General features: G+C 65.1%; 47 protein-coding genes and 3 pseudogenes. 30 read left to right on the top strand and 20 right to left on the bottom strand.

Annotation, left to right across the window (positions count from 1 at the left end; translation table 11 throughout):
- Positions 1-524: 524 nt before the first annotated feature.
- Positions 525-956, top strand: coding sequence for a DUF2501 domain-containing protein (locus M3I56_RS27860; RefSeq protein WP_035512583.1), 432 nt, complete (start codon positions 525-527; stop codon positions 954-956).
- A 135-nt stretch (positions 957-1,091) separates the two neighbouring features.
- On the top strand, positions 1,092-1,571 hold the full coding sequence (locus M3I56_RS27855) for a hypothetical protein (RefSeq protein WP_254356697.1): 480 nt from the start codon (positions 1,092-1,094) through the stop codon (positions 1,569-1,571).
- Positions 1,572-1,575: 4 nt separating this feature from the next.
- Here M3I56_RS27855 and M3I56_RS27850 read toward each other — a convergent pair whose 3' ends face one another.
- Positions 1,576-2,178 (bottom strand): DUF4337 domain-containing protein, encoded by a 603-nt coding sequence (locus M3I56_RS27850; protein WP_254356696.1) that lies wholly within the window; start codon positions 2,176-2,178, stop codon positions 1,576-1,578.
- Positions 2,179-2,545: 367 nt separating this feature from the next.
- Here M3I56_RS27850 and M3I56_RS27845 point away from each other — a divergent pair, with 367 nt between their 5' ends.
- Positions 2,546-3,757: a helix-turn-helix transcriptional regulator gene (locus M3I56_RS27845; RefSeq protein ID WP_254356695.1), complete on the top strand. Its 1,212-nt coding sequence runs from the start codon at positions 2,546-2,548 to the stop codon at positions 3,755-3,757.
- Positions 3,758-3,797: 40 nt separating this feature from the next.
- Here M3I56_RS27845 and M3I56_RS27840 read toward each other — a convergent pair whose 3' ends face one another.
- From M3I56_RS27840 to M3I56_RS27820, 5 genes are all read right to left on the bottom strand, one after another.
- The gene (locus M3I56_RS27840; RefSeq protein WP_254332196.1) at positions 3,798-4,499 is read right to left on the bottom strand and encodes an ABC transporter ATP-binding protein; all 702 of its coding nucleotides are present in this window, start codon (positions 4,497-4,499) and stop codon (positions 3,798-3,800) included.
- Positions 4,499-5,269, bottom strand: a complete 771-nt coding sequence (livG, locus tag M3I56_RS27835; protein WP_133180235.1) for a high-affinity branched-chain amino acid ABC transporter ATP-binding protein LivG — start codon at positions 5,267-5,269, stop codon at positions 4,499-4,501. Before livG ends, M3I56_RS27840 begins: the two co-directional genes overlap by 1 nt.
- Positions 5,266-6,537, bottom strand: a complete 1,272-nt coding sequence (locus M3I56_RS27830; RefSeq protein ID WP_254356694.1) for a high-affinity branched-chain amino acid ABC transporter permease LivM — start codon at positions 6,535-6,537, stop codon at positions 5,266-5,268. Before M3I56_RS27830 ends, livG begins: the two co-directional genes overlap by 4 nt.
- 7 nt (positions 6,538-6,544) lie before the next feature.
- On the bottom strand, positions 6,545-7,471 hold the full coding sequence (livH, locus tag M3I56_RS27825) for a high-affinity branched-chain amino acid ABC transporter permease LivH (RefSeq protein ID WP_254356693.1): 927 nt from the start codon (positions 7,469-7,471) through the stop codon (positions 6,545-6,547).
- 136 nt (positions 7,472-7,607) lie between these two features.
- Positions 7,608-8,723 (bottom strand): branched-chain amino acid ABC transporter substrate-binding protein, encoded by a 1,116-nt coding sequence (locus tag M3I56_RS27820; protein WP_028203110.1) that lies wholly within the window; start codon positions 8,721-8,723, stop codon positions 7,608-7,610.
- Between the two features lie 998 nt (positions 8,724-9,721).
- On the opposite strand from M3I56_RS27820, the pseudogene M3I56_RS27815 reads away from it, so the two are divergent.
- The 3 genes and pseudogenes from M3I56_RS27815 to M3I56_RS27805 all read left to right on the top strand — a co-directional run.
- Positions 9,722-10,255 (top strand): annotated as a pseudogene (locus tag M3I56_RS27815) (ABC transporter substrate-binding protein); the annotation flags it as partial.
- Positions 10,256-10,305: 50 nt separating this feature from the next.
- Positions 10,306-10,890: pseudogene (locus tag M3I56_RS27810) on the top strand (ABC transporter permease); the annotation flags it as partial.
- Positions 10,865-11,659, top strand: a complete 795-nt coding sequence (locus M3I56_RS27805) for an ABC transporter ATP-binding protein (protein WP_254356692.1) — start codon at positions 10,865-10,867, stop codon at positions 11,657-11,659. The pseudogene M3I56_RS27810 and the gene M3I56_RS27805, both read left to right, overlap by 26 nt.
- Positions 11,660-11,761: 102 nt before the next feature.
- Here M3I56_RS27805 and M3I56_RS27800 read toward each other — a convergent pair whose 3' ends face one another.
- Positions 11,762-12,157: a PaaI family thioesterase gene (locus tag M3I56_RS27800; protein WP_254356691.1), complete on the bottom strand. Its 396-nt coding sequence runs from the start codon at positions 12,155-12,157 to the stop codon at positions 11,762-11,764.
- 212 nt (positions 12,158-12,369) lie between these two features.
- Here M3I56_RS27800 and M3I56_RS27795 point away from each other — a divergent pair, with 212 nt between their 5' ends.
- Positions 12,370-13,647, top strand: a complete 1,278-nt coding sequence (locus M3I56_RS27795; protein WP_309249191.1) for an alanine--glyoxylate aminotransferase family protein — start codon at positions 12,370-12,372, stop codon at positions 13,645-13,647.
- Between the two features lie 32 nt (positions 13,648-13,679).
- Here M3I56_RS27795 and M3I56_RS27790 read toward each other — a convergent pair whose 3' ends face one another.
- Positions 13,680-14,438 (bottom strand): class I SAM-dependent methyltransferase, encoded by a 759-nt coding sequence (locus M3I56_RS27790; protein ID WP_254356690.1) that lies wholly within the window; start codon positions 14,436-14,438, stop codon positions 13,680-13,682.
- Between the two features lie 210 nt (positions 14,439-14,648).
- Here M3I56_RS27790 and M3I56_RS27785 point away from each other — a divergent pair, with 210 nt between their 5' ends.
- The 6 genes from M3I56_RS27785 to M3I56_RS27760 all read left to right on the top strand — a co-directional run bounded on the left by M3I56_RS27785 (position 14,649) and on the right by M3I56_RS27760 (position 20,911).
- Positions 14,649-15,335: an HAD family phosphatase gene (locus M3I56_RS27785; protein WP_254356689.1), complete on the top strand. Its 687-nt coding sequence runs from the start codon at positions 14,649-14,651 to the stop codon at positions 15,333-15,335.
- 173 nt (positions 15,336-15,508) lie between these two features.
- The gene (locus M3I56_RS27780) at positions 15,509-15,973 is read left to right on the top strand and encodes a MarR family winged helix-turn-helix transcriptional regulator (RefSeq protein ID WP_254356688.1); all 465 of its coding nucleotides are present in this window, start codon (positions 15,509-15,511) and stop codon (positions 15,971-15,973) included.
- Positions 15,974-15,990: 17 nt separating this feature from the next.
- Complete coding sequence (locus M3I56_RS27775; RefSeq protein ID WP_254356687.1) at positions 15,991-18,129, top strand: FUSC family protein; 2,139 nt, start codon at positions 15,991-15,993, stop codon at positions 18,127-18,129.
- A 37-nt stretch (positions 18,130-18,166) separates the two neighbouring features.
- Positions 18,167-18,376, top strand: a complete 210-nt coding sequence (locus M3I56_RS27770) for a DUF1656 domain-containing protein (protein ID WP_027818583.1) — start codon at positions 18,167-18,169, stop codon at positions 18,374-18,376.
- A gap of 7 nt (positions 18,377-18,383) precedes the next feature.
- Positions 18,384-19,364, top strand: a complete 981-nt coding sequence (locus M3I56_RS27765; RefSeq protein WP_254356712.1) for an HlyD family secretion protein — start codon at positions 18,384-18,386, stop codon at positions 19,362-19,364.
- The gene (locus M3I56_RS27760; RefSeq protein ID WP_254356686.1) at positions 19,361-20,911 is read left to right on the top strand and encodes an efflux transporter outer membrane subunit; all 1,551 of its coding nucleotides are present in this window, start codon (positions 19,361-19,363) and stop codon (positions 20,909-20,911) included. Before M3I56_RS27765 ends, M3I56_RS27760 begins: the two co-directional genes overlap by 4 nt.
- A gap of 17 nt (positions 20,912-20,928) precedes the next feature.
- On the opposite strand, the gene pbpC is transcribed toward M3I56_RS27760, so the two are convergent.
- The 3 genes from pbpC to M3I56_RS27745 all read right to left on the bottom strand — a co-directional run bounded on the left by pbpC (position 20,929) and on the right by M3I56_RS27745 (position 30,128).
- On the bottom strand, positions 20,929-23,205 hold the full coding sequence (pbpC, locus tag M3I56_RS27755; protein ID WP_254356685.1) for a penicillin-binding protein 1C: 2,277 nt from the start codon (positions 23,203-23,205) through the stop codon (positions 20,929-20,931).
- Positions 23,202-29,240, bottom strand: coding sequence for an alpha-2-macroglobulin (locus M3I56_RS27750; RefSeq protein ID WP_254356684.1), 6,039 nt, complete (start codon positions 29,238-29,240; stop codon positions 23,202-23,204). Before M3I56_RS27750 ends, pbpC begins: the two co-directional genes overlap by 4 nt.
- 552 nt (positions 29,241-29,792) lie before the next feature.
- Positions 29,793-30,128: a DUF4148 domain-containing protein gene (locus M3I56_RS27745; RefSeq protein ID WP_254356683.1), complete on the bottom strand. Its 336-nt coding sequence runs from the start codon at positions 30,126-30,128 to the stop codon at positions 29,793-29,795.
- Positions 30,129-30,381: 253 nt separating this feature from the next.
- On the opposite strand from M3I56_RS27745, the gene M3I56_RS27740 reads away from it, so the two are divergent.
- Together M3I56_RS27740 and M3I56_RS27735 are read left to right on the top strand one after the other, a co-directional pair.
- Positions 30,382-31,776 carry a selenium-binding family protein gene (locus M3I56_RS27740; protein ID WP_254356682.1) on the top strand — a complete coding sequence of 465 codons (1,395 nt, stop codon included), beginning with the start codon at positions 30,382-30,384 and terminating at the stop codon, positions 31,774-31,776.
- A gap of 14 nt (positions 31,777-31,790) precedes the next feature.
- Entirely contained in the window at positions 31,791-32,420 is a 630-nt protein-coding gene (locus tag M3I56_RS27735; RefSeq protein WP_254356681.1) for a hypothetical protein, read from the top strand.
- A gap of 9 nt (positions 32,421-32,429) precedes the next feature.
- Here the strand turns inward: M3I56_RS27735 and M3I56_RS27730 are convergent, their stop codons facing one another.
- Positions 32,430-32,837, bottom strand: a complete 408-nt coding sequence (locus tag M3I56_RS27730) for an SDR family NAD(P)-dependent oxidoreductase (RefSeq protein ID WP_309249192.1) — start codon at positions 32,835-32,837, stop codon at positions 32,430-32,432.
- 29 nt (positions 32,838-32,866) lie between these two features.
- On the opposite strand from M3I56_RS27730, the gene M3I56_RS27725 reads away from it, so the two are divergent.
- The 9 genes and pseudogenes from M3I56_RS27725 (at position 32,867) to M3I56_RS27685 (ending at position 40,237) form a co-directional block, all read left to right on the top strand.
- Complete coding sequence (locus M3I56_RS27725; protein WP_254356679.1) at positions 32,867-34,615, top strand: recombinase family protein; 1,749 nt, start codon at positions 32,867-32,869, stop codon at positions 34,613-34,615.
- 266 nt (positions 34,616-34,881) lie between these two features.
- A complete protein-coding gene (locus tag M3I56_RS27720) occupies positions 34,882-35,151 on the top strand; it encodes a helix-turn-helix domain-containing protein (protein ID WP_254356678.1) in 270 nt (89 codons plus the stop codon).
- Between the two features lie 266 nt (positions 35,152-35,417).
- Positions 35,418-36,089: pseudogene (locus M3I56_RS41725) on the top strand (AAA family ATPase); the annotation flags it as partial.
- Between the two features lie 105 nt (positions 36,090-36,194).
- The gene (locus M3I56_RS27710; protein ID WP_254356676.1) at positions 36,195-36,719 is read left to right on the top strand and encodes a hypothetical protein; all 525 of its coding nucleotides are present in this window, start codon (positions 36,195-36,197) and stop codon (positions 36,717-36,719) included.
- Positions 36,720-36,890: 171 nt separating this feature from the next.
- Positions 36,891-37,268 (top strand): hypothetical protein, encoded by a 378-nt coding sequence (locus M3I56_RS27705; protein ID WP_254356675.1) that lies wholly within the window; start codon positions 36,891-36,893, stop codon positions 37,266-37,268.
- Between the two features lie 70 nt (positions 37,269-37,338).
- Positions 37,339-37,620 (top strand): hypothetical protein, encoded by a 282-nt coding sequence (locus tag M3I56_RS27700; RefSeq protein WP_254356674.1) that lies wholly within the window; start codon positions 37,339-37,341, stop codon positions 37,618-37,620.
- A 146-nt stretch (positions 37,621-37,766) separates the two neighbouring features.
- A complete protein-coding gene (locus tag M3I56_RS27695) occupies positions 37,767-38,915 on the top strand; it encodes a phage major capsid protein (protein WP_254356673.1) in 1,149 nt (382 codons plus the stop codon).
- A 263-nt stretch (positions 38,916-39,178) separates the two neighbouring features.
- Positions 39,179-39,655, top strand: coding sequence for a phage terminase small subunit P27 family (locus M3I56_RS27690; RefSeq protein WP_254356672.1), 477 nt, complete (start codon positions 39,179-39,181; stop codon positions 39,653-39,655).
- Positions 39,656-39,853: 198 nt separating this feature from the next.
- A complete protein-coding gene (locus M3I56_RS27685) occupies positions 39,854-40,237 on the top strand; it encodes a hypothetical protein (protein WP_254356671.1) in 384 nt (127 codons plus the stop codon).
- Positions 40,238-40,246: 9 nt separating this feature from the next.
- Here M3I56_RS27685 and M3I56_RS27680 read toward each other — a convergent pair whose 3' ends face one another.
- Complete coding sequence (locus M3I56_RS27680; protein WP_254356670.1) at positions 40,247-40,789, bottom strand: SDR family NAD(P)-dependent oxidoreductase; 543 nt, start codon at positions 40,787-40,789, stop codon at positions 40,247-40,249.
- Positions 40,790-41,070: 281 nt separating this feature from the next.
- Here M3I56_RS27680 and M3I56_RS27675 point away from each other — a divergent pair, with 281 nt between their 5' ends.
- Positions 41,071-41,928, top strand: coding sequence for an NADPH-dependent oxidoreductase (locus M3I56_RS27675; RefSeq protein WP_254356669.1), 858 nt, complete (start codon positions 41,071-41,073; stop codon positions 41,926-41,928).
- Positions 41,929-41,993: 65 nt separating this feature from the next.
- Positions 41,994-42,905: a ketopantoate reductase family protein gene (locus M3I56_RS27670; protein WP_254356668.1), complete on the top strand. Its 912-nt coding sequence runs from the start codon at positions 41,994-41,996 to the stop codon at positions 42,903-42,905.
- A 22-nt stretch (positions 42,906-42,927) separates the two neighbouring features.
- On the opposite strand, the gene M3I56_RS27665 is transcribed toward M3I56_RS27670, so the two are convergent.
- The 5 genes from M3I56_RS27665 to M3I56_RS27645 all read right to left on the bottom strand — a co-directional run bounded on the left by M3I56_RS27665 (position 42,928) and on the right by M3I56_RS27645 (position 49,079).
- On the bottom strand, positions 42,928-43,377 hold the full coding sequence (locus tag M3I56_RS27665; protein ID WP_254356667.1) for a PaaI family thioesterase: 450 nt from the start codon (positions 43,375-43,377) through the stop codon (positions 42,928-42,930).
- Positions 43,378-43,528: 151 nt separating this feature from the next.
- The gene (gene boxA, locus M3I56_RS27660; RefSeq protein WP_254356666.1) at positions 43,529-44,788 is read right to left on the bottom strand and encodes a benzoyl-CoA 2,3-epoxidase subunit BoxA; all 1,260 of its coding nucleotides are present in this window, start codon (positions 44,786-44,788) and stop codon (positions 43,529-43,531) included.
- A 52-nt stretch (positions 44,789-44,840) separates the two neighbouring features.
- Positions 44,841-46,280, bottom strand: a complete 1,440-nt coding sequence (gene boxB / locus M3I56_RS27655; protein WP_254356665.1) for a benzoyl-CoA 2,3-epoxidase subunit BoxB — start codon at positions 46,278-46,280, stop codon at positions 44,841-44,843.
- A gap of 39 nt (positions 46,281-46,319) precedes the next feature.
- Positions 46,320-47,996, bottom strand: a complete 1,677-nt coding sequence (gene boxC, locus M3I56_RS27650; protein ID WP_254356664.1) for a 2,3-epoxybenzoyl-CoA dihydrolase — start codon at positions 47,994-47,996, stop codon at positions 46,320-46,322.
- Positions 47,997-48,122: 126 nt separating this feature from the next.
- A complete protein-coding gene (locus M3I56_RS27645) occupies positions 48,123-49,079 on the bottom strand; it encodes a helix-turn-helix transcriptional regulator (RefSeq protein WP_254356663.1) in 957 nt (318 codons plus the stop codon).
- A gap of 129 nt (positions 49,080-49,208) precedes the next feature.
- Between M3I56_RS27645 and M3I56_RS27640 the strand changes: the two genes are divergently transcribed.
- From M3I56_RS27640 to M3I56_RS27625, 4 genes are all read left to right on the top strand, one after another.
- Positions 49,209-50,816 carry a benzoate-CoA ligase family protein gene (locus tag M3I56_RS27640; RefSeq protein ID WP_254356662.1) on the top strand — a complete coding sequence of 536 codons (1,608 nt, stop codon included), beginning with the start codon at positions 49,209-49,211 and terminating at the stop codon, positions 50,814-50,816.
- Positions 50,817-50,830: 14 nt separating this feature from the next.
- The gene (locus tag M3I56_RS27635) at positions 50,831-51,652 is read left to right on the top strand and encodes an alpha/beta fold hydrolase (protein WP_254356661.1); all 822 of its coding nucleotides are present in this window, start codon (positions 50,831-50,833) and stop codon (positions 51,650-51,652) included.
- 294 nt (positions 51,653-51,946) lie between these two features.
- A complete protein-coding gene (locus M3I56_RS27630) occupies positions 51,947-53,308 on the top strand; it encodes a sensor histidine kinase KdpD (protein WP_254356660.1) in 1,362 nt (453 codons plus the stop codon).
- Complete coding sequence (locus M3I56_RS27625; RefSeq protein ID WP_254356659.1) at positions 53,305-54,330, top strand: response regulator; 1,026 nt, start codon at positions 53,305-53,307, stop codon at positions 54,328-54,330. The genes M3I56_RS27630 and M3I56_RS27625 overlap by 4 nt, the downstream gene beginning before the upstream one ends.
- Positions 54,331-54,390: 60 nt before the next feature.
- Here M3I56_RS27625 and cqsA read toward each other — a convergent pair whose 3' ends face one another.
- Positions 54,391-55,692 (bottom strand): alpha-hydroxyketone-type quorum-sensing autoinducer synthase, encoded by a 1,302-nt coding sequence (gene cqsA, locus M3I56_RS27620; RefSeq protein ID WP_254356658.1) that lies wholly within the window; start codon positions 55,690-55,692, stop codon positions 54,391-54,393.
- Positions 55,693-56,294: 602 nt separating this feature from the next.
- Positions 56,295-57,464 (bottom strand): GGDEF domain-containing protein, encoded by a 1,170-nt coding sequence (locus tag M3I56_RS27615; protein ID WP_254356657.1) that lies wholly within the window; start codon positions 57,462-57,464, stop codon positions 56,295-56,297.
- Positions 57,465-57,671 lie beyond the last annotated feature (207 nt).

Genomic DNA, 57,671 nt, shown 5'->3' with positions numbered 1-57,671 from the left:
CCACCTGAAACCAGCCGATGAGGAGGGCCGTAATAAGTGTTACGGTTAGAAACAATCTCCACCTTGAATCGCGGGGGAGATCGCCGAAAAAGGCCTGAAAACGCAGTGTTTTACAACGTAGATACACTTGTAACAGGTTCATTCGTTGCGTAGCCGGCACACGCTGTGTGCCCTACGCAATTCCCAACCCATGCATACCACTTAAGACAAATCCGCCTCGGCGAACGTCAGGTTTGCTTCGGCAGCGTTATCGTTGTGCCCGCAACAAATGACATACCGATGAAATCATCAGATGCATCATGAAACGTTCACGCGAGACCCGGCGGTCGCACTTCGCACCGGTTGCACCGCCGACCGAACGCTCGTGCGGCGTCACGTAGCGAAGCCGCGAAAACGAATCCGTCTATAGTAAGGGCGCACTGAACCACCACGGAGATTCGTGTATGCAAACCTCTGTTCCGGGCGTCGCCACGCCGCGCGTCGCCACGCCGGGCGTCGCCACGCCGCGCCTCGCCACGGCGTTGATGGCCACCCTGACCCTGGCGCTGCTCGCCCCCTGGGGCGCCGCACAGGCGCAGCTCGGCAACCTGCTCAACCAGGGCGGCAGCAACAGCGGTTCGGCACAGGGCGCGCTCGGCAATCTGGGCGGCCTCGGCAACTCGCTTTCGGCGCCCTCGCTCACCTCGAACAGTCTCGGCAATGTCACCGGCGTGCTGCAGTACTGCATCAAGAACAATTACTTGAACGCCGACGCCGCGAGCAACGTAAAAGACTCGCTGCTCGGCAAGCTGCCCGGCGGCGCGAACACGACGGATAGCGGCTATACGCAGGGCACGAGCGGCATCCTCACGGCCGGCAACGGACAGAAGCTCGACCTCACGGGCGGCGGCCTCAAGGAGGAGGCCACGAAGCAGGTCTGCGACAAGATCCTGAGCCAGGCGAAGTCGATGTTGTAGCCTCCCCGATCCAGCATGCGGATGTGCGCGGGCGCATGACCCGCGCAATTTATGTACCGTAAGCTTTGAACACGAACGAAGCCCGGCTGTCGAACGGAATCAACCGGTCTTCTCTCGGCATTGCTGCTCGTAGCCATGACCAAGCGCCACATTCCCGTGATATTCGCGTTCCCGGCCACCACACTGCGGAACGCGCTGAGCGGCCTTGCCGCCGCCCTGCTGGTCCCGGTGGCCGCGCATGCGCAATCCACCGGGCGCGACCAGCAGTTCGACTGCAAGTCCGATCCCCACACGTTCATTACGTCGCTCATCGACGAAAAATCCATCGAGCCCGAGCCGAGCCGCGTCGAAGCGAATTCGGTCAACGCGTTCAGCCCGGTGCGGGGCACCCGCCTGAGCGCGTTCGGCTTCCCCATTTACGTGGTGCTCGGCTACGACCGCGACGACACGCTCTTCAAGCGCGGCGCCGGCAAGGAGATCACCTCGCCGCTCTACGGCGTGGTCGTGTCTGCGCCCGCGGAGAAGGTGCGCTCGCGCGTGCGCGAAGCCAACAGCGACGCCACCGTGCAATCGGTCGTGCCGCTGCTGCTCACGGCGATCGTGTGCGGCGGGTGAACGCTCAGGCGCCGAAGAACGCCAGCGCGCCCAGCCCCACCCCGACGATGGCGACGCCCACCGACGTATTGAGCAGCCAGCGCCGCCGCGTGAGCAGCGTAATCGCCGTGAGCGCGATCGAGATCTGGATGAGTGTCGTGGCCTGAGCCCAGCGATGATGGCCGTGCAGCACGTGCTCGCTTAGCGCATCGTCCTGCTCGACGATTTTTTCGAGCGCCTCCGCCTTCGCGCGGATCGGCTCCTTCTGCTGGCGATAGCGGTCGGCGTCGGCGGCGAAGCGCTTCTGCGCGGCGTCCGAATTCGGTGCAAGCGCAGAGAGTTGCGCGCCCAGTTCCGCCAGATTCTGTTTCTCGCCCTTCGCCTGATAGTAGGCCCATTGATTCGCGGCTTCGGTCTTGCGGATCGCCGCTTCGTTCTTGTAATAGAGCGCCTGGTTCTCGCTGTTGCCGCTCTGGTAGGCAAAGATCGCTCCAATCGAAGCGAGGATGGCCGTCATCACCGCCATGCGGCCGGGGAACGGATCGCTTTCGCCGTGCCCGCCATGGCCCGCCGCGGCGTGTTCGACCGCGTGGTCGTGCGGCCCATGCACTTCGTACTCTTCAGACATCCAAAGACTCTCCGCTTTCTCTGACTTTCACTGGCGCGCAGCGCCTTTTCCCCGTACGGCGCGCCTGTGTGGGGACGCTCAATTATCGTGAGCGCGGCGCGCTTGTCCAGTACCCGAAATGCATCGGATGTAACGAAACCCCAAATTTCTCCTGACGAAAGCGAATCGTAGGTTTTATCGTCTATTCATTCAGAATAGGTACCCCGGGATGTTGCAGTGCGTCCCCTCCCGCCTGCCGTTTGCAAACGTGGATTTGCGCCTGGAGCGCCCCTTCGCGTCGTTGCAGTGCCACATGGCCCTATATGCAACCTCGCGCGGCATGCCCCGAGGCCATCTGCCGTTAATAAATTCCAGCCTGGAGACCACCATGGGGCCCACAACGGCCGCGCACGCTGCGGCCATCGATACCGTTGCATACAACGCGCGCGTGCGGCACGGCGAGCCGGATGAAACCAGCGGCCTGATCGACGCGATCTACGACGCCGGCTTCGACGCGCAACGCTGGCCCGATGTGTGCGCGCGCATCGCGCAACGCATCGGCGCGCAACACGTCAATCTCACCATGCTGCCGCCCGAAAGCACGTTCTCGCTCGCCGAATGGGATGGCATCGACGCTTCATTTGCCCAATCGTACGCGCAGCACTATGGCGGCTTCGATCCGCTCGTGCCGCAGGTGCGCCGCTGGGCCGCCGGCACGCTCGTCACCGACACGATGATCCACCCGCAGGGGAGTCTGGAACACAGCGCCTTCGTGCAGGAGTGGGTGCGCCCGCAGCGCTTCTACACAGTGGCCTTCGCGAACGTGCTGCGCGAAGGCGATATGGCCGCCGTGCTCGGCGCGCTGCGTCACGAAACGCGCTTCTATAGCGAAGACGAACTGGACGCGCTGCGCACGCTGCTACCGCATCTGCGCAATGCCTTGCGCGTACAGCGGCACACGGCCCGCACCCTCGCCTCGCACGACCAAAGCGCAGATGCCCCCGCGGACGCACTCGACGCGCTCGCGCATGGCGTGCTGATCGTCGACGCCGATGCGCACATCGTGTTCGCGAATCGCGCTGCCACGGCGCAGCTCGCACGCGCAAACGGGCTGCGCACCGAACACGCCGCGCTCAGCGCCGCCACGGCTGCCGCCACCCAGCAGTTGCGCTCGCTGATCGCGCGCGCGGTCGGGCGCGACGTGCGCGGCCGCACCGGCGGCGCGATGCTGATCGCCCGCCAGCCGCCCGACGAGCCGCTCCAGGCGCTCATTTCGCCGCTAGGCGCGCACCGGCACGCCGACTATTTCGCCTACGGCGCGCGCGCCGGCACGGCCATGCTCATCGTGATCGATCCGCAGTCGTCGCGCCGCGGCGTGGAAACGCGACTCATCGCGCTGTTCGGCCTCACGCCGGCGGAAGCGCGCGTGGCCTGCGAGGTCGGCAAGGGCCTCAACCCGAAAGACGTGGCCGAAGCGCTGCAGGTGCTGCCCTCGACCGTACGCACGCATCTGCATCACGTGTTCGCAAAAACCACCACGCGCCGCCAGGCCGAGCTGATGCGTTTGATCGCGCAGCTTGCGATTGCCCGCGGCGATTGATTCAACATTCGTTGCCGCAGCGCGGTCTTGTCTGCGACGATCAACCGCCCAGATAGGCGCGCTTGATGTTGTCGTTGGCGAGCAGATTGTCGGCGCTATCGGCGAGCACCACGCGTCCGGTTTCCAGCACATAGCCGCGATCGGCCACTTGCAGCGCCTTGTTCGCGTTCTGCTCGACGAGGAACACCGTCACGCCCTCCTCGCGAATCGTCCGGATGATGTCGAAGATCTGCGCGATCACGAGCGGCGCGAGGCCGAGCGTGGGTTCATCGAGCAGCAGCAAACGCGGCTTGCTCATCAGCGCACGGCCGATGGCGAGCATCTGCTGCTCGCCGCCCGACATCGTGCCCGCGCGCTGCTTCGCACGCTGGTTCAGGCGCGGAAACAGCTTGAACACGTGCTCGATGCCTGAATCGATCTCGTGCTGCGAGGCGAAGAAGCCGCCCATCTGCAGGTTTTCGAACACCGTAAGGCTCGGGAACACGCGGCGGCCTTCCGGCGAAATCGCCATGCCCAGGCGCATGATTTCATGCGTAGGCATGCGCGTGATGTCCTCGCCTTCGAACGTCACTTTCCCCGCAGAAGCGCGCGGCGTGCCGCACACGGTCATCATGAGCGTGGTCTTGCCGGCGCCGTTGCTGCCGATCAGCGTGACGATCTCGCCCTTGTTCACTTCGATCGACACGCCCGCCAGCGCTTCCACCGCGCCGTAGTGGGTATGGACCTTTTCCAGCTTCAGCATCAGTCCTCTCCGAGATAGGCCTTGATCACGCGCGGGTCGTTGCGCACTTCGTCGGGCTTGCCGATCATGATCGGCTTGCCGTGCTCCATCACCAGGATGCGGTCCGACACGCCCATCACGAGGCTCATGTCGTGTTCGATCAGCAGTACGGAGATTCCGAACTCGTTGCGCAGGCCGTCCACCATCTGCTGCAGCTCGACCTTCTCCTGCGGGTTCAAGCCTGCCGCGGGCTCGTCGAGCATCAACAGACGCGGATCGGTGATCATGCAGCGCGCGATTTCGAGCCGGCGCTGATGGCCGTACGAAAGCGTGCCCGCCTCGCGGTTCGCGACCTGCTTCAGGCCCACGCGCTCGAGCCAGTACGCGGCGCGTTCGAGCGCGGCGCGTTCGGCGCGGCGATACGCGGGCGTTGCGAACAGGCCGCTCAGCATGTTGCGGTTTACCTTCAGGTGCTGCGCGACCATGAGGTTTTCCAGCACCGTCAACTGCTTGAAGAGGCGAATGTTCTGGAACGTGCGCACGAGGCCGCGGCGCGCGACCTGGTGGCTCGGCTGGCCCGTGATGGCATGGCCTTCGAGCACGATGTCGCCCGCGGTGGGCTTGTAGAAGCCGCCCACACAGTTGAACACCGTCGTCTTGCCCGCGCCGTTCGGCCCGATGATCGCGAACACTTCGTTCGGACGCACGTCGAAGTCGATGCCGTCCACGGCCAGCAGACCGCCGAAGCGCATCTGCAGGCCTGCTACTTTCAACAACGCTTGTGCGCTCATTGCGGCAACTCCACATGCGGACGACTCGCGGGCAACAGGCCCTGCGGACGCCACATCATCATCAGCACCATCACCAGACCGAAGATCAGCATGCGGTACTCGGCAAAGCCGCGCGCCACTTCGGGCAGCGCCGTGAGCAGGATCGCGGCGAGCACCACGCCCAGCTGCGAGCCCATGCCGCCCAGCACCACCACGGCGAGAATGAGCGCCGACTCGATGAAGGTGAACGACTCGGGCGTGACGAGCCCCTGGCGCGCCGCGAAAAACGCACCGGCGAGCCCCGCGAACGACGCGCCCAGCGTGAACGCCGAGAGCTTGATGCGGGTGGGGTTCAGACCCAGCGAGCGGCACGCGATCTCGTCTTCGCGCAGCGCTTCCCAGGCGCGGCCCATCGGCATGCGCAACAGGCGGCTCGTGACGAACAGCGTGAACGCCACCAGCACGAGCGCAAGCAGGTACAGGAAGATCACCATGTGCTCGCCGCTGTACTCGATGCCGATCAGCTCGTTGAACGTCTTCGCGCCTTCCACGCTCGCGTGGCGGGCCATTTCGAAGCCGAACACGGTGGGCTTGGGAATGCTGGAGATGCCGTCCGGGCCGCCCGTGATGCTCGTGAGGTTGTTGAGCAAGAGCCGGATGATCTCGCCGAAGCCGAGCGTGACGATGGCCAGATAGTCGCCACGCAGGCGCAGCACCGGGAAGCCGAGCACGAAACCGAACGTGGCCGCAGCGAGCGCCGCGAGCGGCAGGCATTCCCAGAACGTGAAGCCGAAGTACTGGTTGAGCAGCGCATACGTGTAACCGCCCACCGCGTAGAAGCCCACGTAACCGAGGTCGAGCAGACCCGCGAAGCCCACCACGATATTGAGGCCGAGGCCGAGAATCACGTAGATGAGTGCGAGCGTCGCCACGTCGATCGAGCCGCGCGAACCAAGGAACGGGAACACCGCGCCGAACGCGAGCAGCATCCAGATCGCCACGCGCTGCTGACGCGCGCCAAGCGCGGGGGCTCTCGGCAAGCGCACGCTACTCGTTGCGCGCACAAACATCGGCTTGACGAGCTGAAACACGAACACCACAGCGGCCGCGATCCACACCGGGCGCCAGTGCTGCTGCAGCACGACCTGATAGCCATCCAGCGTGAGCTGCAGGCCGAGAATGGGCGCCGTGAGGATGATGGTCGCGACGGCGGCCGCAAGCGCGCCCTTCACCATTTGCGACGAGGACGGGCCAACCGCTGCCACGCGGACCGAAACTGTCTGACTCATGTCGACCTCACACCTTTTCAACGTCCGGCTTGCCAAGCAGGCCGGTGGGACGGAAGAGCAGCACGAGCACGAGCAGGCCGAAGGCCACGACGTCCTTGTACTCAGCAGGCATGTAGCCCGAGGCGAAGGTTTCGGCGAGGCCGAGCAGCACGCCGCCGAGCATCGCGCCCGGAATACTGCCGATACCGCCCAGCACCGCGGCCGTAAACGCCTTAATGCCCGCAATGAAGCCGATATACGGATTGAGCTTGCCGATCGTGAGACCGATCAGCACGCCGCCCACCGCCGCGAGCATGGCGCCGAGCACGAAGGTGAACGAGATCACGCGGTTCGTGTCGATGCCGAGCAGGTTGGCCATCTTCATGTCTTCCGCGCAGGCGCGGCACGCGCGACCCATTCGCGAGCGCGAGATGAAGAGGGTGAGCGCGATCATCAGCACGAGCGTCACGCCGACGATCAGCATGCGCGAGTACGGAATCGTCACGTCGAAGCTGCCGCCCCTGTTGAAGTCGAGCGCGCCGGCAATGAGCATCGGCACGGACACGTCGCGCGCGCCCTGCCCGATCTGCACGTAGTTCTGCAGGAAGATCGACATGCCGATGGCCGAGATGAGCGGCACGAGGCGCGGCCCGCCGCGCAGCGGCCGGTACGCCACGCGCTCGACCGCGAAACCGTAGAGCCCGGTGACCACCACCGAGACGATGAGCGCCGCGCCCAGCACGAGCGGCAGCGGATAACCCGCCGAGGTGCCGATGGCCGTGAGCGTCACGAGGCCCACATAGGCGCCGATCATGTAGATCTCGCCGTGAGCGAAGTTGATCATGCCGATGATGCCGTAGACCATCGTGTAGCCGATGGCGATCAGCGCATAGATCGCACCCAGCGTGAGCCCGTTGACGAGCTGCTGGGTGAACTGAGGAAGAAAATCATTCATGCGTAAGCCCCGCGGCCGTGAAGCCGATGAGAGACCTTTGGAACCGTACCAATCCTTTTTTTGGTTGCGCGCACAACCGCTATAAAACGCCCCGCCACAACACAAGGCGGGGCGCTTGCAGCGTGCAGCGCCGGGATCAGTTCGCGGCGGTCTTGGTGGCGTCCTTGTGCCACGTGTAGACAACGAAGCGGAACGACTTCAGGTCGCCCTGTGCGTCGTATTCGACCTTGCCGATCGGCGTGTTGAACGCGTTCTTGTGCAGGTAGGCCGCGACCTTGGTCGGGTCCGTGCTCTTCGCGCCGGCAATGCCGTCGGCGATCACTTCGACTGCCGCATACGACGGCATCTGGAACGGGCCGTTGGCGTCGCGCTTGGCGTCGGCGAAGGCCTTCACGAGCTTCGCGTTGGCGGGGTCCGAAGCGAAGTCGGCCGGCAGCGTGACGAGCATGCCTTCCGAAGCCGGGCCGGCGATGGCCGTCACGTCCTTGTTGCCCACGCCTTCCGGACCCATGAACGTGGCCTTCACGCCCTGTTCACGCGACTGGCGCATGAGCAGGCCCATTTCCGGGTGATAGCCGCCGAAGTAGACGAAGTCCACGCCCTGCGACTTGAGCTTCGTGACAACTGCGGAGTAGTCCGAATCACCGGCGTTGATGCCTTCGAACACGACGACCGGAATGTGCGCCTTGTCGAGCGCGGCCTTGACCGAGGTGGCGATGCCCTGGCCGTACGACTGCTTGTCGTGCAGGATCGCGACCTTCTTCGGCTTGACCTTGTTGATGATGTAGGCGGCGGCTGCCGGACCTTGCTGGTCGTCGCGGCCGATGGTGCGGAAGATGAACTGGCGCTTCTTGCCTTCGGTCAGCTGCGGCGCGGTGGCCGACGGCGTGACCATCACGACGCCTTCGTTCTCGTAGATGTCCGAAGCGGGAATCGTCGAGCCCGAGCAGACGTGGCCGACTACGTACTGGATGTGCTGCGAAACGATCTTGTTGGCGACGGCGACAGCCTGCTTCGGCTCGCACGAGTCATCCATCAGGACGGCTTCGAGCTTGTTGCCGTTCACACCGCCGGCGGCGTTGATCTGCTCGATCGCAGTCAGCGCGCCCGCCTTGACCATGTCGCCGTACTGGGCGACCGGGCCGCTGAACGGGCCGGCAATGGCGATCTTCACGGTGTCGGCGTTCGCGCTTGCACCAAATGCGAGCAGCGCGGCGGCCACGGAAACAGCGGTAAGACGGGACAACATCATCAGGAGCTCCTCGATTGTTTTCGGGTCAACCGGTCAGACGGAATGACCTGCGCAAACGAACAGCGCCCCAATGACCTTCAATGGGGAACAACCACGACGAGCACCAGAGAAAAAGACGTGACGGGGCCCGGCGTGTATCAGCGCCCTGGTAGGCGGCTGAGTTCGGAGAGACTGCTGAGTTACAGACTCTGTTGCGCAAGCGATCCGCCTGCCCCGTTCGCTGCAATTCGTACCGGAAAGGTGGACCGGCCCGAATCAGCGACCCGCGGATGCTATCAATAATCCCATTTAATCGCAACCAAGGGTTTTTTCGGATATCGAGTTGAGTTTTGCCATCGGTCAATAGAGGGGAATGCTGGAAAGCGCTTGAAAAAGCTCGGAAAATCGCCTTTCAGGTGGGTGGCGGACCGGTAACCGGGCTGTGATGACCGGCTGGCGCGGATGTATGGGATGACTGGATTTCCTGATTTTTGCGTGCTCGCGATCGTTATTTTAATTTCAACGGAATCTGATCGACAAATCGTATCTGATGATAAAATTCCATATTAACTCTTTATCAGAATTAAATTATTCCCCACATTACCGATATACCGGGAATACCCTAAATGCAAAACGCGCCAAATCATTGATTTGACAGCATAAACATTACGAAATCATTAAAATTAAAATTTTATGCTAATTGAAATGGAACTATAAATTTCGCATCACATCCACTTTCTGCCACCCAATGCGAAAGCAGAAAAACTCGCACGAAAGTACGGATTTTCTGATAATCGAGTCGTGCAATTTCGAATTAATCCGCGCGACACCGTGGCGCGCCCGCCTCACTGACCCGCCACCGCGTCCCTGCCCCGCAAGAGACGGTGGTATCCTCGCTCCTTCGCCGCGCCCGCATGCACCACTACGGCGCATGCCGCGTGCTCTCGCGCCACGCGTGACGCCGGCGACGCCGCACCGTGCAGATCCGAAAAAACCGCAAGAACCCAGCACTCGGGGAAGATAAGCAGGTCGCGCTCATCAAGCGCGTCGTGCCCAACGCGAAGACCGTCGGCATGGTCTACCACCCCGGCGAAGCGAATTCGGTCGTCGTCGTGAAGGCGCTCAAGGCACTGCTCGCGCAACAGGCCATGACGCTCAAGGAAGCCGCCGCACCGCGCACCGTGGATATCGGCCCCGCTGCGAAAAGCCTGATCGGCAAGGTCGACGTGATCTACACGAACACCGACAACAACGTCGTTTCGGCCTACGAAGCGCTCGTGAAGGTCGCCAACGACGCGAAGATCCCGCTCGTCGCCTCGGATACGGGCAGCGTGAAGCGCGGCGCCATCGCGGCGCTCGGCATCGACTACAGCGACCTCGGCCACCAGACGGGCAAGGTCGTCGTGCGTATTCTCAAGGGCGAGAAGCCTGGCGCGATCGCCTCGGAAACCAGCAGCCGGCTGCAACTATTCGTGAATCCGGCCGCCGCGCAAAAGCAGGGCGTGACGCTCTCCGCCGACTTGCTCAAGGACGCGACCACGGTCGTGAAGTAAGGCGCCGGCACGGCGCACCGCCGCCGCAGACCGCAACAGGATTCTTCCCCATGTCCCTCTACTCGCTTCTGGGCGCGCTCGAGATCGGCTTGATCTTCAGTCTCGTGGCCCTCGGGGTGCTAATCTCGTTTCGCATCCTCAACTTCCCCGACCTCACCGTCGACGGCAGCTTCCCGCTGGGTGGCGCCGTGGCGGCCACGCTGATCGCAGCCGGTCACGATCCGTTTCTCGCCACGGCCTGTGCGATCGTGGCGGGCGCCATCGCCGGCTTCATCACCGGCTGGCTCAACGTGCGCCTGAAGATCATGGATCTGCTCGCGAGCATCCTGATGATGATCGCGCTCTATTCGATCAACCTGCGCGTGATGGGCGCACCGAACGTGCCGCTCATTTCCGAGTCCACGGTCTTCACGATCATCCAGCCCGCATGGCTGCCCGACTACGTGCTGCGTCCGCTCGCGCTCTTCGTCGTCGTGCTGGCCGCGAAGTTCGGCGTGGACGGGTTCTTCTCGTCGCAATACGGCCTCGCGCTGCGCGTAACCGGCGCGAACCCGCGCATGAGCGCGCCGGCCAACGCGACCAGCGCGTTGGAGAGCGCCATGCCGGCGAGTGTCGCGCGGCCCGTGGCTCAGACTGACTTTCAACCCCGGCACGCCGATCGAAACACGCGCGCTGCGCGGCCTCACGCTCGACATTCCGAGCGGCCAGTTCGTGGCCGTGATCGGCTCGAACGGCGCGGGCAAGTCCACGTTCCTCAACCCAATCAGCGGCGACCAGAGGATGGATGGCGGCACGATCACCATCGACGGCCAGGACGTCACGAAGAAGCAGGCGTGGGACCGCGCGCATCTCGTCGCACGCGTGTTCCAGGACCCGATGGCCGGCACCTGCGAGGCGCTCACCATCGAAGAGAACATGGCGCTCGCGATGGCGCGCGGCAAGCGCCGCGGCTTCGGCCCCGCGCTGAAAAAGCAGGATCGCGAGCTGTTTCGCGCGAAGCTGCGTCTGTTGAATCTGGGCCTCGAAAATCGCCTGACCGATCGCATCGGCCTGCTTTCGGGCGGCCAGCGCCAGGCGGTGAGTCTGCTGATGGCGTCGCTGCAGCCTTCGCGCATCCTGTTGCTCGACGAGCACACGGCCGCGCTCGATCCGAAAACGGCTGCGTTCGTGCTGGAGCTGACCGCACGGATCGTGGAAGAGGCGAAGCTCACGACCATGATGGTCACGCACAGCATGCGCCAGGCGCTCGACTACGGCCAGCGCACGGTGATGCTGCACCAGGGGCAGGTGGTGCTCGACGTATCGGGCGATGCGCGCCGCGGCCTCGACGTGCCGGACCTGCTGCGCATGTTCGAGCAGAACCGCCACGAGACGCTCGACGACGACGCGCTGCTGCTGGGATAACGGTACAAAGAGGCGCTAAAAAAGCCCGCCCCTCGTTCGAGGCGGCGGGCTTTTTTTCCGCGCAATTAATTCGGATTCCGATCCACAATACCCGCGCAGGCGTCAGGACGTTTTCGAATACTTGAACGTCCCCTGCGCGCTCGCGATCAGCAGGCGGTCGTCCACCCACGCCTCGGCGCGCGCAAAGAAGATCGAGCGGCCGCCGCGCTCCAGAAACCCCTTCGCGCGCACGAGCTGGCCAAGCCCCTTGTCGAGGTAGTTGGTCGTGAGCGAGAGCGTGAAGCCATGACGCGGCGGGTCGCCAACCGGCGCGAAGAGCCCCGCGTAGCCAGCAGCGGCGTCGAGCAGCGTGGCAATCGCGCCGCCTTGCAGCACGCCCTGGCGATTGAGCTTCGAGGCGTCGATGGGCATCACGAGCTCCGCGTAGCCCTCGCGCCACTGCGCGACGCTCACACCGAGCGTTTCGAGAAACGGGTTGTCCACGGCGAATTGCGACATACGCTGTCTTCCTTGCATTATCTGGCGATGCGATTGATTATAGGGTGGCTGCCGCAATGCCGCAGCGGGCCGCAGCGCCGCCCACACGACTGTTCAGCGAAATTCCGCGCAACTGTACATGGCCAGCGCTGCCGCGCCGCACAACACTGCCTGAAGGCGCACCATTCGCGCGCCTCTCACGCCCCCCTTCCAGGTAAAACCAGGTACTCAAGATGAACGACAACGCGCTCCACCCCGATCCGCTGGCCACTTCGCGCACCGCGGCGGCAGCGGCCGAGGCCGCGCCCGTGCCTTGCCCCATCGTCGAAACGCTCGACCGCATCCTGCCCGAGGAGCCGCTCCTCATGATGGGCGCGGGCCCCGTGCCGATTCCCGACGCCGTGGCCAAGGCCAACACCGTCGTCATCAATCACCTCGGCGACACCATGGCGCGCGTCATTCACCAGGTGAAAACGATGGCGCGCTACGTGTTCCAGACGCGTTCGAACTGGGTGCTCGGCGTGGCCGGCCCGGGCTCGGCGGCCATGGAAATGGCGATCTCGAACCTCGCGTGGCCAGGCACCCGCGTGCTCTCCATCGTCAATGGCTTCTTCAGCCAACGCATGGCCGAAATGGCGGGCCGCGTGGGCGCCGAGGTCACCACGCTCGACGTGGCCGACCGCGAGATCGCCTCGCTCGAAGCCGTGGCGCAGGCCATCGAGCGCACGCGCCCGGCTGTCGTCACGATCGTGCACGGCGAAACCTCCAATACGGTGTGGAACCGCGAGCTCAAGGAAATCGTGCAGCTCGCCAAGGCCGCCGGCGCGCTCGTGGTGGTGGACGCCGTCTGCACGCTGAGCACCATGCCGCTGGAAATGGACGGCTGGGGCATCGACGTCGTCATCACGGGCGGGCAAAAAGGCCTCTCTTCGATCCCTGGTGTTTCGCTCATCGCCTTTTCGGACTCCGCCTGGGAGCGCGTGCGCACGCGCACCGCGCCGAACACGCATTGGTGCCTCGACGCGATGCTCGCCGAGAACTTTTGGCACAACGCCGGCTATCACTACACCGCGCCCGTCTCGGGCGTGCTGGCGCTGCACGAGGCGCTGCGCCTCGTGTGCACGGAAACGCTCGAAAAACGCTATGCGCGCCACCTGCGCTGCTCGCTCGCGCTGCAAAGCGGCGTGAGCGCGCTGGGCCTCGCGCTTTATACGCCGACAACCTGCCGCCTCAATTCCGTGGTCGGCATCGGGCTGCCCGAGGGTGTCACCGCGCGCGAGGTGTGCAATCACATCTCGCAGCAATACCAGGTGGAGATCGCCGGATCGTTCGGTCTCCCGATCGTTCGCATCGGGCAGATGGGCGAGCAGTGCCGCGAGCACAACCTCTTTCGCACCGTGCACGCGCTTGGCCGCACGATGAGCGATCTCGGCGTGAAGGTCAATCTGCCCGCCGGGGTTGCCGCGCTCGAAGAGTCGCTTTCGGCCGGCTCGCGCGAAGCGCGGCGTTAAGCGCTTGCAGCGCCGGGCGGCCGCTCAACCCCTCAAACGCGCCGTGCGCGCACGCAGATGAAAGCCGGCGCCTGCACCAGTTCCGCGTGCAGCGCCGGCGACACCGCCTTCATTTCCGGTTGTGGCATGGGCTCGAGCACGCGGTCGATGGCCCAGCCCGCTTCCATGAGCGCGTTAAAGATATCGGCAAGCGAGCGCCTGAACGCTTCCACCCACGGCTTCGGCTCGCCGAAGCCGCCCCAATGCAGGCCGAATCGCGTCGTCTCGAAGTAGCTGCGCGAACCGCGCGTGCGCGTGTCGATCCAGTCGCGCATGGGATGGGACATCGAAAACACCAGCAGCGCGCCGGGGCGCGCCACGCGGTGAAACTCCTGAAACGTCGGCGTGAGATGCTCGACGTAGTCGAGGGCCAGCGAGCAGACGATGCGGTCGACCGAGGCGCTCGCGAGCCAGTCGAGCGGCCGCGCGAGGTCGCCCTGCGCAATGTCGACCGCGAGGCCTGCGCAACGCGCCTTCGCCAGTTCGACCATCGCGGGCGTGACGTCGAAGGCCTGCACGCGGGCGCCCTCGCCCGCCAGTCCCGCGCTCACGATGCCTGGACCGCAGCCTGCGTCGAGCACGTCGAGCCCGGCGACCGCCCCTAGCAGCGAACGCGTGGCGGGCCGCTCGTAGAGCGCGTTGTGCGGCTTGACGGGGGCTTGCTCCGCGTAGCGTTCGGCGAATTGTGTGTAGCTGGCGCGGCCGGGGAGTTCGGTGGGCGCTGCGGTAGGGTTCTTGTCGTCGGTAGACATCAGAGCGTTTGGGTGGCAATTGGGTACGTTATTGTCCATCGTTTCGCAGCGGCAGACCAACGCCGCACCCTGCACGGCGGCCCCGCCCCGGCCCCCCTCTGCGACTTGCCCGCGAAAAGCCCGCGCAAACGCGACCCCGGTTATCATCGCGCTCTCGCGTACGCGATCCCGATGCGCGCCGCATGATGCAACCGCAACCGCAGGCAAACGATGTCCCCCATCCCCTTCGACGCCATCCTCTTCGACTGCGACGGCGTGCTCGTCGACTCAGAACGCATTACGCACGTGGTGCTCACGCAGATGCTGGGCGAACTCGGCTGGACGCTCGACGTGGACGAAGCCATGCGCATCTTCGTCGGTAAGGTCGTGAAAGACGAAGCCGCGCGCATCGAGGCGCATACGGGCTTCGCGATTACCGACGCCTGGCTCGAAGGCTTTCGCGCGCGACGCAACGAAGCGCTGGAGCGCGATCTCGTCGAGATTCCGGGCTCGCCCGCGGCCGTGCGCGCGGTGCGCGCGGCAATGAATGGCCGCATCGCCGTCGCCTCGGGTGCGGACCGGCGCAAGGTCGAGTTGCAACTGCGCAAGGTGAACCTGCTCGACTGCTTCGCAGGCCACATCTACAGCGGCCACGAAACGCCGCGCAGCAAGCCGCATCCCGACGTCTACCTCGCGGCGGCAGCCGGCCTCGGCGTGAAGCCTGCCCGCTGCGCCGTGATCGAGGACACGGTTACGGGTGCGCGCGCGGGCCTCGCCGCGGGCGCCACCGTGTTCGGCTACAGCCCGCCCGAGCCCGGCCACAGCAGCGCGCAGGCGCTGCTCGAGGCGGGCGTTGCGCACGTCTTCACCGACATGGTGCAGCTTCCCGCCCTGCTTTCCCACTGGTCAAATAGTTAAGCGCGTATAAAACAACGCCAAAAAAGCCGCGCGCCTCGCGCACTGTTGGCCGTACGCGTCACCGCGCACCAGATAGAAAGCAGGCTGCCCACGAGTCGCATACCATCCGATTCGTGGCGCCGCGAAAGAAAAAGATAGTTTGCTATCGAATCGCTTTGGGCTATCATCCGCCGATGTCAAATCTTCATACTTTACGCCTTGCGGTTAGCAGTACGCTCGTCGTGGCGGCACGCAAATGGCGGCGCACGACGCACGGCGCCCTCACCGCATACAACGTCTCCGAAGCATGCGCCGCGCCGCTTCTCACCGCCGGTCGGCTTGGCGAAGCCGTGCACCAGGTGACGCTTGCGGAGCACGTGGGCATCGAAGGCCCTTCGCTCGTGCGTCTGCTCGACCAGCTCTGCGCCGCAGGCCTCGTGCGCCGCGACGAAGACCCCGACGACCGCCGCGCGAAAACGATCTCGCTCACGAGCGAAGGCCGCGCCGTGACCGAGCGCATGGAGGACGAACTGCGCTCGCTGCGCGCCCGCGTGCTCAAGGGCGTGAGCCGCGCCGACCTCGAAGCGACGCTGCGCGTGCTCAACGCGTTCAATGCAGCCCCTCCCGCAGACCAGGCTGACCGGGCCTTACACGACTGAAAGCGGACAGCGGACTCATGACCTACCCCTCCATCCGCGACTGGCTCTTTTCGGTCAAGACCTTCGCCGCGTCGATGCTAGCGCTCTATATCGCGCTCAAATTTCAGCTGCCGCGACCCTATTGGGCGATGGCCAGCGTGTACATCGTCTCGAACCCGTTCGTGGGCGCCACGCGCTCGAAGGCGCTCTACCGCGCGCTCGGCACCGCGCTCGGCGCGGCCGCCGCCATCGTGCTCGTGCCGCCCTTCGTCGAAACGCCGCTGCTCTTCAGCGCAATCGTCGCGACCTGGACGGGCACGCTGCTCTATCTGGCGATCTCCGACCGCACCGCGCGCAGTTATGTGTTCATGCTCGCGGGCTATACGATGCCCCTCATCGCGCTGCCCACCGTGACCGATCCCACCACCGTGTTCGATGTGGCGATCGCGCGCACGCAGGAAATTACGGTCGGCATCATTTGCGCGAGTGTGGTGGGCAGCAACTTCCTGCCTAGCCGCCTCGCGCCCACGCTCATCGAGCGCGCCGACGCATGGTTCCGCGACGCCGCCTGGTACGGCAGCGAAACGCTCTCGGGCCATATTGCGGGCAAGGCGCTTTCGGCCTGCCGTCAACGTCTCGCCGCCACGGTCAACCAGCTCGAATTCCTGCTGAGCCAGCTGAGCTACGACCACACGCACCCCGAGATCCTCGAGCGCGCCGAGTCGCTGCGCGGGCGCATGCAGCTCTTTCTGCCGATGATCTCCGCGCTTGCCGACCCGCTCGTCGCGCTGCGCCGCGATCTGCACGTGTGGCCAGAGGGCCTCGATAGCCTGCTCGCCGATGCGGCGCGCTGGTTCGACGAACGGCTGCCCACGCGCGCCGCCGACATGCATGACGACGCGGGTGACCCGACGGCGGACATTCTGCGCAAGCGCATCGCGACGCTGCAGCCCGCGCGCGACGCGCTCTCGAGCTGGGAAGGCGCGCTGCTCTCGAATGCGCTCTGGCGGCTTGGCCAGGTGATCGACGTGTGGCAGGACTGCCGCGCACTGCGCGCGCTCATCGCGCACGAAGCGAAAATCGGCTCGTGGCGGCCGCGCTATCGTCACTGGCGCCTTGGCGGCACCGAACGCTTCTACGATCGCGGCCTCATGGTGTTCTCGTGCCTCGTGCCGGTGAGCGCGATTCTCGTGGCTTGCTGGCTATGGGTCAGCTCGGGCTGGCACGACGGCGCGGGCGCGGTGACGCTTGCGGCCGTGGCCTGCTGCTTTTTTGCGGCGTCAGACGAGCCCGCACCGCTGGTGTTCCGCTTTTTCCTCGCCACCGCGGCGAGCGTGGTATTCGCGGGCCTTTATCTTTTCGTTGCGCTGCCCAAGGTGCACGACTTCGCGATGCTCGTGCTGCTGTTCGCGGGCCCGTTCATCCTGATCGGTACGCTCATTCCGCGTCCGGCCTTCAACATGGTGACGATGCTCGTGGCCGTGAACACGGCCACCTTCATCAGCGTGCAGAGTGCCTACGAGTCAGACTTCTTCGTCTTCCTGAACAGCAATATCGCCGGCGTGGCGGGCCTCCTGTTCGCCTATCTGTGGACCCGCGTCACGCGCCCGTTCGGCGCCGAACTCGCGGCGCGGCGCCTCCTGCGCTCGAGCTGGAGCGACGTCGCGCTCTCGGCATCGCCCACGCCTATCGCGGACCAGCGCAATCTCACCTCGCGCATGGTCGATCGCCTCATGCAGCTCATTCCGCGTCTCGCGGCTTCCGACGAGCATCGCCATCCGTCGATCGAGAGCTTCCGCGACCTGCGTATCGCGCTCAATTCGCTCGATTTGCGGCGCTCGCGCCACAAGCTCGACGGCGACGTGCCCGACGCGATCGACCGTGTGCTCGCGGGCGTCAGCGACCACTATGCGCGCTGCGCGCGTGCGAGCGAGCGCCAGGACGCCCCGTCCGCGCTGCTCTCCAGCATCGACGACGCCATGCGCCGTGTCGCGGCCCGCGCGCGCGCGCAATTGCCGCCCGCCACGCTTGCCGACGCCGATGCCCAGCCCGCGCCGCGCGCGCTCGTCTCGCAGCGCTGGCTGCGCGACACGCTGCACGCGCTGGTGGGCCTGCGCATCGCGCTCTATCCGGCGCTTGCGGCGCAATCTCCATCGAACCCGGAGGCCACGGCATGAGCGCGCATTCCTCTTATCCTTTTTCGAAACCCGCATCATGATCGGCGAAATCGATATCTTTGGCGTGTTCGTGCCCGCCGTGCTCGTGCTGATGCTGATCGCGTACCTCATCAATGTCGTAATTGGCAAGGTGCTCACGCGCGTCGGCTTTTACCGGCTCGTGTGGCATCGTTCCATTTTCGATCTCGGCATCTATGTCTTCGTGCTGGCTGCCGTCATCATCGTGTCGCATCGCTTCGTGAATTAACGTGAACGTGAAAAAAACCTGGTTCTCCGCAGGACAGATCCTGCTGACGCTCATCGTCGTCGTGGTCGCCGCCCTCGTGCTGTGGCGCATCGTCAACTACTACATGTTCTCGCCGTGGACGCGCGACGGCCGCGTGCGCGCCGACGTGATCCAGGTCGCGCCCGACGTGGGCGGCCTCATCACCCGTGTCGACGTCGCCGACAACCAGCAGGTCAAGCAAGGCCAGGAGCTGTTCGTGATCGACCAGGCGCGCTACTCGCTCGCGCTGCGCCTCGCCGAGGCCACGCTCGAGCAGCGCAAGGCCACGCTCGCCCAGGCAAAGCGCGAATACGCGCGCAATATCGCGCTCGGCAATCTCGTGGCGGCGGAAACGCTGGAGGAAAGCCGCACGCGCGTCGATCAGGGCGAAGCCGCGGCGGCCGACGCCCAGGTCCAGGTCGACACCGCCAAGCTCAATCTTCAGCGCACGACGATCGTGAGCCCCGTGGACGGCTATTTGAACGACCGCGCGCCGCGTGTCGGCGAGTACGTCACGGCAGGCCGCGCGGTGGTCGCCGTGGTGGACATGCATTCGTTCCGCGTGGACGGCTACTTCGAGGAAACGCGCCTGCACGGCATTCAAATCGGCCAACCCGTGGAGATCACGGTGATGGGCGAGACGCGACCGCTGCGTGGTCATGTGCAGAGCATCGTCGCCGCGATCGAGGACCGCGACCGCCAGGCGGCGCCGAACCTGCTGCCCAACGTGAATCCGGCGTTCAGCTGGGTGCGTCTCGCGCAGCGCATTCCGGTGCGCGTGGCGCTCGATGAAGTGCCCGACGATTTCCGCATGATCGCGGGCCGCACGGCAACCGTGGCCGTGCGCACCGAAGCGGGCAACGACCGCCAGGCCGCCCACGCGAACCATGCAAGCGGCGCCGTCGCTTCGCAGCCCGCTACGGGTGCGAGCGGCCCCGCCGCTTCCCAGGCTGCCGGAGCTTCGCAATGACACGCCGCAGTCTCTGGCGCCGCCACCGCTTTTGGCCCAACCTCGCGCTCGCGCCGCTCACGCTCGCGCTGGGCGCGTGCATCACGCTCGGTCCCAACTACCACGTGCCGCAGGAAGCCGTGGTCAATGCGCCGCTCGCACAGGGCCCGATCGAAGGCGCGGACCATGCGCCCGTCTCGCAACTGGGCGTGCCCGCCAACTGGTGGCAGCTCTACGACGACCCCACGCTCAACGAACTCGTGCAGGAAGCGCTGAAGTCGAACACGGACCTGCGCGTGGCGGCTGCGAACCTCGCGCGCTCGCGGGCGGCGGTCGACATCGCCAACGCACAGGGCGGCTTCTCGGGCAACGCGCATGCCGCCGCCGAGCGCGCGCAGGTGTCGGGCGAGCAGTACCTCCTGTTCGAGAAGGTGCCTGTCGCGACGCTGGGCGACCTCGGCGTCAACATCTCGTACGAATTCGACCTGTTCGGCAAGCTCCGGCGCGGCGTGGAAGCCGCGCGCGCCGACGACGCGGCCGTGGAAGCCGCGGCCGATCTCGCGCGCATTACCGTGGTCGCCAACGTGGCGCAGGCTTACGTGGAATCGTGCTCGGCCGCCGAGGAACTGGAGATCGCGCAGGAATCGCTCAAGCTGCAAAATGAGCGCGTCGCGCTCACGAAGCGCCTGCGCGACGCGGGCCGCGGCAACCAGCCCGACGTGACGCGCGGCCAGACCCAGGCCAATACGATCGCCGCCGATATCCCGCGCTTCGAGGGACGCCGCCGCGTGGCCCAGTATCAGCTCGCCATGCTGCTCGCGCGCGCGCCCAAGGACCTGCCGCCCGCCGCGCTCGCGTGCAGCCGACTGCCCAGGCTCAAGCAGCCGATTCCCGTCGGCGACGGCGCCGGGCTCCTCAAGCGCCGCCCCGACGTGCGCGAGGCCGAACGCCAGCTCGCGGCATCGACGGCGCGCATTGGTGTGGCGATCGCCGAGATGTACCCCGACGTCACGTTCGGTGCAGGCGTGGGCACGGTAGGCCTGACGAGCGATCTGTTCACCCCCGCGACCAACGCCTGGTCGTTCGGACCCCTGATCAGCTGGACCTTCCCGGTCAACGGCCAGCGCGACCGCGTGCGCGCCGCAGAGGCCGCGACGGGCGGCGCGCTCGCGCACTTCGACGGCGTGGTGCTCAACGCGCTGCGCGAAACGCAGTCGAGCCTCGCGACCTATGCCGCCGACGACCAGCGCGCCGACGCGCTGCGCACGGCCTACACGTCCGCGCAGCAGTCGGCGGACGAAACGCATCGTCTCTATGCGGCAGGCCGCGAAGCGTTCCTCTCCGACCTCGACGCCACGCGCACGCTCACCACTGTGCACGCGCAGGTCGCGGCAGCCGAAGGCCAGGTCGCGCTCGACCAGGTGCGCTTGTTCCTCGCGCTGGGCGGCGGCTGGGAAGGCAATCAGCAAACGCCGCAGCAGCAGGGGGCGCAAGGCACCCAGCCGGCACCAGCGGCACCGACGGCACCGGCGGCCACCGCCGCGACTGCGCCCACGCCCGCGAATTAAAGGCGCCGGCCTCTCGTTCAGCGCGCCACGCCGCCTTGCGCGGCGTCGGCGCGCATCGACTTCTGCGGCTTCGCAAGCGCGCCGCGTACTTCGAAGCGCACGGTATCGGTCACCCGCCCTTTCGCATCGACGAGTTCCAGCGTGTGCTTGCCCGGCCAGGGCAGCCACGCGACGCGCACGGCGCCACCCAACGCCTTGCCGTCCAGGCGCCAGCTCACGCGCGCGTTCGAGCCCGTGGCACGCTCGAACCAGACGCGCTGACGCTGCGCGGGAATGTCGGGATCGAGCGCGAAAATGGTGCCGTCCACGGGGCTGCCGATTTGCGCGGGTCCACGCGCGAGATCGGCTGCATTCGATGCGAGCCCCACTAGCGGCGTAGACGTGCCCGCGATGAACCACTCGTTGCGGGAAGGCTCCACGGTATTGGCGAACTGCACGCGCACGCGCTCGACGCCAGGCGGCGCGGCAGGCGCGACACTTGGCACGCGCCGATGCAGATAGCCGACGATGGCAGCCCACACCGGCGCCGCGCCGGTCACGCCCGAGACGTCCCACATGGGCGAACCATCGGCGTTGCCGACCCACACGCCCACCGTATAGCGCGACGTGAAGCCCACGGTCCAGTTGTCGCGCATGTCCTTGCTCGTGCCCGTCTTGACCGCGGAAAACATGCGGGTATCCAGCGGACTGTCGAAATCGAAGGTACGCGTGCGCGCATTGTTGTCGGCGAGAACGTCGGTGACGATGAACGCGGACTCGCGGCTGAATACCCGCTTCGACCCGCTATTCAATGCGGCCTGCCCAGACGCAGGCAATTCGGCGATCGGGCTCACGACGCCGCCATTGGCCAGCGCGCGATACGCGTTGGCGAGCGTGACGAGGCTCACATCCGCGCTGCCCAGCGCGAGACTGAAGCCGTAGTAGTCGCCCGCCTGCGTGAGCGGCAGGCCGAGCGCCGTGAGCGTCTTCGCGAATCGATGCGGCGTCACCATCACGAGCGTGCGCACGGCCGGCACGTTCAGCGACGAGCCGAGCGCGGTGCGCACGCTCACCCAGCCCTTGAAGCCCTTGTCGTAGTTCTGCGGCATGTAGAGGCCGCCGCCCGCCGCGAGATCGAGCGGGGCGTCGTCGAGCAGCGAAGCGGTCGTCACGCGGCGCTCGTCGATGGCCTCGGCGTAAAGAAAGGGCTTGAGCGTCGAGCCCGCCTGGCGCAGCGCGAGCGCCGCGTCGACCTCGCGCGCCTTCGACAGGCCGCCTGACGACCCGACCCACGCAAGCACTTCGCCCGTTGCGTTGTCCAGCACGACGACCGCGCCGTCCTGCACGTTGCGCGGATGCGCGCGCGCATTGAGTTCGATGAGCGTGCGTGTGAGCGTATCGCGCGCGTAGCGTTGCAGGTTCGCATCGAGCGTCGAGCGCACGCGCATGCCGGGCGCGGGATGCACGGCGTTCGCGATCTGGCGCGCAAAGTGGGGGGCCAGCTGCGGCGAGTTTTCGCTTCGCCCGTCAAACGAGAGATCGTCGGCGGCGATAGCCGGGCGCGCGAAGGCCATCTGCACGAAGGCATCGAGATTCGGGCAGCCGCCATCGACATTCGCTGCGCGCATATCGCGCAGGATGCGGCACGCGCGCGTGGCGACCTTCGTATAAGGCGCATTGGGCGCGCGGATCAGCGCGGCGGCGACGGCCGATTCGCGTTCGTCGAGCCCCGACGGCGCCTTGCCGAACAGCGTTTGCGAAAGCGCCGCAAGACCCACGGTCTCGCCGCGGAACGGCACGAGGTTCAAATACGCCTCGAGAATCTGGTCCTTGCGCCAGGTCCGTTCGAGCCGCAGCGCGTCGACGGCTTGCACGGCCTTTTGCGCGAGCGAGCGCTGGCCCGAGTGCTTCGGATCGTCGTCGAGCAGGCCCGTGAGCTGCATCGTGACCGTGGATGCCCCGCGCGTGCGTGTACTCCACAGGTTCGCCCAGGCGGCGGCCGTCGCGCCGCGCCAGTCCACGCCGTTGTGCTCGTAGAATCGTTTGTCCTCCGAAACGACGATGGCCTCGCGCAGCGCCGGCGACACGTCGGCGAGCGCGACCCAGTCGCCGCGCCTCGCGGTGTGTTCCACCCGCGTGCGCTGCAATGGCGTGCCGTCGCGCGCCAGCAGGACCCAGTCGGAGCTTTTCCACTGGCCGCGCACGTCATCGAACGTCGGCAGTGCGAACGCGGGCCGCGGCAGCAGCACGAGGCACAGCACGGCGACGCCGAGTGCCCCCGCCGCGCGCTGCCTTAGCGCGTATGAGACGCTCATGGCGCCGCCTTCACGACCACCGGCGCATTCGGCGCGACGCCGAACGTAGCCGGCGCATAGAGCGCCTCCACGCGCGTGGGCGGCAACCCGAAGGTGCCGACGTTGTTGAGCCGCGCCGTGTACTCCACCGAGATCTTGCCCTTCGGCAGAAACTCGTAATAGGCACGATAGCCGTCGAAGCCGCGCTCGATGAACGCGGGCCACGGACCGTTCTCGTCCTGCTTCTCACCCTGCGTCGCCACCACCGAATCGCGCCCGAGCCCGGAGCCCAGGATCGTCGCGCCCGTGGGAATCGGATCGTTCACGACGACCCACGTCATGTCGGTTTGGGCGTCGATGTCGAGGCGCACGCGTACGACGTCGCCGCGCGTGTACACGCCCTTCACCGCGGCGTCCACCGGCGTGATGGTCTTCGTGATGCGATAGCCCGCCGCGAACGGCGCGCGCAACGCGACCGCCGCGAGGCTTTCCACCGTGGCCCACGGCTTGCCGCTTCCTTCCTGCGTCAGCGTGAGGGTCGCCGCCGCATTCTGCTTTGGCCATGCGAGCAGCGTGCTGCGCGCGGGCGCGTTGCGCGTCGCCGCCGTGGCCCCGCTGGCGCCCGATGGCGCTTGAGCCGCCGCTTGCGCCGCCGCGTTCCAGCCAACGATGCGAGACGTATCGCCGAGCTGGAGCTTCGTCGCGCCCGTCACCGGATCGTGCTCGAACACGCGCGAGAAGCGCTCGACCGCGAGCGAGCCGTATGCGTTCGCCGTCGTCGTGCTCCACGCGCCGTTGCGTTGCAGCGCGAGCAGGCCCGCCACGAGCCGCGGCATTTCTTCCTTCCACGCGGGGTTATCGACAAAGGCCAGCGCGAGGCGCGCCGCGTTGACCTCCGCGCCCGTCATGAGCCACCACAAGTCGTCTTCGGCGGCCGTGGAGAACGTCAGCTGCGTGCCCTGCCACGTGAGACGCGAGCGCAGGATCTGCTCGAGCTGCGCCAGTTTTTCCGCGCGATCCGGCACATCGCGCATGCGCGCGAGACTCTCCGCATAGTCGATCACCGCCGACGTAGGCCACTGGTTCGGCGCGATCTCGATCGAGCCGAACTGGCGCGCGTTCGCCGCGCCGTAGCGCGACAGCGCGTCGATGGCGGCGAGCTTGCGCAGATCGAGATCGCGGCGCGGCGCCCACGCATTGCGCTCGATGCGGCCTTCCACGAAGCGCGTGAGGCCCTCCACCATCTTGCTGCGCAGGGCGTCGGGAAGCGCGAAGCGCGGGTCGAGCTTCGACGCCTCGTCGCTCACCGTGAGCAGATACGCGGTGAGCGCGGTGCTGCCGCGGCTCGCGCTGTCGTCGGCAGGCGGGAAGTAGTTCGCGAGGCCGTCGCGGTCCAGATAGACCGGCAGGCGCGCTAGCTCCGCCTGCCAGCGCGCGGGGTCCCGCAGGCCGATCGCTATCGACGTCTGCTGCTCGAGGCAGGAATACGGATAGCGCGTGAACCAGCGGCGCACGCCGGGCAGACCGTCCGCGAGCTTCGGCTGCAGCGACACCGCAATGCCGCCGCGCACCACGCCTGCACGCGTCATGCTCGCGTTGGCCGGCGGCGCAACGGGAATCGAAAGCGTGCCGTCCACTTGCGCGAGCGTGGCCTGCTGCACCGTCACGGGGATCGCCGCGCTCACCTGCTGCGCGAGCTTCACCGCGTCGGCCGCATGCGCGCCGACCTGCTCCGCCGCGCTCACGTTCCACGCGAGCGCGGGCCGTTCCGCTTCGGCGAGATCGTCGGGAACCGCGACTGTCCACGCAATCTCACGCGACGAATTGGGCGCGAGGTCCACGGTCTGCGCCGCAAGCGCGAGCGGCGGCACGTTCGGCGTGACCAGCACTTTCATCGCGCGCGGGGTCGTATTGCGCAGCGTGAACTGCGCGCGGAAGGTGTCGCCCTCGCGCACCTGTGGCGGCAGGCCGGAGATCAGCTGCAGGTCCTGCGTGCTCTCGATGGTCGCGCTGCCCGTGCCGAAGCGCGCCACCCCGCTCGCCGCGATCGCGACAATGCGAAAACGCGTAATCGAGTCGTTCAGCGGCACATTCACTTGCGCCTCGCCCTTCGCATCGAGCGTGACGCGCGGGTTCCAGTAGAGCAGCGTGTCGAAGAGTTCGCGCGTCGCGCCATGCCCGCCGCCGCCGCCCGCCGGCACCGCCTTGCGCCCGAAGTGCCGCCGCCCGACGATCTCCATTTGCGCCGTCGCCGTCTCGACGCCATAGGCGCGTTGCTGCAGCATGGCGTCGAGCAGATCCCAACTGCGGTTGGGCATGAGTTCGAGCAGCGCTTCATCCACGGCCGCCACGGCGATCTGCGTACCCGCCGGCACCGGCTGGCCGCCAGGAAGCTGCACGCGCAACTGGACGTGCGACGTCGCGCGGACCGCGTAGCGTTTCGCGTCGGGCGTCACGCTCACCGCGAGGCGGTGCGCGGCGTCGCCCACGCGGATTTGCGCGAGCCCGTAACGGAAAGCCGGCTTCGACAGATCGACGAGCGGCGTGGGTGCCTCGTACTGGCGGCCCTCGTACCAGAACGCGCGCGCCCATTCGAGCGGCGCTCTCCACCCCCAGGTGAAGAACGAATACCACGGCACTTCGTGAATGCGTCCACGCAGCGCGAGCACCGAAACGTAGACGTTGGGCCCCCATGTGTCGCTCACTTTCAACTCGACGGTCGGGTCGCGCCCGTCGAGTTGCACCACGTGCGTTTCGATGATGCCCTCGCGCTCCACGGCGACGAGCGCCGTCGCGAAGCGGAACGGCATACGCACCTGGAAGCGCGCGGTCTCGCCGGGTTCGTAGCTCGTCTTTTCGGGCAGCACGTCGATGCGGTCCGTGTTCTCGCTGCCGAACCAGAGTTCATCTTCGCGCGTGACCCATACCGAGGTCGTGGCCGTGGAGGCATGACCATCGCCGTCGCGCGCCGTGGCCACGAGCTGGATATTGCCCGCTTCCTTGAGCTTCGCGTCGCATGTGAGCAAGCCGTGATCGTCGCTCGTGCCGCTGCACAGCGTGCCGAGATCGCGCGTTTCCGTGTGGTTGTCGTAGGCGTAGAAACCGCCCACCATGCGCTTGCGCGAAGTCGTCGTGATCTTCGCCACGCCGCGCACTTCGAGCTTCACGCCCGCGTGCGGCTTGCCCTGCAGGTCGAGCGCGAGCGCAGTGACCGGCACCGTCCTGCCGACAGAGACCCAATGCCCCGACTTGATGCCCGCCACCACGGCAGCGGGCCAAAGCGTGGCCGCGCCGCGGATGGTCTGCACTTCGCCGTTCGGGTCCGCGAAGGTCGCTTCGAGCGCGAGGCGCCTCGGCGCGTCCACGGCCGGCAGATTCTTCATCACGAGCGTGCCCGCACCGTTGCGGTCGAGCGTGAGCGGCTCCTTGTCGGCCACGAGCTTCGCGACCTCGTGGTCCTCCCGTGGGCCGCTGTCCTCTTCCTCGGACGTGTTGTCGGGCTGGCTCGCGCTCACATACGGCGCGAAACTGAAATCGCCGTACGTGCTGGCGAACGACGGCGTCGTGTCCTTCACGAGCGCCGAAACCTGCACGGGCAGATTCGACGCCGCGCCCCCCGACACGTAATCGATCTGCACCGCCACGCTCGCCTGCGTGGCGGCGACGAGTGGCGAAGTCTTCTCGTTCTGCACGGCGATCGTGCCCTTGAGCACCGGCAAGAGGAAGGCTTCCACGCGGAAGCTGCCGCTGTCGTAGCTCATATGAATGGCGTCCGCGCTGTTGTCGGCTTCGTCGTTGCCGTCGCTTGCCGTGCTCGCGTTCGCGTCGCCGTCGTCGAGCGAGACGTCGTATTCGCCGAGCTTCGCTTCGGGCGGCAGCACGAAGGTCGAGTCCGCCGTATGGTCGGCGGCCCACTTGAGCGGCAGATGCCACGTCTGCCCGCTGCCGGCATGGCGTATCGTCACGCGCGTGGGGTACTGCTGCGGGAGCGCGAAGCCATGCATCGTCTGGGCGCGGATGAAGTGTTTCATCGACACCGTCTCGCCCGCGCGCAGCAGCGTGCGGTCGAACACCGTATGCGCGCGCACCGTGGGCTGCACGCTCGTGTCGGTCGGCACATTGAAGCGCCACGACTCGATGCCGCGATTCCAGTCCGATTGCACGAAGGCCATGTCGGGGCCCGTTTTCGGGTCGTCGATGCGCGCGGAAACGAACAGCCCGCTATAGCTGTTTTCGCCGCAGTCGCGACGATTCGACAGCGGTCCGTCTATCGTCAGGAGTCCATGGGAATCCGTCTTTCCCGTGGCGAGCGTCTCGCCATTGCAATCCGATATGTGCACGTCGGCGCCCACTACCGGCTCGCCCTTGTCGAGCGACGTGACCCACACCACGCTGTTCTCGCGACCTTGCTTGAAGTGCACGCCCAGATTGGTGACGAGCACGGCCGTGCGCACGTACATGGGCGCCGGCTTGCCGAGCAGGGAGGCGCCCAGCGAAGGCGAAGCGAGTTCGATCACGTAGAAGCCCGGCTTCGGCACGGGAATGCCCACCACTTCGAACGGCCGCAACGCCTTTGGGTCGGCTTTGGGCAACGTGAGCGTCTCTACGCCGGGCTGGCCCTCGAGCAGGGAGAGGGAGCGCACGTCGATGATGCGCGCCTTCGCGTCGTCGTCCCCCTCGCCCGTCGTGCGCGCAATCACCACGGGCGACTTCGCGCGCGCGAGCAGCCCCGGCATCAGCTTGTCGATCGACGTTTCGCTCATGCCGAAATTGTCGAACTGGTCGACGAGGCGCATCCAGCGGCGCATGTCGGTGTCGGACTGCACAGCGAGCTTCGCGAACTTCGCCTCGCCCGCGTTGAGCCCCTGCACGTGCAGGTCCGCTTCGACATTGCGCAGCGTGACCGGCACGAGCGGCGGCGTGCCCGGCTCCGCGTAGCGCTCGATGATGCCGAAGGTCGAGGACGGGAATTTCGCGAGCGGCGGCATCGGCGCGGTCACCGTATGCAGCGGGAACAGATCGGCGTTCGCGAGCGCTCGCCCGCTTACGTCCTTGAGGCCGGCGGGTGCGGTGATCGTGAGCGTCGCGCGCTCGGCCAAGGGCGCAGCGAAAGAGATCGAGCTGACTTCGTCGCTCTTGTCATCTGGGCGGAAAGTCGGCGCGACTTCCCCCTTCGGCCCTTGCAGACGGAACTTCTGCGCGTCGGCGCGCGTAATCGGCGCGCTCAGATCGATGCGCACGGGCCGCAGCGGCGTGCATGGCGCCTTCGCATTCTCGCGCTCGCAACTCATGCTCGCGGTGAACGGCTCGCGCACCGTGAAATCGAAGCGGCGCTCCACGTCGTTGGGCGTGCCGTTCGGTCCAAGCACGCCCTTGCCGTACACGAGCTGCATCTTCGCGCTGGAGGGCAGCGTTTGCTGGCACGCGAGCGTGAGCACGCTCGCGCTGTCCTTTTCGAGCCGGAAATGTTTGAGCAGCGCCGCGCGCGTGGACGCATCGACAGGCTGCACCGGAATGCGGTTGCCGAGTCCACCCGACTCGCACCACACGTGTTCGCGCACGGAAGCCGGCGTGGCGGGCCCATTGAGCTTCAGCACGAATGCCTGGTTTTCCTCTATTTCGCCACCGTAGGGACGCACGCTCAGCGGGAACGGGCCGCCCGTGGAGAACGTGAAGCGGCGTACGCCCGTCACTGCGTTGGCCGCCTGCGATTTGAGAGCGTCGACGAGCGTGACGCTGCATTGCACGTCGGGCGGCAGATCGGCGGCGAAATCATACGCCCACGTTTTCCCGTCGATCCAGCGACCCTGGCCCGCGCCGGCAGCCGCATTGCTGCATTGCAGGCGCGCGGGGTCCTTCGCATCGGGCGCGCCGAACGCCACCATGGCCTCGTCGAACTTCACGACCACCTGGCGCACCTGCGCCACGGTCCCCTGCGGCGACACGCTCACCGCGCGCGCGGCATAGGCGCGCCACGCCCACGCCATGCTTAAGCCCAGAACCAGGGCGAGCGCCAACGTCCCCCACCCGCCTGTTGTTCGTGTTATTCGCTGCATCGACCGGTCCTCGTTTGCGCGCGCGCCGCATGGCCATTGCCGGGCGGCGTGCGGTGAATGGTACAGGGCGCCGCGCGCTCGCGCGCCGGGAATGGCCGGCCACGCGCACATGCGGGCGGCTCGCGAAGAACGCGAGCGCCGGCGCGCAGCATGACGCGAATCGGCAATTCGCGGTATCGGAAACCGCTGAATTTGCGAACGGGCTAAGGGGAAGGGAGAACCGCGGGGAAGCGGCTAGCCGGACTCGCGGACGCGAGCCGATGAGAGTCGAGGGAAAGGCGTAGTGAAGGTGCGCTAGTGACGGCTGCCGCGCGCCGCGGCTCGCCATCGACCGCGAGCGGCCACTGGCCGCCCGCACTACATCGGACTACATCGCTTCGCGATACCGCGCCGCCGGCTGCGACTGGCAGAAGTTCGCGAACATTGCAGATCGGGCGGCTTCGATGCGCCGCCTGCGCAGCGGGAAAATGAATCAGCCCGCAATGCGCCTTGGCGCCATCGCGGGCTGATATTCATCATGCGGCATGAATCGGCTTCCTGCCGCCGCAAAACTCATTGTGCGTTGTACACCGGCGGCGAATAGCTGCTCACCGCGCCATCGGTACGCGCACCGCTTTGCGACGAGCCGCTCGTGGCCGGGCCATAGCCGGTTGCCTGCGCAGCGGCCGCACCGCCTTGCGCGTTCACGCGCGCCTGGGCTTGTTGCAGATCAGCGGGGTAATACAGGTCGTTCACCGAAGGACGATAACCCGCGGCTTCGAGCTGTACCAGCTCACCGCGCACCTGGGCACGCGTCACAGGACCATTACCGCCTTGCGACTGTGCAAATGAAATGGCCGGCACTGCAAGCACGGCAGCGATCGCAACGGCCTTGATGAGCGTTCTCATGACTAACCTCCAGTAACTTGATCGAATCGGCGCAGCGGCTTGTCTGCATCCGTTGGGTACAAGTCTAGGAACGTTGGCCTCGCGAATAAATGCTGCAAAGGCGAATTTACTATTCTCGCAGCGCGGATAATCGGCTTTCATTGCTCCAATGCATAAGCTTCTATACGGATGGAATATGGAACATGTGAGCAACGCACTGTGCCACTCTGATGCATGATAGGGGCTCTTCCGAATCTTCGATGAGGGGGCAGCAATGGCGACCTGGCAACCGGACCCGACCTTCTACCCGTCTGCGCGCATGGCAGGCGAAGCCCCGCCGGAGACACTGGCATACGTCGCCAGCTTCGACCCCACACGCAGCGTGCCCGATTCGCTCGACGTGGTCGATCTGGACCCCCGTTCGCCGGAATTCGGGCGCATCGTGCATCGGCTCGCTATGCCCAACGTCGGCGACGAACTCCACCATTTCGGCTGGAATGCCTGCAGTTCGTGCCTGTGCCCCAATGCCCCCCACGCGCATACCGAGCGCCGCTATCTCGTCGTGCCCGGGCTGCGCTCCTCGCGCATCCATATTGTCGACACGAGGCCCGACGCGCGCCGCCCGCATATCGCACGCGTACACGAGCCCGAGAGCGTCGCACAGCGCGCGGGCTACACGCGACCGCACACCGTGCATTGCGGGCCGGATGGCATTTATGTGACGTCGCTTGCGAATGCGCAGGGCGAGGCGCCCGGCGGGGTCTTCCTGATGGACCACGAGAGTTTCGATATTCTCGGCCAGTGGGAGATCGACCGCGGCCCGCAACAGCTCGCCTACGACGGCTGGTGGCACCTCGGCTATGACACGCTCGTGACGAGCGAGTGGGGCCTGCCCGCGACCTTCGAGAACGGCCTCGTGCCCGAGGTCCTGCTGGGCGGCCAGTATGGCCATCGCCTGCACTTCTGGGATCTGCACACGCGCCAGCACAAGCAGGTGCTCGACTTCGGCGCGGAAAACCAGCTCGTGTTCGAGCTACGCCCCGCGCACAACCCCACGCGCCCCTACGGTTTCGTGAACTCCGTGATCAGCCTGAAGGACCTCTCGGCCTCGATCTGGCAGTGGTATCTCGATGGCGACCAGTGGGCCGCACGCAAGATCATCGAAATTCCGGCCGAGCCGGCCAATCCCGAGCATCTGCCGCCCATGCTCAAGGGATTTGCGGCCGTGCCGCCGCTCGTCACCGATATCGCACTCTCGCTCGACGACCGCTTCCTCTACGCGGCTTGCTGGGGAACGGGCGATTTGCGCCAGTACGATGTATCGGACCCCGAACATGCGCGCCTGACGGGTTGCGTGCGCATCGGCGGCATCGCGGCGCGCGCGGCGCATCCGTTTGCGCCCGGGCGCGCGCTCAACGGCGGCCCGCAAATGGTGGAAGTGAGCCGCGACGGCCGGCGCGTCTATTTCAGCAACTCGCTGTATGGTGCGATCGACGCGCAGTTCTATCCCGAAGGCATCGACGGCTGGATGGTGAAACTCGACGCCGCGCCCGAAGGCGGCCTCGAATTCGACGAGCGCTTCTTTGTCGACTGGCCGAAGTCGCACCGGCCGCACCAGATCCGGCTCGAAGGCGGTGATTGCTCATCCGATTCGTACTGCTACCCATAAGTGCGGGGCATGATATGGAGGAAGTCTTCGGCGCGCACTGGGGCGCCTGGGCAGCCGTGGTGGGCAGCGGCGTCTTTCACGGCGTGAATCCGGCGATGGGCTGGCTCTTCGCGACCGCGCTCGGGCTGCAGCGCGGCAGCCGCACGGCGCTGCTGCTCGCCTTGCCGCCCATCGCGCTCGGTCACGCCGCGTCCATTCTGCTGTTCACGAGTTCCACCGCGGCGCTGGGCGCGCACCTGCCTGGCGCCGCGCTGCATGGGTGCCTGGGCGCGCTGCTGATCGCGTGGGCCGCGTGGCAGCACGCATATGGGCACCGGCACCGCGTGCGCGTGGGGATGACCGTGGGCTTTGCCGGGCTTGCGGCGTGGTCCGCGTTGATGGCCACGCTGCACGGCGCGGGACTCATGTTGATGCCCGCCATGCTGCCGCTGTGCGGTGGAGCGGGCCTTGCGAACCCGCTTGCGCTTTCGTTTGCGTTCACCGCGCTGCATACCGTCACGACGCTCGCCACCACGGCCGTCATTGCGCTGCTCGCCTACGAGTATCTCGGTCTTGGCGTGCTGCGGCGAGGCTGGATCAACTTCGACTGGCTCTGGCGCGGCGCGCTCGTGGCGACAGGCACGCTGATGATCGCGACGGCGTGAGCCGCCGGCTCAACTCCCCGCCGGATAGTCCGTGCCAAGGCTCAACTCGCGCCACGCCTCGATATCGGCAAGCGCCGCGCGCAAGCGGTTCGCCACCGCATCGACACCGAACGCGCCCAGCACGAGATGCCGCGGCGGCTTTTCGGCTTCCGTGATGCGTATCATCGCCTGCGCCGCGCGCACCGGATCGCCCGGCTGATGCCCGCTGCCTTGCGCCGTGCGCTGCATACGCGCGCCCGCCGTTTCGGCGTAGTCATCGACACGGCTCGCCGTTTGCACGAGCGAGCGGCCCGCCCAGTCCGTGCGAAACGGGCCCGGCTCCACGCAGGTCACCTTGATGCCGAGCGGGGCGACTTCCGCCAGCAGCGAATCGGAGAATCCCTCCACGGCATGCTTGCATGCGGATACCCAATGTATATACTCGATTCAACCTCACGGAGGTTCCCATGCTCATGAAAACCAGGCCACAGAAGGCTCTGGCCCGCCCGCCACGGGTTTACACCTACGCCCGTTTTTCCAGTGCCCAGCAGGGCGACGGCAGTTCCATCGCCCGGCAGGATGCCTATGCCGAACGATGGGCGAAAGAGAACGGCCTGACGCTCGACCGCTCGTTGCGGATGGAGGATCACGGCAGAAGCGCCTACAAGGGCGCTCACCTGCGCAAGGGCGGCGCGCTCGGTGCGTTCCTGCATGAGATCGAGACAGGCAACGTCATTCCAGGCGACGCGTTGATCGTTGAAAATCTCGACCGTCTGAGCCGCGCTGAACCGCTCGATTCGCAGGAGCTTTTCGGGCGCATCGTGCGTGCGGGCATCGCCATCATTACCTCCAACGATTCGCAGGTTTACAGCCGTGAAACACTGCGCGCAAACCGCGCGTTGCTGCTTGTCGTGGATGCCCTGTGGATGCGCGCTCACGAAGAGTCCGATTCGAAGGCGCAACGTGCGCGAGGCGCGTATCGTGCGAAGTGCCAGCGTTGGCTCAAGGGCGAGCGCGGTTTACTCATCGGCGCACCGCGCGCGATCAGTTCGAAAGGCACCATCGCCAATGGCACCGATCCATGGTGGACGCTTTACAACCGCGAAACGAAGCGCTTTGAACTCGTTGAGCCTGCAACGAGTGCCGTGCGTCGCGTGCTGGCGCTGTACCGCCAGGGCTACGGCTCGATCGAGATTGCGCGGCGGCTCAAGGATGAAGGCTTGGCGTTGAGCGAGTCGTGGCCGGTCTCGAAAGTCCAGCGCATTATCGCTACGCCCGCGCTCATGGGCGTGAAAGTCGTGCTGGCCGATGGCGAGCGCTATGAGTTGCCCGGCTACTATCCCCCGATCATCACGCCCGCAGAGTATGACGCGTTGCAACTGCTGGCATCGAAGCGCGGCATCCGTAAGGGCAAGGGTGAGATACCGGCGCTTGTCACAGGCACGAAGCTCGCGCACTGCGGCTTCTGCGGCTCCCCTCTCGTCTCGCAAAACGTTCGCGCCACAAAGGCCAGCGGTGAGGAATACGTCAAGCGCAGGCTGCGTTGCGCGCATGCCTACGCCCGCGGCGTGAAGTGTGAGGGCGACGTCGATAGCTGCAACGCGGAGATCGTTGAGCGCGCACTCTTCGACTTTGTTGGCGTTCAGGCAAACCTTGATGCGCTGCTCTCCGTTGAGCATTGCACAAGCCCGGAAATGCAGAAGCTCGCGGGCAGGCGCGCCGAAGTGATATCGCTTGAAGCGAAGCTGGCGAAGTACGAGCGGCGCATGCAGGATGAAGATGATCCGCTCACGCGCACCGAACGCAAGGTACTCGCCGACACTGAGACGGCGTTTGAACGCGCAGTGCAGGAAGTCGCGCGGCTTGAACGTGAAGCCTCAATCGATACACACCGCAAGCCGAGCACTGCGCGCCAGTGGGCAAAGCTTCGCAAGGCGGCGCTCGATCTCGACACCGATGCGCGCATGCAGGTGCGCAAGATGATCGTGGAGACTTTCTCGCGCATTGAAGTGTGGCTGCGCATTCCCGGAACGGTTGCCGGATACGAGGGCCTCGACACAAGCAAGTGCATCGGCATGCGCGTTGTTTCGCGGCACGGTGTAGCCCGACACCTGGTGATCAATCGCCGCGACGGCGACTGCATCGTGATTGAAGATGTGGATATCGAAAGGATCGAGCTACCACGGGACTCGCGCGAGCGTGCCGCCACCGCGTGAGCGATCACTGCACCTCACGACGAATGCCCTTCACGACGAATGCCCCTCACGGGGCATTTTTTTTACCTGGGATTTACCCTCGAAAGACATTGTAAGAAATTGATCTTAATTGATCTTAATTGATCATTTCACGTCGATTAATTGATCTTTTATGGTCGGTGCAATGATCGCCCGTGCCGAAATAGATTCCGACTATTTCCACCGCAATCGCCGCGCGAATATTCTGCGATTGTGATTGAACATCCCGGCAGTGCCTGGAGGTTGCGATGGGCGCATTGAATGTTTTGCCCGATGGTCGTATCGATACCAAGGGCGCAGCGACTTATACGGGATACACCGTCAAAACGCTTGCCATGTGGCGCTCGCAGGGCAAGGGCCCGCCCTTCGTGAAGCGCGGCAGAGTGTGGTACTTCATCGCGGATCTCGATGCGTGGCTTCGCGAAGGCGCTTCGCGCGGCGCGACAAGTGCCGCCGAGGCGAAGCGCGAGCGGCGTTCCGCAAAGTGCGATGCCCGGACAACCGCGAGCGGCGCATGAGGGGCAACCATGAGCACAAGAAAAGAAGGCCCGCTCGCGGCGGGCCCAATGATGGATACGAACGAAGAATGCATCCATCGTAATCCGCGCTTTAAATCGCCGCAAGCGCTACGCGCGTGGTTTGAGTCGCGCATAGCGCGTGAGCTTTCGCGTTGCTGTGCATTCATGAGCGAAGCCGAGTGGGTTGAGCACTGCGCGTGGATTGAGGAAGACGCCCGCGCTTCGCTGCTCGAAGCATTGCGCGCACGCGCCGATCGAGGTGCGTTATGAGTGCCGAGCCTGATGTGCAAATCGATGCTGACGCAACCAAATATGCCGACCTGATCGAGCGCAACGAAACGCGACGCGCGCAGCAGTTAAATGCCGAACAACGCCTTTACGAAGCGAAACAGCGAGAGCAGAAGGCAAAGGCGCCCGGTCATGCATTCGAACTGCCCGACGAGAGCGAGCGCGAGCCGTTGCCGCTGATCTTCGCGCGTGATGTGCTCGGCACTCTTGAATACCCGCCTCAGATCGTGGAAGACCTCATTTGCCGGGGCGAAACCGGTTTGATATGGGGCGAACCTGAAGCCGGGAAATCGACGTGCGCGCTGCATCTGGCCGCGTGCGTAGCGACGGGCTCGATGTTCCTTGGGCAACGAACGATAAGGCATGGTGTGCTGTACGTCGCGCCTGAAGGGGCGGGCGTGCGTCAGCGCCTGCATGCGCTCATGCGCCACTACGGGCACGACGATATGCCGCTTGCAATTGTGCCTGCATCGATCGACCTGTTTGCAGGCGTGGTGGACGTCGATCGCATTGTCGATGCGGCTCACACGCTTGAGGAGCAAACGGGCGTGGAAGTCGGGATGATCATCATCGATACGCTCGCGATGTCCATTGGCGATGCCGACGAAAACGCGTCGCGTGATATGGGCAAGGTGCTGCGGAATTTGCAGAACATTGCGCAGGCAGCACGCGCTGCAACGCTCGCGGTGCACCATGCAACAAAAAACGCGCGAGGCGAGTATCGAGGGTCCTCTGCGATTCGCGGTGCGATCGATGTGGAGATCGAAGTGACACTCGATGAAGCCGTGGGCGTGCGCGTGCTCACCGTGCGCAAGCAGCGCGACCTTGGCACGACTGGCCGCAAGTTTGCCGCGAAGTTTGTCCCCTTCGAGATCGGCTTCGATCAGTGGGGAAAGCCGCAAACCGCGAGCGTGATCGAAAGCGCCGATGCGCCGCTACCTGGCCCGCGCACGCCGAAAGTGACCGGCCCGAAGCTCTCACGCCACGCGAAAAACGCGCTGTCGATCTTCGATGAACTGTTTGCCGCCAAGGCTGAAGTGCTTGCAGAGACCAGCATTGCCCCGCGTGGCGTGAAGGGGGTGAAGCTCGATGACTGGCGCGCACGCTACTACGCGCGATTTGCGACCGAAACCACCGACGATCCGAAAGAGGCTAGGAACCGGCGCGAAGCCAAGCGCAAGGAGTTTGATCGAGCGCGCGATGATTTGTACGCCGAAAACATCCTGCGCGCGAACGGTGTGCACGCCTGGCGCATGGGTCGGACGAAGCCGGATGCCTGACCGTGTTACGGGGGGGACGGACAGCGGACAGACGGACACTTTCTAAAGAAAGTGTGTCCGTCCTGTCCGTTTTGTCCGCCACCCTTCCCCAATTGGACACGGCGGACAAGTGCGGACATTTGTCCGGTTTGTCCGTTTTGTCCGGTGCTTTCAACAGTGAAAGGAAATGCCATGAGCCACCTGGAAAAATTCAGCGACGCGCAACGCATCGCGCTCGATCTGCTCTCGGACACTTTCCGCAAGCATTGGGGCACGCTGATTGAGAACATCCATGTGCCGGACCCTGCGCGTTTCGCGCTCGATCTTCACACCGCCGCGTGCGTGGTGATCGACTCCGAAGAGGCGCGCCTTGAACTGGCACGCCGGACGTATTGCTCGCTCATGAGTGCAGGCGTGCCGAAGTCAGGCAGTGCCGACGAAAGCACCATGAGGAAGGCGTATCACGATCGCAATGCGCAACTGCGATGGGCCCAGGAAGTCATTCATTGGCTTGGTGATTTCATGGGCCATCTGCAGGACGAAGCAACGCAGTCCGGCACCGCGCATTGACGTTGCGACGTTGGTGGCGCGATCATTCACGCAACCGCGCGACGTGCGCAAACTTGTCGGAGCCGACGCAATGGACGAGGCAATGCGGTTTTACTCAAACGTGCTGCGCGTGAATCGTGAGGCGGTGCAATTCGTGTGTGAAGCGCTCGATGATGCAACCAGTGATATCGTTGCGCGCGCAATTGAATGTGGCCAGCGGATTATCCTGGTCACTGACCAGAGTGGCCTGCTGGTTGCGCTATGTGACTGGCGCACAGGACAAAGCGCGGCGCTCGGCTCGGTGAATGCGCGCGACGGGAGGGAACGAATCTACCAGTTAAGGCATGCAGGTGATTTACCGAAGAACGGCTAAAAACCACGCCGTGCGCTCTGCCCGCGTGATGCTGGCAACGTGTGATGGTCCCGCGCTCAAGGCTTGCGCGGGCGCTGACTGCGCGATGCAGTGCTTCTAGCGAACGACCGAAACGAGCCTGCATATGCACACTCCAGGAGTCCGTTATGGACACAATGGCTCAAGTCAAGGCCGCGCTCGATGAGACGTTCGGCAAAATTCACGGCGATATCGAAGGCTTTCGCGCCGAGCTTATCGACGTTCAGCAACGCATGGCGGGCATGAGCGAAGGCGGTTGGCCTCGCGGCGGCGGCGCGCGTAAGGGCATGCTGGGCGAACTCATCACGAAAAGCACTCTGATCGAGTCGTTTCGCGCGAACGGGCAAAGCGCCCAGGTCACCCTTGAGACGGGCAATCTCACCAAGGCAATCGCGCCGATGGTGAGCACGCTCGCAGACCCTGACGGCACGCCCGTGCCGCCACAGCTTCGCATCGCGGCGGCCCTGCAACTGCCGACCCTGTGGCGCGCGTTGCAAGGCACGCCAGTCACGGGCACGAATGCGATCGAAGTCGTTCAGTATGATTTGACAACGGGCGCAGCGGCGCAGGTTGAGGGGCAACCAAAAGTTGAGGCAGGCAACACACCGACCGTGCGCACCTGTCCGATTCCAACCGTTGCAATCGTAAAAAAATGCTCGGAGCAACTGCTTGCTGACGTGGAGCAGTTGAATCAATTCCTCAATTCAGAATTGTCCAACGCCGTTGATGTGGCAATCGACGTTGAGGTATTGCACGGCGATGGAAGCACGGGGCATGCGCTCGGACTCGACCAGACCGCAACCCTGTTTGCGCCGAGCGCCGATGCCACGAACATGCTTGACGTACTCCTGCAGGCGATCGGGCAATTGATGGCTTCAGGCGGCGCGCGGATTGTCGTTGGCCTCGCACCAACAGACGCGGTGAGCCTCGCCACGCTGAAAGGCGATGACGGGCACTACCTGATCGATCCGTTGTCTCCGCAACGGTCATTGTGGGGTGCCACTCTCGCCGCATCGCCTGCCGTGCTCCCTGGTACGTTCTACGCTGTCGCAAGTCCGCTCGGTGCATGGTGCGCAACGCGCTCCGATATTCAGGTGCGTCTCGGTTGGGCCGACGACGACTTTGTTCGTAATCTGCTCTCGTTCCGTGCCGAAGCGCGCGTTGGGCCAGTGACCGAACATGGCTCACTCGTACTCAAGGGGAGCTACACCACTGGCGGAACCGCCGCGTCGAAGGCGGCAACTCCTCCCGCGAAAGCCGCCGCGACAAAAGCATAAGACTGCGAAGTAAGACTGCGCGCGCCTGCCGTCTCCCTGCAATGCTGTTGGCGGCAGGCGTGATCCACGGGCGACGGCTCCCGGCAGACAGCCGTCATGATGTAACTCCAAGCTCTGGCCGCGCTCTTCTCGCAACGGAGCGCGGCGCTTTTTTTTGACGAAGGCGCATGGCAGGGGCGGATCAAAACCTTGAACCGTTTTTTTCGAAACACCTTCAGCCCACATTTTTTTGCTGCGCGCCGAAATTTTCGAAGGGGATTGCCATGGGAAGGCCACGCAAACCCGTCGCGCTCCATGTCGTGAGCGACACCTTTCGCAAAACCCGGCACGGCACATCGCCACGCGAGCCGCGCGAAGTGCCTGGACCGCCCGCATGGCTTGATGCCACGGCACGCGCCGAGTGGCGGCGCATCGCGCGCATTCTGGCGGGCATCGGTGTACTCACGCCGCTCGATCGCGGCGCACTGGCCGCGCTGTGTGTGTCGTATAGCCGGTTGATTGCCGCCGAGCGCGCGCTGGCGCATGCCGCCGCGCACGACAAGGTGAATGGCGGCATGGTCGCGCATGCGGTCAACGGCGTCGCGTATGCATCGCCACTGATCGGCATTGCCAACCGGGCCACGGCGCTTTACCTCAAGCTCTCGCGCGAGTTTGGTTTGACGCCCGCATCACGCGCGAGCATCGGCATGCCTGATCCGCCGCTACCCAAAAAAGGCGATCGCGCCGAAGGCTATTTCTGAGCAACGCCTGTCGCTCGCTCATGCCCGCATTGCTCGCGACGGCTTTGCGCGTCAACCTACTGTCGTCGCCGTCAGTAGGTTTCACATCGGTACGCGTGCCGAAGGCGAACGGTGCGAATCAAAACATTCAGGGGGACGCCCCCCCCTAAAGTTACTCGCGAGCTTCGTTACGGTCGGCGGATCGCTACTCTCCACCTGTTGCTCAAACTCAGCTTCTGGCACGGCGGCAACGCGCAGCGCGGTATCCTTCTGGCGCTTCGACATACCTGCATCGGTCGCGGCGCGTTCACGCGTAAAAGTATCGTCAACGATATTTTTTCCAGACGCCTTTGGCACTTGCTCCAGCAACTCGCCGCATCGACGGATAGCCCGCGCCTGAATGCGCATTGCCATCTTTGGTGGTCGCGCGAAACGATTGAAGCCGCCATCGCGGACAGAAGCGAACCCATCACCGCGCAACGGGCGACAGTGCAGGTAGCCGGATGCGCCAGAATCGGCGGCATGGGGAAAAATTCGACGCTGGCGGCTCTCGCGGCCCCTGGTTGGCACAAAGACACCCTGAAGCCGCACGGCGGCTCATAGGGTCGCTATTCAGGCGAGAGCCGCAAAGCCTTGCTGGGCCTGGGTTTGCGTCGGTATATAATGGCGTTCTGCATGCTTCGAGGCCGCATAGTAGCCAGAACCCGGAAAGCCCGCGAGCCCCGCCACCGACGTGATGTTGATGACGTGACCCTTGCGGCGCGCACGCATGCCCGGCAGCACCGCGCGCGTGAGCGCGAACAGGCCGAACGCGTTGGCATCGAACTGCGCGCGGATCTCGCGCTCCTCGCCCTCCTCGATCGAACTCTGATAGCCGTAGCCCGCGTTGTTGACGAGCACGTCGATCGCGCCGAACTGCTTTTGCCCGGCCGCGACGGCGGCGTCGATTTGCGCAGCGTCGGTCACGTCGAGCGAGACGGGCAGCAGGCGATCGCCGGCCTCGGGCGCGAGATCGTCGAGCGACGCCTTGTTGCGCGCGGTCGCGACACAGCGCCAGCCGCGCGCGAGCACCGCGCGGGCCAACTCGCGGCCAAAGCCGGTCGAACAACCGGTCACGAACCAGACCGGCAACGCATTCGGGGAATCAACGGACATGGGAAGGCCTCCCGGAAGAAGGGGCAGACGAGGCTGCCGAAGACAGGGGCAAGCGGAAGATGGCGCCGCCGCACGAAGCAGGTCACGAAGAGGTCGCCGAGCCCGTTCGTACGCATGCGCAGCCTTCGATGATACCGGTCACGCGCGAACTCTGCTGGCACGCCCTTGAACCCGCGCCGCTGAACGCCTGCGCCGATTGCTCGAGCCATGTACCATACGGCGCCTGGTGCCCCGAATTTCAGCGCCACGAATCAACTGTCATTTGCCGGAGAAAAAACCCGATGTCCACCGTCACCACGCCCGCAAGCCCCGCTGCCGATCTCGCCGATGCCGTGCGCGCCCTCGAAGCGCGCTATGGCACGCCGTGGTCCGCGCCGCTGCCGGCCTGGAACGATACGCTCGACACGCTGCTCGCGCACCGCTCGGTGCGCAACTACGCGGACCGTCCGCTGCCCAATGGCACGCTCGAAACGCTGATCGCCGCGGCGCAGTCGGCCTCGACCTCGTCGAACCTGCAAACGTGGAGCGTGGTTGCCATCGAAAACCCCGAGCGCCGGGCGCGCCTCGCCGAGCTTGCCGGCGGCCAGTCGCACGTTCGCGCAGCGCCGCTCTTTCTCGTGTGGCTCGCGGACCTCTCGCGCCTCGAAGCGGCCGGCGCACGTAGCGGGGCGAGCGTCGAAGGTCTGCATTACATGGAGACGCTGGTCGTCGGCATGATCGACGCGGCGCTCGCCGCGCAAAACGCCGTGATCGCACTCGAATCGCTCGGCATGAGCGCCGTGTATATCGGCGGCATCCGCAATCAGCCTGAGCAGGTGGCCGCAGAACTCGGTCTGCCGCCGCGCGTGCTCCCCGTGTTCGGCCTGTGCGTGGGTTATCCCGACGAAACACGCCCTGCGGATGTGAAGCCGCGCTTGCCGCAGGCGGTCGTGCTCCATCGCGAGCAATACGACGCGCCTTCGCAGGCGGCCGCGATTGCCCAGTACGACGAAGTCGTGGGCGGCTTCCAGACTGCCCAGGGATTGAGCGCGGCGGGCTGGACCGTGCGTTCGCTCGCGCGCTGGCGCAGCCGCGAGTCGCTGCACGGCCGCGACCGCCTGCGCGACGCGCTCAGCGCGCTCGGCTTCGAGCTGCGCTGAACGCACCGGCACGCCGCGGGACATTTCAGGCAACGAAGCACGCACGCCACACAGGAGAGACGCAAATGAAAGTCGCCGTCATGGGCGCAGGCGCAGTAGGCTGCTTTTACGGCGGCATGCTCGCGCGCGCGGGACACGATGTGGTCTTGATCGGCCGGCCCCAGCATGTCGAGGCCATTGCGCGCGACGGGCTGCGCCTCGAAGCGCAGCAGTTCGACGAGCGCATCGGCGCGCCGCATCTCACCGCCAGCACCGAAGCCGCCGCCGTGGCGGGCGCGGACCTCGTGCTGTTCTGCGTGAAGTCGACCGACACCGAAAGCGCGGGCGCCGCGATCAAACCGCATCTGGGCGCCGACACGCTCGTGCTCACGCTGCAGAACGGCGCGGATAACGCGGAGCGTCTGCGCACCGTGATCCCGCAAGACGTGGCGGCCGCCGTGGTCTATGTCGCCACGGAGATGGCGGGGGCCGGCCACGTCCGCCATCACGGCCGCGGCGAGCTGGTGATCGAGCCTTCGCGCGCGAGCGACGCGGTTGCGCGCACGCTCATCGAAGCGGGCGTGCCCACGGAAATCTCACCCAATGTGCGCGGCGCCCTCTGGGCGAAGCTGATCGTGAACTGCGCGTACAACGCGCTCTCGGCGATCACGCAATTACCTTATGGGCGTCTCGTGAAGGGTGCGGGCGTGAGCGACACGATGCGCGACATCGTCGGCGAATGCATGGCCGTCGCACAGGCCGACGGCGTGACGCTGCCGCCGGACATGGACAGCGCGGTGACACGCATCGCGCAGACCATGCCGGGCCAATACTCGTCCACGGCGCAGGATCTCGCGCGCGGCAAGCTTAGCGAGATCGATCACCTCAACGGCTATGTCGTGCAGCGCGGCGCGGCGCTTGGCGTGCCCACGCCTGCGAACCGGATGCTGCAAACGCTCGTGCGGCTCATCGAGGACAAGGCGCGCGCGGCGATCTAGCGCGCGCGCCGGTCGTGCTCCCTCAGCGGTCGAACACGAGCAAGGTAGAGGTGGCGGATGCGTAGAGCTTGCCCTGCGCATCCGTGATGCTGGCCTCCGCGAAGGCCGCGCGGCGGCCGATGCTGAGCACGCGCCCTTCTGCGCGCACGACGCCGGTGTCGGCCGTCATGGGCCGGTGGTACGCGACCTTCAGCTCCAGCGTGGTATAGCCCTGATTTGCGCTGAGCCGCGAGTGTGCGGCGCACCCGCACGCGGAATCGAGCAACGTGGCCGCATAACCGCCGTGCACCGTGCCGATGGGGTTGTACACATGCAGGCCGGGCGTGCCCTCGAACACGACGCGGCCCTCCTCGACTTCGACCAGCCTGAAGCCGAGTGTTTCGCCAATGGCCGGGCCACGGCTGCCGTGCAGCATGCGCTGCAATTGTTCGACGCCGGTCAGGCCGGCGGGCATTTCAGCAACGAGGTTCATCGAGGCGATCTCCGTCTACGGCGCGCGTCTGTTCGCGACTGTGCGCACCTGTGCGATCCGCCATCGTAGCGCCTTTCGAACGATCGTGCTTAAATTATCGCGAGCTACTCACGCGTTTCGATTCAGGCCTCGATTCATTGGAGCGGACGTTTCAATACGTCTCGAGATGCAGCCGCCCTTCCCGTTTGAGGTGCTCCCACAACGCCTCCCAGCCCATGCCGTGCTTTTCTGCAATCTCCTGAAGCGCCTGCAGCACGCCGTCTTCCATGCCCTTCAACCCGCAGACATAGACATGCGTGTTACCGTCCTTGAGCAGTTGCGCGACGTCCACAGCGCGCTCGCGCATGGCGTCCTGCACGTAGCGGCGGGGCTGGCCCGGCGTGCGAGAGAAGGCGAGGTTCGTGTCGATGAAATCCTTCGGCAGATTCATCAGGGGTCCGAAGTAGGGCAACTCCTGCTGAGTGCGCGCGCCGAAAAAGAGCATGAGCTTGCCGGTCGCGCCCTTGAGCCTGCGGCGGCGGCGATATTCGGTCATCGCGCGCATGGGCGCAGAGCCGGTGCCCGTGCAGATCATCAGCAGATGCGAGTTCGGATGGTTCGGCATGAGGAAGGTATTGCCGAACGGCCCGATCACGGTCACCACGTCGCCCTTCTTTCGATCGCAAAGATAGTTCGAGCACACGCCATCGGTTGCGTTGCCGCTGTGATCGCGCGTCACGCGCTTCACCGTGAGCGAAACGTTGTTGTAGCCGGGGCGCTCGCCGTCGCGTGGACTCGCTATCGAATACTGGCGCGCGTGATGGGCCCGGCCTTCCGCCGTCGCCCCCGGCGGCAGAATGCCGATAGACTGGCCTTCCAGCACCGGGAACGGCATGGCGCCGAAGTCGAGCACGATGTGATGGATGTCGCTTTCGGTGGCGTCGTCGGTGAGGCGATAGTTGCCGACCACGGTCGCCGTAGTGGGCGCCTTGTGCGTGTAGAGCTGGACGTAGGGGCGCGCCGCCGACCACGGCGGCACGGTCGAGCCGCGCACCATGTCGGAGCCGCCGACGGGTGCATCGGCGGCATTCGGCGCCGCTTGCTCAACGCTCGCCCCATCGCCCGCTTCCGGCGCAACGACCGGCGTTCCCACCGATGGATTCTGCGCAGGCAGTTCATCCCACGTGTACTGCTCGTCAATGGTGTACGTCTCGGCCTTGAGCACGTTGCGCCAGTTGTCGATCGCCCCGGTCGGGCACGGCGGCACACACGCCATGCAGGCGTTGCAGACATCGGCCTTCACCACATAGTTAGTGCCGTCGTGCGTGATCGCGTCGACTGGACACGTTTCCTCGCATGTATTGCAGCGTATGCAGATTTCAGGATCGATCAGGTGTTGCCTGAGAATATCCACGGGTAGCGGACCGTTCATGATTGTCTCCCACCGCGGCGCGCGAACGCGATGCTACGCGCCGCCGCTCCCCTCAGTTAAAGCGCACGTATTCGAAATCGATTGGCTGCCGATTGATGCCCATGGCCGGTGGCGCGATCCAGTTGGCGAACTTGCCCGGCTCGATCACACGGCCCATGAGCGAGGCCACGTAGGCGCGGTCTTCCGCGGTGGGCAGCCATTTTGCTTCGTTCGCGGCCCACTCGGTCTCGCCGGTCACGCGGCCGTCCGGCGACACGCGCACGCCCGCGAACGTGCCGATCTGGCGGTTGAAGGCCTTGTGCGGCACGGTGAGGCGAACGTCGATGCCAGCCTTTTCGAGCACCTTGTTCCAGCGGTTCACGCCCGCAATCGAGTCCTTGATGTAGTCGTCGCGCAGCACTTCGTTCATGGCATTGAGCATCGGCACTTCGCGCTCCACGAGCTTGCCGTCCTGCACGTCGAGCAAGCGGTATCGCTGGCCTTCGAGCTGGTGGTCGTCGTCGCGTTTGGTTTCTTCGTAGCGGCCCTTCAGGCCCGAGCTGTAGAAGGTCGCGGCATTCGACGAGTGGTCGGCGCCGAACAGGTCGATCGTCACCGAGTAGTGGAAATTCAGGTAACGCTGGATCGTTTCGAGGTCGATCACGCCCGCGGCGCGCAAGCGGTTCACGTCGTCGGTCTTCAGCTCGTTCATGACCTGCGCGGTGCGTTGCACGACGCGCGAGATGCCCGACTCGCCGACGAACATATGATGCGCCTCTTCGGTCAACATGAATTTCGTCGTGCGCGCGAGCGGGTCGAAGCCGGATTCGGATAGCGCCGAAAGCTGGAACTTGCCGTCGCGGTCGGTGAAGTACGTGAACATGAAGAACGCCAGCCAGTCGGGCGTTTTCTCGTTGAACGCGCCGAGAATGCGCGGGTTGTCGTCGTCGCCCGAGCGGCGCTCCAGCAATGCTTCGGCTTCCTCACGACCGTCGCGGCCGAAGTAGCGATGCAGCAGATACACCATCGCCCACAGGTGCCGGCCTTCCTCCACATTCACCTGGAACAGGTTGCGCAGGTCGTACATGGAGGGCGCGGTGAGGCCGAGATGGCGCTGCTGCTCGACGGAGGCGGGCTCCGTGTCGCCCTGCGTGACGATGATGCGGCGCAGGTTCGCGCGGTGCTCGCCCGGCACGTCCTGCCACGCCGCCTCGCCCCTTTGCGCGCCGAAATGGATCTTGCGATCCGCTTCGCCCGGCGTGAGGAAGATGCCCCAGCGATAGTCAGGCATCTTCACGTGGTCGAAGTGCGCCCAGCCGCCCGCGTCGACGCTCACCGCCGTGCGCAGATACACATCGTAGCCGTGCGAGCCGTCGGGGCCCATGTCGCCCCACCACGAGAGGAAGTTCGGCTGCCACTGTTCGAGGGCGCGCTGCAGTGCGCGGTCGTCGGCGAGATTGACGTTGTTCGGGATCTTTTCGCCGTAGTTAATCGTAGAGTTGATCGTGGACATTGCGGTTCCTTGTGGCAAACGCGGCGGCAGAGACGGTTATCAAACGCGGGCGACGTCGAACTGCGCCTTGCTGCCCTTGCCGTACACCTTGAGCGCGCCTTTCTCGCCCACGGCGTTGGGCCGGTTGAAGATCCAGTTCTGCCACGCGGAGAGCCGCCCGAAGATGCGCGTTTCCATGGTCTCCGGCCCGTTGAAGCGCAGATTCGCTTCCAGGCCCGTGAGCGCGTCGGGCGACATGACCGCGCGCTCTTCCAGCGCGAGGCGGATTTCGTCGGCCCAGTCGATGTCGTCGGGCGAGGCCGTCACGAGGCCGAGGCGCTCCGCCTCGACCGCCTTGACTGCTTCGCCAATCTTCGCGCGCGCGGCATCGAGTGGTTCGGTTTCCTCATAGAAGCGCCGCGCGAGGCGCGATTGATGCGTGACCATCGGGTAGAGGCCGAAATTCGCTTCCGAGAGCGTGATAGCCGGTTCTTCGTCTTCGTTCGCGGGCAGCGCGGCCATGTACGTGCGGTCCGCGGCGAACGCGAGTTCGGCGAAGGTGCCGGCGTAGCATGAGCCCGGCTCGATCAGCGCGAACAGCGAACGCGAAGAGACATCGATGCGCGCCAGCGTGCGGCGCAGCATGCCGATGGTCTCGCGCACGAACCAGTGGTCGCGGTGCGCGAGCAGCGCGGCGTCGGCGGCGAGCACGGTACGCGCGTCGCCTGCGGTCTTGAGAATCCACGTGCCGATGTCGAGCTCGTTGGTGCGCATGGAGAGAATCGCGTCGTCCAGCTCGCGCGCGAACTGCAGCGGCCACCACGACGCACCGGCGGCGACGATTGATTCGATATCCGAAACAGGTGCCACGGCGGGCGCTTTCGCCGTGAACGTCGCGGTGCGCTTCGCGCGGTCGATCGAGACATCGACAGTGGCATAGCTCAGGCCGCCGTCGTGCTCCACGCGTTCGATGCGCGGGAGCGCAATGCCCTTGGCGTCTGCGGGACGATCGCTCGCGGCGGCCAGCTCGAGCGCGCGCGCCTGCACGGCCTGACCGAACTGATTCGGCTTCACGACTTCGTCCACGAGACGCCAGGCCTTCGCGCGTTCGCCGCGAATGCCCTCCACCACGGTGCAGAAGATATCGGCGCGGTCGTGGCGCACCTTGCGCTTGTCGGTTAGGCGCGTGAGGCCGCCCGTGCCAGGCAGCACGCCGAGCAGCGGCACTTCCGGCAGCGCGACCGATGACGACCGGTCGTCCACGAGCATGATCTCGTCACAGGCGAGTGCGAGTTCGTAGCCGCCGCCGGCACACGCGCCGTTCACGGCCGCGATGAATTTCAGGCCCGAATGGCGCGACGAATCTTCCATGCCGTTGCGCGTTTCGTTGGTGAACTTGCAGAAGTTGACCTTCCAGGCGTGCGTGGAAAGGCCGAGCATGAAGATGTTGGCGCCCGAGCAGAACACGCGGTCCTTCAGGCTGGTCAGCACGACGGTGCGCACTTCCGGATGCTCGAAACGGATGCGCTGGAGGGCATCGTGCAGTTCGATATCGACGCCGAGGTCGTACGAGTTCAGCTTCAGCTTATAGCCGTCGCGAATGCCGCCGTCCTCGGCGATATCCATGCCGAGCGTCGCTACGGCGCCGTCGAACGAAAGCTTCCAGTGCCGGTATTGCGAGGGATCGGTGCGGTAATCGACCCGCTGCGGGGCGACGGCGGTTTCGGCTGCGGCCATGAGCGTCTCCTGTCTACACTTCGTTTCAATGAACGATAGTGCAATGGATTGCTTGTGTAAAGCACATTAATGCATTTTAATGCATGAAATGGGTAAACCCGCGATGCCGCAGCTCACACCCGCCGCTCACTCGATGCGGGGCGCCTCCGCGGCCAGCCGGGCGGCGAGCCGGTCACGCAGTTGCAGGTAGGCGTCGGCGAGCGTCTTTTCGCTGGTGTCGAAGGTCATGTCGGCGCGGCCATACAGTTCGCTGCGGCCAGCCAGGATGCGCTTGAGGTCGTCCATCGCCTCGCTGTTACCGGAATTGCCCGACATGGGCCGAAGGTCGCCCTGCGCCACGACGCGGCGCATGTGCTCTTCGGGCGCGGCCTGCAGCCAGACGGTGAAGCAATGCGCGAGCAGCACATTGAACGTGGCGGGCTCGGAAACGAGGCCGCCCGGCGAGGCGATCACGGCGCGCGGGTGTTCCGCGATCACGGCCTCCAGCGCCCGGTGCTCGTAGCGGCGATAAGCGCTTGCGCCATAGAGTGAATGGATTTCAGAAGGCGGACAGCCCGCCAGCTGCTCGATCACTCGCGTCAGCTCGATGAACGGCACCTTCAGCTCCTGCGCGAGCATGCGCCCGAGCGTGGACTTGCCCGCGCCGCGCAGGCCGATGAGCGCAATGCGCTCGTTGCGGTGCGGGTCGGCGCTCGTGTGCGAAAACATCTCGGCGAGCGCCACGCGCGCACGCTGCAAGGCCGCCGGATCGCGCCCCTGCAGCAACTCGCGGATCAGGAGCCATTCCGCCGACGAGGTCGTGACGTCGCCGAGCACCTCGGCGAGCGGGCAGTTCAGCGTGCTCGCGATCTGCCGCAGCACCAGCACGGAGGCGTTCCCCACGCCGGACTCCAGATTCGCCAGATGCCGCTCCGAGAGCCCGGTTTCCGCCGCCAGCGTCTTGCGCGTCATGCCGCGTCGCGCGCGCAGCATGCGTACGCGCTCGCCCATGGCGGTCAGGAACGGATCGCGTTCGGTGCGCTCGCCGCGCGAGGCGTCGTCGGCGGCTTCCGCTGGAAGCTCGGCAATGTAAGTTTGCTTCATCTTAGGGAATCCCTGAACCCGTGTTTATGTACTATAGTGCTTGACACGCACTGTGCTAACGGCTAATTTTCCGCGAAAAGGTTGATCGACGACAAATCCGATCGAGACAGACTGAGCGGAGACAACACCGTGCCAATCCCAGCAGCGTCGCCGGAACATGCCGCGGCCGCGGCCGTGCCGCCGCCCGCGCTATTCAACTTCGCCACGCACCTGTTCTCGCTCAACGCCGCGCGCGCCGCGAAGACCGCTTATATCGACGACACGCTCACGCTGAGCTACGGCGAACTCGAAATGCAGGCCCGCCGCTTCGCCACCGCCATGCGCGCGCTGGGCGTCCATACGGAAGAGCGCGTTCTGCTCGTGATGCTCGACACCGTCGAGCTGCCCATTGCATTTCTCGGCGCGCTCTATGCCGGAATCGTGCCGGTAGTCGTCAATACGCTGCTCACGCCGGCCGACTATGTGTATATGCTCACGCACAGCCGCGCGCGCGTGGTGATCGCGTCGGGCGCGGTGCTGCCCGCCGTGAGCGCAGCGCTGGCCGAAGCGCGATGTGAGGACTGCCAGTTAATCGTTTCGCAGCCTGCTTCACAGTCGGTCCCTCATGAACCGCAAAGCGTCCTCTCCGATCTGATCGCGCACGCCGAGCCTGCCCCGCGCCCCGCGCAAACGGGCTGTGACGACATCGCGTTCTGGCTCTACTCGTCGGGATCGACGGGCAAACCCAAAGGCACGGTGCATACGCACGCCAATCTCTACTGGACCGTCGAGACTTACGCGAAGCCCATTCTCGGCATACGCGAAAGCGACATCGTGTTTTCGGCGGCCAAGCTGTTCTTCGCCTACGGCCTCGGCAACGGCCTTTCGTTTCCGCTCTCGGTAGGCGCGACCACGATCCTGATGGCCGAACGCCCCACCGCCAGTGCCGTATTCGCACGGCTCGTGCAGCATCGGCCGACGGTGTTCTACGGCGTGCCCACGCTGTACGCGAGCATGATGGCCTCATCCAACATCCCGCCACGCGCCGACATCGCGCTGCGCGTGTGCACGTCCGCGGGCGAAGCACTGCCGCGCGAACTGGGCGAGCGCTTCAGGGAGCACTTCGGCAGCGACATTCTCGACGGCCTCGGCTCCACGGAAATGCTGCACATCTTCCTCTCGAACCGGCCAGACGCGGTCGAATACGGCACCACCGGACGCCCCGTGCCCGGCTACGAAATCGAACTGCGCGACGAAACCGGTGCGCTCGTGCCCGATGGCGAAATTGGCGACCTCTTCGTCCGCGGGCCGAGCGCGGCCGTAATGTACTGGTGCAATCGCGAGAAGTCGCGCGCGACCTTCCTCGGCGAGTGGGTGAGGAGCGGCGACAAGTACCGGCGCCTGCCGGGGGGCGCCTATGTCTATGCGGGCCGCAGCGACGACATGCTCAAGGTGAGCGGCCAGTATGTTTCGCCCATCGAAGTGGAAATGGTGCTCATGCAGCACGACGCGGTGCTCGAAGCGGCCGTGATCGGCGTCGATCAGGGCGGGCTCGTGAAGACTTGCGCGTTCGTCGTCCTCAAGCAGTCGGCAGTGGAAACCCCGCACGACGCGTTGACCGAGCAATTGAAGGTGTTCGTGAAAACGCGGCTCGCGCCGCACAAGTATCCGCGCGACATTCTGTTCGTCGACGACCTGCCGAAAACGGCGACCGGTAAGATCCAGCGTTTCCGGCTGCGTCAGCAGTTTCAGTCGTGACAGTGATAAGCGCCATGAACGAACGCGAATTTGCCGATCTCCCCGCCACGTCTACGCGCGATGCACTGCGCATCGAATATCGCTGGATCGGCACGGCTGCCAGCGATGCGCCGCTCGCCGTGTTCCTGCACGAGGGTCTCGGCTCGGTCGCGATATGGAGAGACTGGCCCGCCGCGCTTTGCGAACGCCTCGGCATGCGCGGGCTCGTTTATTCGCGCCCGGGTTACGGCCGTTCCACACCGCGCGCGCAAGGTGTGAAATGGCCGGTCGATTTCATGTCGGCGCAGGCGCGCGATGTCCTGCCCGCTCTGCTCGACACGCTTGGCGTGAGCGCGGCCGAACGCGCGCGCATGTGGTTGATCGGTCATAGCGACGGCGCCTCCATCGCCCTGCTCTACGCCGCCGCTTTCCCCGCAGCCCTCGCAGGCGCGGTGGCGATTGCGCCGCACGTGTTCGTCGAAGACATTTCGGTCGACAGCATCGGCGAGGCGAAGGTTGCGTACGAAACGACCCGCCTGCGCGAAAAGCTCGCGCGCTATCACGACGATGTCGATTCCGCGTTCTACGGCTGGAACGATATCTGGCTCGATCCCGCCTTCCGGTCCTGGAACATCGTCGGCGAACTGGCGTCGATTCGCGCGCCGTTGCTCGCCGTGCAGGCGCTCGACGACCATTACGGCACCATGGCGCAAGTCGAGGCGATTGGCGCGGCCGTGCCGGGAGCGCGCGTCCACGCGCTCGCGCACGGCGGCCATTCTCCGCATCGCGATGCGCCACAGCCGCTGAACGACGCCGTCGAGCAATTCGTTTGCACACATCGGAAGCCCGCAAACTGAAGGCCGCACAGGCAGACCTCAGCGCCCCCGCAAGCCCCTTCTGCGCCCATCGAATGCCTCCAGACAGGGGCGGATCGATGCACCGCGCATAACATTCCCCCGCCGACGCAACACCGAGGCCATCGAAGGCCAAACTAAGGGCCAAACCCGCCTCATCGCTGCAATCCTTTGGTGATATTGTCTTTCTTTGCGGAGTGGAGACGGGGTCCGACCACGCGAACCCAACGGCGCAACGGGGCACCAAAAAAGCGAGACGCAAGAAGACCGGCCGGATCACGCGCGCCGGCCAGAACGATGAGCGATTCCATCCTGATGAACGTTTCAAGAACCTCGGTGCGACTGAGGCGAGCCTGGGCGTCGATGCGTCCGCGCTTCGTGCGCGCCTTCGCGCCCGCGCTGCGCAACCTGCAATACGTGAAGCGCCGCATGCGGCCGCTCGCCGTGGTGGCGAGCGTGGGCTTCCCGCTTTACTACTACGTCTGGAAAGACCTCTTTCCTCAGCCGTATGAAAATCTCACGCTGCGCCTGATCGGCTCGTTGCTGTTCGTGCCGATCCTGGCGTTCGAGCGCTGGCCCGCCGCACTGAAAAAGCTGCTGCCGTGGTACTGGTACTTCTGCACGCTCTACGCACTGCCGTTCTTTTTTACGTTCATGCTGCTCAAGAACAACGGCAACGAAGTGTGGGTGGAAAGCGCGCTGATCGCGGCGTTCGTGATGGTGCTGCTGCTCGACTGGCTCATGCTCGTGCTGCAGTTCCTCGTGGGCATCAGCCTCGCGGTGATCGCGTACTGCCTCACCACCTATCCCATCGTGCTCGGGCCGAACTACCTCACGCATCTGGCGATCTTTTCGTTTGCGGTGGCGATCGGCGCGGTGGCCAATTACGATCAGGACCGTATTCAGATCGAACAGGAGCGCGCCATGCTGGCCACGGCGGGCAGCGTGGCGCACGAACTGCGCACGCCGCTCGTGGCGATACGCGTGGGCGCCGCGGGCCTCATGCGCTATTTGCCCGCGTTGCTCGACACCTATCAACTCGCCCAGCGCAGCCGCCTGCCCGTGCCCAAAATACGCGTGGCGCATCTGCATTCCCTGCAAGGCGTGGTGGGCCGCATTGAACAGGAAGCACTGCATTCGAATGCGATCATCGACATGCTGCTCGCCACCGCGCGCTTCACGGGCGGCAACATGCAAAACGCAACGATGTGTTCGATCGTACATTGCGTGGAAACCGCGCTCGCGCGTTTTCCGTTTCGCGAAGGCGACCGGCGTCGGGTAATCTGCAACCTGCGCCCCGATTTCGAATTCCACGGATCTGAAATGCTTACCGTTCACGTGCTCTTCAATCTGCTCAAAAATGCCTTCCGGCACATGGGCAGCATCGAAGGTGCGCAGATTTCGATTCGTCTTGAATCAGGGCAACGGGCCAATCGGTTGATTTTCAGCGATACGGGCACCGGTATTTCCCCTGAGGTATTGCCGCACATCTTCACGCGCTTTTATACTTCGACAACCGCCACCGATGACGTGACGCTCGGAGCAGGAATCGGGCTGGCATTCTGCCGCGATGTCATGCAAGCGATGGGTGGAGCAATCACCTGCTCTTCCGTAAAAGGCGAATACACCGAGTTCGTTTTGACATTCCCTGCGCCATGACGAAAGCCATTCAGCCGTTCTCCTATCCGACCACCGTCGCCTTCGTCGACGACAGCGCCGCGTTCCTTTCGAACCTGAGCCTGCAACTCGACCCCGACCTGGCCTTCCGCCTGTTCAGTTCGCCCTCTGAGGCGCTGAAATTTCTCAATGGCCGTACGCCGCACGACCGCGCGGCGGAGCCTATCTTCAGCCCCTATCTGGACCGTACTGAAGAAAACGATGCGCACCAGGTCATCGCCATGCGCGTCGATGCGATACGTAGTCTGGTACATAACGCTTCGCGCTTCGAGTCGGTTTCGGTCGTGGTGGTCGATTACGACATGCCCGAACTCAACGGCATGGAGTTTTGCCGCCGCATTACCGACCCGTCGATCAGAAAAATCGTGCTGACCGGCAAAGCCGACGAGCACGTGGCCGTGAAGAGCTTCAACGAAGGGCTGATCGACCGCTTCATCCGCAAGCACGAAGTCGATGCGGTGGAAACGCTGAACCAGGCGATCGACGATATGCAGCGCGCGTATTTCGACCGCTGCTGCAGCACGGTGCTCGACGCACTCGCCGTTTCCGAATACGCATTCCTCAAGGATCATGCGCTCGCCGCGCACGTGAAGGGCATTGCCGATTCATTGGGCATCGTCGAGCACTATCTCTCGTACCAACCGCACGGACTCCTGATGTTCGACGGAGTCGGCACCGCGTATCTGCTCGTCATTCACACCGACGAATCGCTGCGCGGCGTGCGCGAGATCGCCGTCGAACAAGGTGCGCCCACAAGCTTCCTCGCGGAGCTCGATAGCCGTCGCAGCCTGCCCTATTTCTGGCGCACGGAAGGCTATTACCCGTCACAGTGCGTGGAATGGCAGACGTATATGCACCCCGCATCGGAATTTCACGGCGACCGCCGCTATCTCTACGCAGTCGTGAAGAAGCCGGCGGGGCTCGCGCTCGACAACGTGCTGCCCTACGACCGACATCTCGACCAGCTGGACCGCGAGATCCAGGCGGCGTGGGACTCGCCCTGATAATCGGGTGCGCCCCACGCTATCTCTGCCTCGCCCCACGCCACCTCAACCGCGCGCGGTTCAGGCTGCCACGGCCACCATCGGCATGTTCACCACGGCCTGCGGCAGACGTACGCGCGCACGGCCCGCGTTGCGTTCGTTGCGGCGCGTGGACGGCCAGTTCCACATCTGCACCTCGTCGCGAATCTCCGCGCACACTTCGACGAGGCGCTCCAGTTCCTCCTCGCACAGCGCCGCATTGAGCGAGAGCCGCACGAGCGAGCGGTTCTGCGCCGTGGCGGGCGCACAGAACACCGAACCGAAAATGCCGCGCGCTTCGAGCGCGTCGCGCAGTACGATCGTCTGCGGCTCCGGCCCGGCTTCGAGCGCGATGATCTGCGTTTCGCTGCCGTTCAGGTTGTAGCCAAGTTCGGCCAGCCGTGAGCGCACGTACCGCGCGTTGGCCGCGACGCGCGCGCGCCGCCAGTCTTCGCGCTCGATCACGTCGAGCGTCGCCGCGAGACCCGCCGTTTCATGCGGCAGCAGCGTCGAGCTGAAAATGGCGGGCAGCGCCTCGCACTTGAAGTACTCCTGGAAACGGCGCGAACAGCTGATGATGCCCGCGCGCCCGGCAAACGCCTTCGCAAGACTCGCGGTGCGGAAATGCACGCGGTCGATGAGCCCGAGCTCGGCCACCATGCCCGCACCGTGCGGGCCGTGCGTGCCGAGCGAGTGCGATTCGTCGACGACCAGCACGCAGTCGTGCTCAGCGCACACCTCGGCGATCGCCGCGAGCGGCGCCACGCTGCCGTTGGTGCTGTACACCGAATCGACGATCACGATCCCGGCCCCGTAGCGCTGGATGCGCTGCTCGAGGTGATCGACATCGTTGTGGAAGAAACTGATCGCACGCGCGCCGGCGCTGCGGATGCCTTCCCACAGCGACATATGCGCCATCATGTCGACGTACACCGGCGTCTGCGCATTGGCGATCGACTGGATCAGCCCCGTATTCGCGGCAAAACCCGACTGGCACAACACACTCGCTTCGGCCCCCATGTATGACGCGAAGCGGTCTTCGAGCGCGAGTTGCGGGCAGTCGTCGCCGTGCAGGAATACACCCGACATCAGGAGCCCGTTACCCTCCGAGCGGATACTCATGCACATTGCATCGAGAATCTCGGGATGGCGCGCAATCGAAAGGTAGTCGTTACTCGAAAGGTGCAAGGCATCCGCATCGGCAACACGGCCCTTCATGATGTGCCCCCCGGCCCAGCTTTCCTGCACGCGCTCGGTGTAGTAGCGATCGACACGTGCGGCGAGGAATGCGGGCAATGCCGCGTCGTTGTTATATGCGTTACGCCAGTTGCTGCCAACTTTCATCTCAGGCTCCTTGTGGTTAAAGGCCGGCCCCGGAGGCGACTTGTCTGGTCAGGAAGGATTCCGAAAGGCAGGCCCGTAATGTGCCCGCAGCGAAACGACACGCGCGATGAAGCCTGACGTGCGCATTCCGGCAGCGGACTTTTGAATGTGGGTGATGCAATGACTGGCGAGCGCGTGAGTCGCGGCGCGCGGCGGGGAGCGGTCACGGCCGGCGGCGCCAGAGCGCGCTTGAGAGCGGAGCGAATTCGAAAACCAATGCGGGCGCGGGGCGCCGGGAGCAGGCGCCTTCATATCCGCACGAATCCCGCTTCGCGTGATCGCCACTGGTTACAAGGGAAGAAACGCCCGCCCGAAAATTTTTGAGGCGCGCCACGCAGGCCACCTGGACCATGCACGTCATGCAGCGAAAGCGCCTTCACGCTGCACGCAACGTCAGTCGCGCCATTGATAATTATCGTTTAAAAACAGCGCTGTTAAGGCCTTCGCAGTGCGCAACTATGCGTAGCGCATGGAGTTTCGATAAGGTTTGCCCATCGCGCCGCGCATGAGCGCGAGCGTTGATTCACCACGCATAGATTGCGCGAAGGAGACCGACAGGATCGTCAGATGGCCACAACGCGGTCGCGCCCGCGTGACTTGGCGACATAGAGTGCGGCGTCGGCGCGCGCCATCAACGTGGCGAGCGAGTCTTGCGCCTGGAGTTCATCCAAGCCGGCGCTGAACGTCAGGCCGTCGTGGGCCTCCTGGCCCGATTCGCGGGCGTGAGCGTCGGCGCTGCGGCGCACGGAGAGCGTCAGCACGCGCAGTTCATCGAGACGCGTCACGACATCGTCGCGGCTCATGCCCACAAAGAGCAACGCGAACTCCTCGCCGCCGAGGCGGCCAAACACGTCCTCCGCGCGCACGCCGCCCTTCACGACGCGGCAGAACTGCGCGAGCACGCGGTCGCCTGTGGCGTGCCCGTAGCGGTCGTTGATCGACTTGAAGTGATCGATATCGACAATCGCGAACGCGACCCGCTGCCCCTTCTCGCGCGCAGCCTCGAGCGACGCGTTCGCCTGGGCGAGAAAGGCGCGACGCGTGAGCGCGCCGGTCAGCTCGTCCTGGTTCGCGAGGCGTTCGAGCCGTTCGGCCATGCGATCGTGCGCGAGCAGAACCATGCCGATCGAAAGCGAAGGCAAAACGAGAATGCCGAGTGCGAGCCATGCGACGTTGAGCGGCGTGAAGTCGAGTAACCCGTACTGCTTCACGAAGCCGCTGCCGTACATCACCCCGCGCAGCGCGTGCGCGAACGCGCCCAGCCAGGCGGCCAGGGTCACGAACCGGTAGCTGTACACGGGGCGCTCAGGCGGGCGGCAACGCAGTGAGAGCCAGCCGAGCGACGCGTAGATGGCCGCATGAAATGCGGAGACGACGGCCACGCGCGCGCCGAGACTGGGCGTCACCCAATACCACCACACAATACCCGTTGCTAGCGCAACGGTTCCCGCGTAGGCGAGCGGCACACGCGGCTTGAGCCCGAAGAACTGGCGGCAGCCCTCGAGCAGGCGCACCACGGCGAGCGCCAGCAAGGTATTCGAAACGAACACGGTGAGGAAGGGCAAGCCAAGCCGTTGCAGGCCCGCAAGCAGGAGCGCCACGCTCGCCATCAAATAGGCGCCGATCCACCGCCCTGCGCCGGGAATACCCGCAGGCCGCAGCGAGCCGAGAATGGCCAGGCTCATGATGCTCGAAAGCACCGTGACGAGAAGGATATTGACCGGATCTAGCATGTACGGCGTGGTCTGAAGATATGCCTGAGTTTACGGCATCAATATGAAAAACATTCGCCCTGGCCCCGTGTAGAGGTTTTATTCAAGACCGGATGGCTGGCCGGCCGAAGCGCGGCTGTGACCCCGCGTAGTCAGACAAAACCCTGAATCCTCCCGACTCTATCTGGACTACGAATCGTAACTTTCTCGCGGCAAGCAGGAAAAACC

It is taken from the genome of Paraburkholderia sp. CNPSo 3281 (genome assembly GCF_024206515.1).
Lineage (GTDB): Bacteria > Pseudomonadota > Gammaproteobacteria > Burkholderiales > Burkholderiaceae > Paraburkholderia > Paraburkholderia nodosa.
Note: the sequence above shows the minus strand (reverse complement) of the source record. Positions and strands in the feature narration are given on the sequence as shown.

Excerpts from the sequence above, each read along its gene's own strand:
- M3I56_RS27855 (WP_254356697.1), top strand. The coding sequence starts at position 1,092 with ATGACCAAGCGCCACATTCCCGTGATATTCGCGTTCCCGGCCACCACA.
- livH (WP_254356693.1), bottom strand. The coding sequence starts at position 7,471 with ATGAATGATTTTCTTCCTCAGTTCACCCAGCAGCTCGTCAACGGGCTC.
- boxC (WP_254356664.1), bottom strand. The coding sequence starts at position 47,996 with ATGGCCGCAGCCGAAACCGCCGTCGCCCCGCAGCGGGTCGATTACCGC.
- M3I56_RS27790 (WP_254356690.1), bottom strand. The coding sequence starts at position 14,438 with ATGTCTACCGACGACAAGAACCCTACCGCAGCGCCCACCGAACTCCCC.
- M3I56_RS27785 (WP_254356689.1), top strand. The coding sequence starts at position 14,649 with ATGTCCCCCATCCCCTTCGACGCCATCCTCTTCGACTGCGACGGCGTG.
- M3I56_RS27775 (WP_254356687.1), top strand. The coding sequence starts at position 15,991 with ATGACCTACCCCTCCATCCGCGACTGGCTCTTTTCGGTCAAGACCTTC.
- M3I56_RS27820 (WP_028203110.1), bottom strand. The coding sequence starts at position 8,723 with ATGATGTTGTCCCGTCTTACCGCTGTTTCCGTGGCCGCCGCGCTGCTC.
- M3I56_RS27645 (WP_254356663.1), bottom strand. The coding sequence starts at position 49,079 with ATGAAGCAAACTTACATTGCCGAGCTTCCAGCGGAAGCCGCCGACGAC.
- M3I56_RS27720 (WP_254356678.1), top strand. The coding sequence starts at position 34,882 with ATGGGCGCATTGAATGTTTTGCCCGATGGTCGTATCGATACCAAGGGC.
- M3I56_RS27705 (WP_254356675.1), top strand. The coding sequence starts at position 36,891 with ATGAGCCACCTGGAAAAATTCAGCGACGCGCAACGCATCGCGCTCGAT.
- boxA (WP_254356666.1), bottom strand. The coding sequence starts at position 44,788 with ATGAACGGTCCGCTACCCGTGGATATTCTCAGGCAACACCTGATCGAT.
- M3I56_RS27665 (WP_254356667.1), bottom strand. The coding sequence starts at position 43,377 with ATGAACCTCGTTGCTGAAATGCCCGCCGGCCTGACCGGCGTCGAACAA.
- M3I56_RS27840 (WP_254332196.1), bottom strand. The coding sequence starts at position 4,499 with ATGCTGAAGCTGGAAAAGGTCCATACCCACTACGGCGCGGTGGAAGCG.
- M3I56_RS27850 (WP_254356696.1), bottom strand. The coding sequence starts at position 2,178 with ATGTCTGAAGAGTACGAAGTGCATGGGCCGCACGACCACGCGGTCGAA.
- M3I56_RS27695 (WP_254356673.1), top strand. The coding sequence starts at position 37,767 with ATGGACACAATGGCTCAAGTCAAGGCCGCGCTCGATGAGACGTTCGGC.
- M3I56_RS27745 (WP_254356683.1), bottom strand. The coding sequence starts at position 30,128 with ATGAGAACGCTCATCAAGGCCGTTGCGATCGCTGCCGTGCTTGCAGTG.
- M3I56_RS27625 (WP_254356659.1), top strand. The coding sequence starts at position 53,305 with ATGACGAAAGCCATTCAGCCGTTCTCCTATCCGACCACCGTCGCCTTC.
- M3I56_RS27780 (WP_254356688.1), top strand. The coding sequence starts at position 15,509 with ATGTCAAATCTTCATACTTTACGCCTTGCGGTTAGCAGTACGCTCGTC.
- M3I56_RS27635 (WP_254356661.1), top strand. The coding sequence starts at position 50,831 with ATGAACGAACGCGAATTTGCCGATCTCCCCGCCACGTCTACGCGCGAT.
- M3I56_RS27630 (WP_254356660.1), top strand. The coding sequence starts at position 51,947 with ATGAGCGATTCCATCCTGATGAACGTTTCAAGAACCTCGGTGCGACTG.
- M3I56_RS27615 (WP_254356657.1), bottom strand. The coding sequence starts at position 57,464 with ATGCTAGATCCGGTCAATATCCTTCTCGTCACGGTGCTTTCGAGCATC.
- M3I56_RS27750 (WP_254356684.1), bottom strand. The coding sequence starts at position 29,240 with ATGCAGCGAATAACACGAACAACAGGCGGGTGGGGGACGTTGGCGCTC.
- M3I56_RS27800 (WP_254356691.1), bottom strand. The coding sequence starts at position 12,157 with ATGTCGCAATTCGCCGTGGACAACCCGTTTCTCGAAACGCTCGGTGTG.
- M3I56_RS27675 (WP_254356669.1), top strand. The coding sequence starts at position 41,071 with ATGTCCACCGTCACCACGCCCGCAAGCCCCGCTGCCGATCTCGCCGAT.
- M3I56_RS27770 (WP_027818583.1), top strand. The coding sequence starts at position 18,167 with ATGATCGGCGAAATCGATATCTTTGGCGTGTTCGTGCCCGCCGTGCTC.
- M3I56_RS27670 (WP_254356668.1), top strand. The coding sequence starts at position 41,994 with ATGAAAGTCGCCGTCATGGGCGCAGGCGCAGTAGGCTGCTTTTACGGC.
- M3I56_RS27760 (WP_254356686.1), top strand. The coding sequence starts at position 19,361 with ATGACACGCCGCAGTCTCTGGCGCCGCCACCGCTTTTGGCCCAACCTC.
- M3I56_RS27830 (WP_254356694.1), bottom strand. The coding sequence starts at position 6,537 with ATGAGTCAGACAGTTTCGGTCCGCGTGGCAGCGGTTGGCCCGTCCTCG.
- boxB (WP_254356665.1), bottom strand. The coding sequence starts at position 46,280 with ATGTCCACGATCAACTCTACGATTAACTACGGCGAAAAGATCCCGAAC.
- cqsA (WP_254356658.1), bottom strand. The coding sequence starts at position 55,692 with ATGAAAGTTGGCAGCAACTGGCGTAACGCATATAACAACGACGCGGCA.
- M3I56_RS27845 (WP_254356695.1), top strand. The coding sequence starts at position 2,546 with ATGGGGCCCACAACGGCCGCGCACGCTGCGGCCATCGATACCGTTGCA.
- pbpC (WP_254356685.1), bottom strand. The coding sequence starts at position 23,205 with ATGAGCGTCTCATACGCGCTAAGGCAGCGCGCGGCGGGGGCACTCGGC.
- livG (WP_133180235.1), bottom strand. The coding sequence starts at position 5,269 with ATGAGCGCACAAGCGTTGTTGAAAGTAGCAGGCCTGCAGATGCGCTTC.
- M3I56_RS27795 (WP_309249191.1), top strand. The coding sequence starts at position 12,370 with ATGAACGACAACGCGCTCCACCCCGATCCGCTGGCCACTTCGCGCACC.
- M3I56_RS27700 (WP_254356674.1), top strand. The coding sequence starts at position 37,339 with ATGGACGAGGCAATGCGGTTTTACTCAAACGTGCTGCGCGTGAATCGT.
- M3I56_RS27860 (WP_035512583.1), top strand. The coding sequence starts at position 525 with ATGGCCACCCTGACCCTGGCGCTGCTCGCCCCCTGGGGCGCCGCACAG.
- M3I56_RS27735 (WP_254356681.1), top strand. The coding sequence starts at position 31,791 with ATGGAGGAAGTCTTCGGCGCGCACTGGGGCGCCTGGGCAGCCGTGGTG.
- M3I56_RS27740 (WP_254356682.1), top strand. The coding sequence starts at position 30,382 with ATGGCGACCTGGCAACCGGACCCGACCTTCTACCCGTCTGCGCGCATG.
- M3I56_RS27690 (WP_254356672.1), top strand. The coding sequence starts at position 39,179 with ATGGGAAGGCCACGCAAACCCGTCGCGCTCCATGTCGTGAGCGACACC.
- M3I56_RS27725 (WP_254356679.1), top strand. The coding sequence starts at position 32,867 with ATGCTCATGAAAACCAGGCCACAGAAGGCTCTGGCCCGCCCGCCACGG.
- M3I56_RS27680 (WP_254356670.1), bottom strand. The coding sequence starts at position 40,789 with ATGTCCGTTGATTCCCCGAATGCGTTGCCGGTCTGGTTCGTGACCGGT.